This window comes from Patulibacter brassicae (assembly GCF_033949425.1).
GTDB lineage: Bacteria > Actinomycetota > Thermoleophilia > Solirubrobacterales > Solirubrobacteraceae > Patulibacter > Patulibacter brassicae.
Genome location: NZ_JAXAVX010000012.1, coordinates 1 through 55,813, shown reverse-complemented (window position 1 = coordinate 55,813; position 55,813 = coordinate 1). Strand labels below are relative to the sequence as shown.

The following is a 55,813-nucleotide window of genomic DNA, read 5'->3' as shown; positions in this document are numbered from 1 at the left end:
ACGATCTGGATGGATCTCCTGCGCTACGCCGAGCAGCACGAGGTCGACGTCTCGTCGCTGCGCTGCGCGCCGTGCGGCGGGGCGGCGGTCCCGCGTGCGTTGATGGAGGGCTTCGAGCGCCGCCTCGGGGCGGAGATCGTCCAGGCCTGGGGCATGACGGAGACGAGCCCGCTGGGCGCCGTCGCGCGCGTGCCCGAGGACGTGCCGGAGGAGGAGCGCTGGGCGCGCCGGCTCGCCCAGGGGACGATCGCCCCGCTCGTCGAGGCGCGGCTCGTCGACGACGCTGGCGTCGAGCAGCCGTGGGACGGCACCAGCGAGGGCGAGCTGCAGGTCCGCGGGCCGTGGATCGCCGCCGGGTACTACCGCGACCCGGACGCGAGCGAGGAGGCGATCGACGACGGCTGGCTGCGGACCGGCGACGTGGCGACGATCGACGACCGCGGCACGCTGCGGCTCACCGACCGGGCGAAGGACATCATCAAGTCGGGCGGGGAGTGGATCTCCTCCGTCGCGCTGGAGGGCGAGCTGCTCGCGCATCCGGAGGTGCTCGAGGCCGCGGTGATCGCCCATCCGGACGAGCGGTGGACCGAGCGGCCGCTGGCGTGCGTCGTGCTCGCCCCGAGGGCGACGGCCGGACCGGCGGAGCTGCGGGCGTTCCTCGCCGAGCGGGTCGCCCGGTGGTGGGTGCCGGAACGCTTCGCCTTCATCGAGGAGGTCCCGAAGACGTCGGTCGGCAAGTTCGACAAGAAGGTGCTGCGGGCGCGGCTGGCGGAGGGAGCGCTGGCGGTCTGCGTCGACGGAACGGGCGTCGCCGCGTCGGCAAGCACGGGCCGTTGAGTCGGGCTCGGTTGCGCCAGCGCGCGGCGAGCGATCCGGGGGATCGGCGTGAGGGCGCGCGCCGATCCCGCGGGCGGACCGCGGTCTGGGAGGCTCGCCCCATGCGGAGGCACGGGACGATGGTGACGGCCGGCGCGGTACCGCAGTGCTCCCCCGAGGTCGAGGCCCTGCTCGCTGCGACCGCCGAGCGGCTGCTCGGAGAGCTCGACGAGGTCGCGGACCTGCTGATCGAGCGGGTCGAGCAGGTCATGCCCCACATCAGGTTGGGCGACGAGTTCCACGCGTCGCTCATCTCCGTCGCCCGCAGCAGCGCGCAGCTCCTGTCGACGATGATCCGCAGCTGGACGCCGCCCCAGGTCGTGCCCCCGCCGCACGACGCGCTGATCTGGGCGCGCGGCCTCGTCGGCCGGGGCATCCCGATGGACGACCTGCTGCGGATCTACCGCCTCGGTCAGGCCGCCTACCAGGACCTCTTCTACGCCGACCTCGTCGCCGGCGACCACGACCCGGCGCTCGTCACCGACGCGATGCGCGCGTGCTCCGCGTTCGCGTTCGCCTGGATCGACGCGATCTCCGCGCCGCTGATCGAGGCCTACCAGCAGGAGCGGGACCGTCGCCGCCGTGGGGCCGCTGCGGTGCGGACCGAGGCGATCACCGCGCTGCTGAACGGCGCGCCGGTCGACGTCGACGTGACGAGCGCCCGGCTCGGGTACGACCTGCGTCGCACGCACTGCTGCGTCCTGCTCTGGACCACGGACGAGCGTGCGGCCGACCTGCCGGGCGATCCCGTGGACGATGCGGTGCGCCATGTCGCCGAGGCGCTCGGTGGGCATGGCCGGCCCCTCGTCCACCACGACGGCGTGGACGAGTGCGCCGCCTGGGTCGCCTGCGACGTGGTGCCACCGGACGCGGCCGAGCGCGTCGCGCGGCGGCTGCGCAACGCGCGCTTCCGGGTCGCCCTCAGCGGTGCCGCCCTGGGGGTCGACGGCTTCCGCCTGGCGCACCGCGAGGCCCGCCGGGCCCGGCGGGTTGGGCGGCTCCTGCGGCGTGCGGCCCGCGCGACCGCCTATCACGACGTCGCCGTCGAGGACCTGCTGCTGCGCGACGTCGAGGCGGCCCGGCAGGTCGCCGCATCGATCCTCGGGCCGCTGGCCGCGGGCGACGACGCGTCCCGCCGCCTGCTGGAGACCCTCCGCGTGTACCTGGAGGAAGGGCAGAGCCTCGCGCGCGCCGCGCGGCGTCTCGGGATCCACCAGAACACGATCGCGTATCGGATCCGTCGCGCCGCATCGATCGCCGGGCAGGAGGAGCCGGGAGCGAAGGCGCTCCAGGCGGCCGTCCTGCTCGCGCCGCTGCTCAACGACGAGCCGGTCATCGAGCCTGAAGCACCGCGCCTCGATCCGGGCTGAGCCTCGATCGCGGCACGAGGACCCCGTGGTGGAGCGGCGGCCGTCCGATTCCTCGCCCCGGTGTCGACCTCCGTCTCGGCATCTCCGACGTGGCGGGCAGCGCCGGAGGACTCGCCGGGAGCCGGGGGCTCAGCGCGGCGGCGTCACCCGTACGAGCTTCGAGGCCACGATGGCCTTCCCGCCCGCCGGCGTGTAGCGCACGACGATCCGGACGGTGAACCGGCGACGCCCGAGCGCCAGGGCCGCCAGGCGTCCCTCCGGGGTGCGCCGCAGGACCAGCGAGAGCTTGCGGCTCTTCGTCGGGGCGGGCCGCAGGCGCGCGTAGGCCAGGCGCCGGGGGCCCGGCGTGAGGACGTTGCGGGCGATGTCCCGCGCACGGTTCGAGGCGATCGCGGCGGGACGGGTGGCGATCGCCTCGATCGACCCGGGGCCGGAGACGGTGGCCGCGACGCGGACGACGCGGCCCGCGTGCGACGTGCTCGCCCTGCCGAGAACGAGCGAGCCCGGCCGCACCGACGTGGACGGCAGGGTCCCGGTCGGCGGCGCGGCGTCCGTGGTCGTCGTCGGCGGCTCTTGGCCCGCCACGCGGATCCGGGCGGTCGCGGAGCGCTCGCCGCCCTCGTCGGCGGCTCGCAGCACGACGTCGTAGACGCCGGAGGCGGTGCTCGCCGGCACGGTCACGGTCACCGGCAGGTCGAGGGCACGGAGTCTCCAGGGGACGCGACGGGACCATTCCCGCCGGGGCGGGCAGGCTCCACGGGCGGGATCGCCGCGCACACCCCCGTCTCCCTCGAGCAGGGGCGGGTTCTCCCTCAGGCCACCGGGAGGTGCTCCGGCCCCTGCCGGGCCGCCTCGCCGAGCGGACGCCGGCGTGCGTGGGCGCGCCGCCCGGGGTACCCGCGCGACGTGCCGACGATGCGCGAGCCCTACGGCGACCACGAGGACCAGTTCGGCGAGCTGACGCTCCCCGAAGGCGCGTCCGCGGCGGACCCGGCCCCGGTGGCGGTCCTCCTCCACGGCGGGTTCTGGGTCCGCGAGTACGCGGACCTCGCGCCGACGCGGCCGCTCGCCCGCGACCTCGCGGACCGTGGCTGGGCGGCGTGGAACGTCGAGTACCGGCGCCTCGGAGGGGGCGGCGGCTGGCCGGCGACGGCGACCGACGTCTCGACCGCCGTCGACCACCTGCGAGCGCTGCGGGACCGCGGCGTCCCGCTCGACCTCGACCGGGTCGTGACGGCCGGGCACTCCGCGGGCGGGCACCTGGCGCTGCTCGATGGCGCGCGGGACCCGTCCGACGCGGCGGTGCGGGTGCGGGCGCTCGTCGCGCTGGCGCCGCTGACCGACGTGCGCACCGCGCACGGGCGCGACGCGGAGAGCGCGAGGATCGTCGAGCGGTTCATGGGCGGCACGCCCGCCGCGGACCCCGACGCCTACGCGCGGGCCTCGCCGGTGGAGCGGGTCCCGCTCGGCGTGCCGCAGCTGCTGGTGCACGGCGCGCTCGACGACGCCGTCCCGGCCGCGGTGATCGACGCCTACGTCGCGGCGGCCCGCGACGCCGGTGACGCGGTGACGCTCGAACGTCCGGAGCGCCAGGGCCACTTCGACCTCATCGAGCCCGGGACCGAGGCCTGGTCGACCGCGGTGGCGTGGCTCCACCGGCACCGCTGAGTGGCCACAGCGTCAGTCGCTGCGCCCCAGCGTGCGAGGCGAGACGGCGCCGACGACGCGGCGGGGCCGCGGGCTGCCGAGACCGCCCGGCGCGTTCTGGCGGACGTGCAACGGGACCGGCGGGCCGTCGGCGCGCGTCGGCTCCTGCGGGCGGTCGGGGGTGCGCGTCCCCGGGACGCGCGCATCGGTGCTGCGGATGGGGCGCACGGGCGCCTCCCTCGGGACCCCGGACGGGTCGTCGGGCCGGCGCGCGCCAGGCGGGCGCGCACTCGACTCCCGCGAGGCTACCCCGCCACGCCCTTCTCAACCGTCGGTCCGTGGAGGGCGCTCGCCGCTCGCCGGCGAGGCGGCTCAGTGCGAGACGGCGGGCTGCGGCTGGATCGTGTCCGCCGTCTGGCCGTCCAGCAGCCCGCCGAAGACGCCGCTGATGGCCATCAGCGCGACGATCAGGAGGAGGATCACCCGCGGGCGCGGCAGGGTGAACTCGCTGTGGCTCTGGGTGCTCATGGCCGCCACGCTAGCGCATGATCGAACAATGTGTCCAGAGATCGAACGGCGTGACCGATTCGCGTCGTCCGGTGGCGCGGACGCGACCGCGCGACGGCCCGGGAACGACCGAGGGCCCGCCGGTCGGCGGGCCCTCGTGGCCGTCGTGTCGCGTGCGTCAGGTCCGCGTGAGCGGGCGGTCGTCGCGCGTCGCGCTGCGCTCGCGGTTGGCGAACTCCTCCGCGGCCTGCGCGCCGCCGATGCCGGCGATGTAGGCCTCGCGCTGCTTGGGCAGCATGAACCGGGACTTGAAGAGGCCCCAGAAGGTCCACGGGATCGACGAGTCCTTCGAGATCACCGTCTGGCCGAGCGCGTAGACCCAGGCGATCGAGAGCGGGACGGTCAGCGACCCGATCGACCACTGCAGCCAGGTCGGGATGTCGGCGTTGATCGCCAGGAACACCGGGAAGCCGGTGCCGAACTCGCCGGCCGTCGTGCCGATGATCCCGATCGGCAGGACCCAGAGCCGCATCCAGCCGCGGTCCTTGATGTGGGGCCACACGTGGTGGAGGATCACCGCGATCGTGAAGATCGCCGCGCCGTTCGTGAACGACCAGTAGAACGGGAACTTGTAGAACTCGAGCGGCTGCTGCCCGTAGTACTCGTAGACGCCCATCATGACGCCCGGGTGCTCCATGATCGCGTCGCTCAGGCCGCAGGCGGCGAACATGAGCATGATGCCCTTCATGTTGATGCCGCGCTGGATCACGGACCAGATCCAGTAGGCCTCGAGGCCCATGAACAGGGCGTAGCAGGGCGGGATCAGCAGCGGGACCGGGATCCCGAAGTTCGTGAACGCGGGGCCGTGCAGGTTCTCCGACCAGCGCAGGTGGCCCACGAGGTCGAGCATCGGCTCGCCGAGCGACGTCAGCAGGCCGGCCCCGAGCATGAGCAGCGGCAGGTAGTCGCGGTGCTTGAACGCCGCGCGGATCGCCCACGGCAGGGCGATGACGACGACGAGCAGCCCGGCCCAGAACAGGAAGAACCACGCGTCGAAGTCGCTGGCGACGTTCGGGGACGGGTGGCCGAGCAGTTCCCCGTAGCCCGGGGCTGGCGTGTATCCGGGTTCCATGGACCCTCTTTCCGATCGGTGGACGGTGCCCGACGTGGGTGCAGCCGCGTCGGGCGGGCGTCGTCGCTCGCGGACGCGACGTCCGGTCGCGGCCACCATACATCATGTTCGACGATCGAAACGAGTGTATGAACGCCACGTTTCGGCGCGGCTCCGTGGTCGCCGAGGCGCCCGGCACCGGGCCGGGCACGGGTCTGGCATCGCCGCCGTCAGCGGCGGCGGAACCCGCGGTCCGGCGCGGGGTCCAGCGGGCTGGCCGGCAGCTCGGCCGGCGGCGCCTCGAGGTTGTAGTCCGACGGCGCGATGTCGTTCGGCGCGTCGGGATGCAGCAGCGACGCCAGCAGCTGCGCCTGGCCGCGGCCGACGCCGAGCTCGCCCATCCCGCCGTTGTACATCCGGATGCCCTGTGCCTCGCAGTGGGCGTAGAGCCGGCCGAGCTCGGACAGGCGGCCGACCCGGCAGGGCTTGACGTTCACGATCCCGACCCGGATCGGCGTGGCGTCCAGCGACGCGACGGTCGTGACCGGGGCGTCGTAGGAGACCCGGTCGGCGATCGGCTCCAGCAGCTCGCGCACCGCGGGCAGGTCGTGCGGGTCTTCGAGGACGGCGTCGGGGAACGCCGCGATCGCTCGCTCGTACATCGCCACGAGCGCGTCCTCGTCCTCGACCTCCAGCCCGTACTGGCCCTTGAAGTCGATCGTCGCCACGCCGTCGACCGCGGCGACCGGCGGGCAGGCGACCTTCACCGCGCAGCCGCGGTTGAACCAGCCGTTCGCCCCGGCCGTCGCCTCGGTGCCGATCCACTGCGGAGTCGTGCACTCGCCGAGCGTCCCGTTCGTCAGGGCGGTCGTGCGGACGGTGGGCGTGCCGGCGTCGGGCGGGAACGCGGGCGCCGGGCCGCCGGGCACCGGATCGGGCGCCGGCGTCGTCGGCCCGGGCGTCGTCGGCGCGGGGGCCGTCGGCGTCGTGGGCGTCTCGCAGTCGGCGTCCTTGATCGTGACGGTGCCGTAGTCGCGGCGGCCGCCCTTGCGACGCGTCCGCTTCGTCACGCGCACGCGGGCGAGCTCCGTGCCCTCGCAGACGCCGTCGTCGAGCGCGGTGAACCGCACCGTCGCCACCATCGAGCGGCCGGCGCGGCGGATCTTGAGCTTCGTCAGCGACGGCGAGGTCCGGGCGGTGAAGTCGGCGCCCCGCTTCGCGGTGAGGCCGATCGCGTCGACGACGAACGTGCAGGGCCCGAGGCCGCGCTGGCAGGTGAGCTTCACCCGCAGATCGGTGGGCCGGCCCTCCGTGACCGTCCAGCCGCTGAGCGTCGTCGGTGGGACGTCGGCCGCGGCGGCGGAGGCGGCTGCGGGCAGGCCGGCGGCGACGGTGGCGGCCGCGACGGCGAGGAGGGCGAGACGGGACGGTGGGCGGTGGTGGACATGCGGGGCTCCTGGAGCGGGGTGGGGTGATGGAGCCAGGCTCGCGTCCCCCGCATGAAGCCCCCATGAACGCCCCGCGGGGGTCCCCTCAGACGCGCGCCGCGACGCGGGCCGCCTCCTGCGGCGGGACCCCGAGGGCGAGCAGGCTGCGCTCGGCGAGCTCGCGCCCCGGCTCGGGGCCGACATCGAGCCCGTCGATGATCGCGCGAACGAGGGCGAGCGCTCCGCCGGTGATCGCCACGACGCTCAGCTCGACGGAGCCGACCGTGAAGCGGCCGTGCGCGACGCCGCGCTCGACGGCGCGCCGCGCCGCGGGATGGACGGAGGAGACGAACACGGCGTCACCGGCGCTGAGGTTCACGAGCAGCCGAGCCAGCAGCTCGTCCTCGCGGGCGAGGTCGACGAACCGGCGGATCGCGCGCGCGGCGATCGCCGCGTCGTCGCCGGCCGTGGCCTCATCGCCCTCCGCCAGCGAGGCGGCGAGCGCGCTGAGCGTCTCGCGCGCGACGGCGTCGACGATCTCCTCCTTGCTCGCGAAGTAGTTGTAGAAGGAGCCCAGTGCCACATCGGCACGCTCGGTGATGTCGCTGATGCGCAGGTCGGCCGTGCCGTCCTCGGCGATGAGCGCGGCGGTGGCGTCGAGCAGATTGCGGTACATCCGCTCGCGCTTGCGCGTCCGCCGGCTCGCGGCGTCGGACACGCTGTCTCTACTTCCAACCACGACGCGAATAATGCTAGATTCTCGCGCGGTCGGACAGGTTGTCCGCTCTGCCCGTCCCGCGATCGTCGGGGCCACGCTCGTCGAGATCGGATCCTGCATGTCGTCCCTCCCGCACCCCGTCGTCGCTCCGATCGAGGGCCCCCGGGACGGGGGACGTCGATGACGTGGACGGCCCCGGCGCCTCCGCTGGACCGGGACGCGTACCTGCGCGACGTCGTGCTCAAGCACCGGGTGCAGCAGGTCGGAGCCTGGTGCGGCATCGGCTTCGTCGTCCTGCTGTTCGGAGGCTGGGGCCTCCTGGGCAACTTCATCCCGATGGTGCCGCCGTCCGGCACCCCGGAGGAGGTCGCCCGGATCTACTCCCACCACGCCGATCTGCGGCGCGTCGGGCTGCTGCTCGGCATGGTCGGGATCTTCCTGACGATCCCGTTCTACTTCGCCATCAGCATGCAGATGCGCCGCAGCGAGCCGCGCACGCCGGTGCTGGCGATGCTGCAGTTCGCGTCGGGGATCCTCGTCACCGTCGTGCTCATGATCCCGATGCTGCTCTTCCTCGGGGGGTCCTTCCGCCCGGAGCGCACGCCGGAGCTCACGCAGCTCGTCAACGAGCTCTCCTACCTCATGCTGATCCTGCCCTGGCCGCCGATCATCGGGCAGCTCGTGGCGCTCTCCGTCGCCACGTTCGCCGACCGTCGTCCCCGCCCGGTGTTCCCTCGCTGGTCGGCGTACATGAACCTCTGGATCGCGGTGCTCCTGACGCCGGCGAGCCTCATCGTCTTCTTCGAGAGCGGGCCGTTCGCCTGGAACGGGCTGCTCGGCTTCTGGATCCCCGCCGCGGTGTTCGGCTCGTGGTACCCGGTGATGACGTGGCTCGTCCTTCGTGCCGCCCGCGAGGAGGCCGAGGAGGCTCGCCTGCTCGCGCCGCCCGCCGGCGAGCCGGTCGGCGACGCCGCTCGGGTGCCGGTGGCCGCCGGAGCGCTGCGATGAGCGCGCCGGCCCTCCACCGCGACCGCGACGCCGAGCGCCGGGTCCCCGGCGAGCCGGGGATCTGGCTCGTCGTCATCGGTGACCTCCTGATCTTCGGCGTCCTGTTCGGGATGTTCCTCCACTACCGCGCGGAGCAGCCCGAGCTGTTCGCCGCGTCCCAGCGCGAGCTGACGCCGGCGTTCGGGTTCGTCAACACCCTCGTGCTGCTCGGCAGCTCGCTCGCCGTCGTGGCCGCGGTGAACGCCGTGCGGCTCGGCCGGTCGCTCGCGGCGAGTCGCGCCCTGCTGGTGGCGATGCTCCTCGGCGGGACGTTCGTCGCGCTGAAGGCCGTCGAGTGGACCACGAAGGCCGGCGACGGGCTCGTGCCCGACACGAACGACTTCTTCCAGCAGTACTACGTCTTCACCGGCCTGCACCTGCTCCACGTCCTCGTCGGCCTCACGGCGCTCCTGTTCGCGCGAAGGATCGCCGCCGCCGGCGCCCGACAGCGCCAGGACCGCGCGCTGATCCAGGGCGCCGCGGTCTTCTGGCACCTCGTGGACCTACTCTGGCTGATCCTGTTCCCGCTCGTCTACTTCGTGCACTGATGACGACGTTGCTGCCCCGCCCGGTCCTCGTGATCTGGGCGATCCTCACGCTCGCGACGGCCCTCTCCTGGTGGACGAGCGCCGACAGCGGCCTCGGCGCCCAGGCGGCCGGGGCGACGATCCTCCTGATCTCGTTCGCGAAGGCCTGGCTCGTGGCCGACCACTTCATGGAGCTGCGCCACGCGCCCGGCCGGCTGCGCTGGAGCGTCGCCGCCCTGCTGGCGCTGCTCTGCGCGGCGCTCGTCGCCTGGCTGCTGGCGACCTGAGCCGCGCTCAGGCGCGGTAGAGCGTCGCGTGGATCGCGCCGGCCAGCGCGCGCAATCGGGTGCTGCGCCGCTCGCGCGGCAGCGTCCTCAGGCCCTCGTCGTGCACGGGCTCCAGCGCGAGCACGAGCCAGCGCGACGCGACGTCCGGATCGAGCGCGGGATCGACCCATCCCGCCCGCTGCCCGGCGGCGATGTGGGTCGCCAGGTGCCCGGCGTAGTGGCCCATCATCGCGTTGCCGAGGCCGCGGAGCTCCTCGTCGAACTCCGCGGCGTCGAAGACGGCGGCCATCACGCGGGCGTGGGGGAGGTATCCCTCGACGATCTCGTCGAGGATCCGGTGGAGGTCCGCGACGGCCGGTGCGCGGTCGATCGCCCACCACTCGTCGGCGTCGAGGGCGGTGGCCTGCATCACCTGCTGGGCCCAGTGCAACAGGAGATCGCTCTTGTTGCGGAAGTACGCGTAGAAGAGCGTGCGCGAGAGCCCGGCTTCGTCGATCAGGCGCTGGATGCTCACGCCGCGGAAGGTCGTGCCCTCCTCCAGCAGCGACTCCATCGCGCGCAGGAGGCGCTCGCCCGTCTCGGCGCGCCGGGCGTCGCGTCCGCTGGTCGCGTAGGCGCTCATGTTGCGGCCCGCCGGGCGTACAGCGCGCGGTGCAGGACGCGCGCGAGCTCGGCCACCCGGACGTCGGTCTCGTCGGCGTCGGCGGGCCACAGGTAGAACGGCAGCGCGCGGAACAGCATCCGCGCGATCCAGAACGCGACGTCCGCCGGATCGCCGTCGCTCGCGGCCACGCCGTGATCCTGCGTCCACGCGACGTGCGCGGCGATGTCGGCGGCCACGGCGTCCACGAGGGCGCGGTGGCGCTCGGCGACCGCCGCGTCGTACGTGCGCACCTCGGAGACCGCGGCGAGCTCGGTCGCGTGCGTGCGATGGGCATCGACGATCCGCTCGATGCCGTCGAGCAGCTCCGCCTCCGTGGGGACCGCGCGCCGCGACCAGAGGGGTCGACCCGCGTCGAGCAGCACCGGCTCCAGCACGTCGAGCAGGGCGAGCATCAGGCCCCCCTTGTCGGCGAAGTGGACGTAGAACGTCGAGCGCGAGATGCCGGCCGTGGCGGCGAGGCGCGCCACGGTCAGCGACTCGAGCGATCCGCCCTCGGCGACGTGGTCGGCGATCGCTCGTCGGATCCGGGCGACGAGGTCCTCGCGCGCGGCGTCTCGCGAGGGGTTCGGGACCTTCGTTCGGGCCGGGGCGACCATCGACTCGCATCATGCCAGCGCGTCCCTCTCGTACGGACGATGGGCCGCCTACGACATTCGCCCCTCGTCGTGCCTCGCCACGCGGGTCAGGGGACCCGCGGACACGCTGTCATACCTGAATTACACGGTGTACGAAATACCGGGTAGACAACGTGACCGGACGTTCTGTACTCTCATCCGGCCGGAGCGCCGAGGGCGGCCGGCAGGAGACCACGTGCTGACGCGAACGTCCATGGATGCCCCGGGCTGCGGTGCGCGCGCCGCGGAGGACCGGCGATGAGCCGGCCCGCCGTCGGGCGCGGACTCGCGCTGCCGGGTCCCGAGACCCTCGACGAGCTCGGCGCGATGCTCCGGCTGGCCGGCGTCGCCGTCCGGCGGTCGTTCACCGCGCCCTACTCCTACGTCCCGGAGTTCGTCGACCAGTTCCGGTTCGCGCTGAAGATCGCGATCTTCCCGCTCGTCATCACGTCGTTCGCGCTGTCGTTCGGCCCCGCGGGCATCCAGGCCTCGAACTTCCTCGGCCTCTTCGGCGCGCTGGACCGGATGGGCGGGATCTACGTCCTGATCGTCGTCCGGTTCTTCTCGCCGCTCGTGACCGCGATCGTCGTCGCGGGCGTCGTCGGGACGGCGATGTGCGCGGACCTCGGCGCGCGACGGGTGCGCGAGGAGGTCGACGCGCTGAGCGTCCTGGGCATCGACACGGTGAAGTCGCTCGTGGTGCCGCGGCTGCTGGCGATCGTCGCGATCTGCCTGCTGTTCAACGTCTTCGCGCTGCTGGCCGGCGTGGCCGGCGCCACCCTCGTGGTGGTCCAGAACCACGCGCCGCTGGGCCCGTTCTTCTCGGCCTTCTTCAGCTCCGCGACGACGCTCGAGCTCGCGGCCTCGTTCCTGAAGTGCGCGATCTACGGCGTGATGATCGCCGCGGTCTGCTGCTACAAGGGCATCAACGCCAGCGGCGGCGCCGAGGGGGTCGGTCGCGCGGTGAACCAGGCGGTGGTCGTCGCCTTCCTGATGATCGGGGCGATCGACTACGTCTTCACGCAGATCCTGCTGGCGACGAACCCGCTCCTCTCCGAGGTCCGCTGATGCTGCGCGCGCGGATCCAGGACGGGGTCATCGCCTTCGGCGACGGCACGGCGTTCTTCGGTCGCGTCGTGCACGGCGTCGCGTCCGGCCGGATCCGCCAGTACCTCGGCGAGGTCCTGCGCCAGTCGAGCATCCTCGTCCTCGGCTCGTTCCTCGTGATCATGGGGATGGTCCTGGCCCTCGGCCTCGTCGTGGGCATCCAGGGCTCCTACGCCGCGCGGCAGGTCGGCGCGCCGTCGGTCGCCGGCGCGTTCTCGGCGATCGGGGACCTGCGCGAGATCACGCCGTACGCCTTCGGCTACATGATGTCGGCGAAGGTCTCGACCGGCTTCGTCGCCGAGATCGGGACGATGCGCATCACCGACGAGATCGACGCGCTCGAGGTGATGGGGATCAACTCCGTCCTCTACCTCTGCTCGACGCGGCTGCTGGCGACCTGGCTCGTCCTGCCGTTCCTCTACGCGCTGGCGATCATCGTCGCCTTCGTCGGCTCCTACGTCGCCGTCGTCGTGCAGATCGGGCAGGTGTCGCCCGGCGGCTACTTCGAGCTGTTCTGGAAGTTCCAGTCGCCGCAGGACTACGCGTTCTCCGCGATCAAGGCGATGGCGATGGGGACCTTCGTCGTGCTCGTCGGCGTCTACTACGGCTACCGCGTGCGCGGCGGCCCGGTCGAGGTCGGCACCGCCACCGCGCGGGCGATGATCGTGAACCTCATCGGGGTCCACTTCATCGGCATCGCCGGATCCCAGATCTTCTGGGGCGGAACCCCGCGACTCCCGATCGGCGGATGACGGCCGTGCCCTCCAGCGCCGTCCCCCAGGTCCACGTGGTCCCGCCCGCACCGCGACTCCCGATCGGGGGCTGAGGTGCCGCGCTCCCGCGTCGTGCCCAGCTCCTTCCGCCTGCCGCAGCTCCTCGCGGTCGTCGCCGTGCTCGCCACGGTCGCCGCCGCGGCGCTCTGGCTGACCCGCGACGACGCCTACGTCGTCCGCGCCGAGTTCGAGAACGCGGGGCTCGTCGTCGCCGGTGGCCGGGTGGAGGTCGCCGGCGTCCAGATCGGCCGAATCCGCCAGGTCGATCTCGCGCCCGACGGCAACGCGTCGCTGGAGCTCGCGATCACCGACGACCGCTTCAAGCCGCTGCACCGCGGCACGAAGGCCTCGATTCGCGCCGTCGGCCAGGCGACGATCACGAACCGCTACGTCCAGCTCAGCCCGGCGCCCTCGTCGGCGCCCGCGCTGCCCGACGGCGGGACGATCGGCAGCGAGGACACGTTCGGGATCGTCGACCTCGACCAGGTCCTGAACGCCGTCGATCCCCCGACGCGGCGTCGTCTCCAGCGGCTCATCGGCAACAGTCGCGACGTCTACGCCGGCTCCGGCGCCGAGGTCTTCAACCGCATGCTCGGCGAGCTGGACCCGTCGCTCGCGCGCGTCGGTGGACTGCTGCGCGACCTCGCGTCCGGACGCGAGGAGATCGAGGGCATGATCCGCGCCGGCGCGCGCGTCACCGACGCGCTGCGCGACCGGCGCGACCCCCTGGCGGACGCCACCGAGCGCACGGCGGTCACGATGCGGGCGATCGCCGACCAGGGCGACGCGATGGCGCGCGTCCTGCAACGCGCCCCCGCCGTGCTGCGTCGGGCCGGCGGGACCCTGACCGCGACCGCCGACACGGTGCAGGAGCTGCGTCCGACGCTCCGGGCCGTCGCGCCCTCGCAGCCGGCCTTCCGTCGGGCGCTGCGCGCCATCCCGCCGGCGCTGGACGGCGGGGACCCCGCGCTCGCGCGGCTCAACGCGCTGATCCCGCCGTTGCGCACGGCCCTCGACGCGCTGCCGGCGCTGCGCCGACCGACCGTCGACGCGCTCGCCTCGACGCAGCGGGCGCTCGACGGCGCGATGCCGATCCTCGAGGGCCTGCGCTACTACAGCTCGGACATCGTCCTCGGCGTCGTCAACGGCCTGCTCGGGATCTCGTCGGGCCCGTACAACCGCTACGGGCACTACTTCAAGGTCGAGTTCATGCAGAGCCCGCAGACCGCGATCGGCGGCGTGCTCTCGCAGGTCGTCCCGGCGCTCACCTCGGTCAGCGGCATCGTCCCGGGCGTCCTCAACACGCAGATCGACCAGCGCCGGCGCTGCCCCGGGTCGAACGCCCCGCCGGCGCCCGACGGCTCCAACCCGTGGTACCCGAAGGCGGGCATCTGCGACCCGACGCAGAGCATGTCCGGGCTCGTGAACTCGCCGACGGCGATCTGCCGCACGGCCAGCGACTGCGTCGGTGACCGGCGCTCGCTGAAGCCGGACCCGACGGGCCTCGAGGACCTCGAGCGGGCGAGGAGGGGGGACCGGTGATCGGACGACGCCTCATCGCCGTCGTGCTCGTCGTCGCCCTCGCGCTGGCGGCCGTCGCCCTCGCGACGGCTGGTGGCGGCGACCGGGCGTATCGGTTCACCGCGGTGTTCGACACCGCGCGCGGCATGGTCCCCGGCCAGCTCGTGAAGATCGCGGGCACGAGGGTCGGCACCGTGGAGCGGGTCGCCCTGACCGAGGGCAACAAGGCGCGCCTGACGCTCGACATCGAGCAGCGGTTCGCGCCGCTGCGCGACGACGCTCGCTGTCGGATCCTCCCCGAGGGACTCGTCAGCGAGTACTACGTCGAGTGCGACCCGGGGACTCCCGGCCGGGCGCCGCTCGTCGCGCGCGACGGGCGCGACCCCGAGCTGCCGCTCTCGCGGACCGCCGTCTCCGTGACGCTCCAGCAGGTCATCGACACGTTCTCGCTGCCCGTCTCGCAGCGCATCCGGGTGCTCGTCAACGAACTCGGACTGGCGACGAGCGGCCGCGGCGAGGACCTCAACGCGCTGCTCCGCCGGGCCAACCCGGCGCTCGGGCGGGCGCAGGACGCCCTGGAGGTCGTGCGGCAGCAGCGAGCGAGGATCGCCGACGCCACGCGCGACACCGATCAGGTGCTGGCGCGCCTGGACGCCCGTCGCGGTGACCTCCGGGCGTTCGTCCACGAGGCCGCGACCCTCACGCGCACGACCGACGCGCGCCGCGGCGACATCGCCGCGACGATCCGGTCCCTGCCGCCGCTGCTGCGGCAGGTCGATGGGTCCCTGCGGGACCTCGACACGGCCTCCACCGCGCTGACGCCGACGGCGCGCGCGCTGCGCCGCTCGATGCCGGTCCTTCGCCGCGCCAACGCCGTGATCCCGTCGTTCGCCGAGCCCGGGGTGCGCGCGCTGCGGGCGCTGCGTCGTCCGTCGGCGGCCGGGCGAGGCGCGATCCCGGTCCTCCAGCCGGTCGTGAACCAGCTCGACGAGCTGGGGCGCAGGCTCGGACCGACGGCGGCGCTCGGCCGCGAGTTCCTCGTGTCGTTGCGCGACTCCGGCGGCATCGAGCACCTCAACGACTTCCTCTACGGCTTCACGCAGCTCGTGGCGGCCTACGACGGGGTCTCCCACCAGGTGAACTTCGCCGCGAAGGTCCAGGCGAAGTGCCTCCTCAACGAGCAGGAGCCGGGCTGCGACCACCGGTTCAACAGCCCGGGCCGGGGCCGGATCCCGGTCAACGACCCGTCGTCCCCGCCTGACCTGCCCGGCCGCCCGGGCCGGCCTCGGGCGAACGCTCCGCAGCGCACGCCCGCGCCCGCCGCGGTCGGCGCCGATGACCTGCCGCGGACCACGCGGCAGCAGCTCAAGACGCTCCTGGACGGGGTGCTGAAGTGATCCGCAGGCAGCGCACCCGACACGGGAACCCGGCGCGGTTCGACCGCTGGATCGGCGCGGCCGGCGCGCTCGTCGCCGGCGTGTTCCTCTACGTCTCGTTCGTGGCGAACAACGGCGTTCCGGGCACCCCGTCGTACGAGGTCTCCGTCGACGTGCCGAACGCGAACCGGATGATCCCCGGGAACCAGGTCCGGATCGGCGGCGTCCGCGTCGGGCAGGTGACGCGCGTCGAGGCGATCCCCGCCGGCGACGGCGCCGACGCCCGACCGGCGTCGCGCCTGCGCCTGCGCCTCAGCACCGACCTGCGCCCCTTGCGCGGCGACACCCGGGTCCGGATCCGTCCCGCGTCCGTTCTCGGCGCGACGTACGTGGAGCTGACGCCCGGGCGTGCCGGCCGCGCGCTCCCGGAGGGCGCGGTCCTGCCGGTGGCGCAGGCACGCGACGGCGTGGAGCTCACCGACCTCCTCGACATGTTCGATCGCCGGACCTCGCAGGGCATCCAGACGACCCTCTCGGAGGTCGGCGGCGGCCTGGCGGGCCGCGGCTCCGGGCTCGGCCGCAGCATCACGAACCTCGAGCGGCTGGCGGACCCGGTCCGCCGGCTCTCGCGCACGCTGGCCGCCGACCGCACGCAGCTCGGGCCGCTGATCGCCGGGTACCAGGCGACGCTCGAGGCGGTGGCCCGGGCCGGCGCCGAGCTCGACGGGCTCGTCGGCGACGGGGCGACGACCTTCGGCGCGCTGAACGCGAGCAGCACCGGCCTGCGCGAGACGTTCCGTCGCGCCCCCGGCGCCGCGACCGCCGCCACCGGAGCGCTGGCGAGCCTCCGCCCGGCGCTGCGCGACCTCACGACCCTCTCGGCCGACCTGCGTCCGGCGGCGCGACGGCTGCCGGGCACGCTCTCGATCCTGAACGCGACGCTCACCGCCGGCCGTCCGGCCGCGCGGAAGGTCGCGACGCTCGACACGCCCCTGACGACGACGTTCTCGCGGCTGCGCGGCCTCGCCGCGCGCCCGTCGACCGAGGGCGCGCTGCGCAAGGGCGGCGAGCTCTCGACCGTCGCCGAGCAGATCCTCGAGGTCCTCACCCCGGCGCAGACCCAGTGCAACCTCCTGAGCGTCTGGGGCGAGAACCTCTACACGGCGTTCGGCACGATGGGCAGCGAGCAGGGGGCGACCTACGGCCCGCTCCTCATCTCGCAGCTCGGCACGAACATCGGCGAGACGGTCCAGAACGCGGTACCGCACCGCGATCTGCACGTGAACTACCTGCCGAACGTCGGCCGGGACGAGTGCGAGGCCGGCAACGAGCCCTTCACCCCGGGCCGCCGCTCGCTGTCCAACCCGCCGGGCCTGCAGGCTGACAGCACCGTGCCGACGACGCCGCCGGCCGGCGTGCAGCGCCTCGCCCGCGAGGCCGGGCTCCTCGACACGCCCCCCGGGGGCTGATGACCATGGCGCTCCTGCGCAAGACGCACGCCCCGGGCGGGCCCCGCGGACACCGGCGCGAGCTCGTCGGGGCTCTCGTCGGCGTCCTCGCCATCACCGCCGTCCTCCTCGTCGCGTTCGGCAAGAACCAGCTGCGTCCGGGCGAGACCCGGATCCAGGCGGTCTTCGCGGACGCGAACCAGCTCAAGCCCGGTAGCACCGTCCGGATCGCGGGCCTCGACATCGGCCGGGTCACCGGCGTGCACCTCGACGGCGATCGACGGGCGCTCGTCGACATGAGCCTGCGGCGCAACGCCCCGGGCATCCGCGCCGACGCCCGGTTCACCATCCGCCCGCGGCTGGCCTTCGAGGGCAACTTCTACGTCGACGTCGACCCGGGCGAGCGCGGGCCCCTGATCGGCGAGGGGACGACGATCCCGCTGCGTCAGACCGCCGGACCCGTGCAGATCGATGAGGTCGTCTCCGAGCTCACGACCCCCGTCCGCGAAGGCGCGAAGAACGCCGTCGGCGAGCTCGGCGCGGCGCTCGGGGCGAGCGGCGGAGCGGCCTCCGGCGCGGCCGGCCTGCGGCGGGCCTCCCGCGCGTTCGCCGAGGCGCTGCCCGACGTCCGGCGCGTCTCCTCCGCCCTGCGCGGCGAGCGGCAGGGCGACCTCGTCGGCGCGATCCGCGGTGCTCGCGAGCTGCTCGGCGAGCTCGGCGAGGACCAGCGCTCGCTCGCGGATCTCGTCACGAACTACGACCGCGTCTTCGCCGTGACCGCGGAACAGCAGTCGCAGATCGCCGGGAGCCTGCGGGGGCTCGATCGCGTCCTGGCGAGCGCCCCGAGCTCGCTGGCGGCGATCGACGGGCTGCTGCCGCCGCTGCGCGCGACCGGCGCCGCGCTGCGGCCCGTCCTCCGGGTGCTGCCGCGGGCGTCGGACTCCTTCCGCCTCGCGGTCCAGCAGTACGCGCGCCTGGGCGACCAGAGCGAGCTCCCGGGACTCGCGCGCGAGCTCGACCGTCCGGTGCGGGAGCTGCCCGAGCTCGAGCGGCGGATCGCCTTCGCCGTGCCGCTCGTGACCCCCGTCGCGGGGTGCGTGACGGAGAAGGTCCTGCCGGTCCTGAACGACAAGATCGTCGACGGGCCGCACACGACCGACCAGCCGATCTGGCAGGAGTTCCTGCACATGGGCGCGAGTCTCACCGGCGCCTCGTCGGACTTCGACGCGAACGGCACGACGATCCGCGCGGGTCTCGGCACGGCGGAGGACGTCGTCCTCCACGACCTGCCCGGGATCGGGAAGGTCTACACGCAGCTGACGCAGGGCGTCACGGGGATCAGCCCGAAGTGGCTCGGGTTCGGCGTGAAGCCGCCGAAGCGGCCCGACCAGCCGTGCGTCGAGCAGCAGCGGGTCGACCTGCGCGACCGCGCGCACGACCGGCCGATGACCGTGAAGGAGCAGTTCGGCGCCGAGGCGCGGGTCGTTCCCGCGCCCAGGCAGACGACGGAGACCCAGGAGCGACTTCGTGAGGAGCTCGGCGCGCTGCGCTCGAAGCTCGCCCGGTCGCTCGGCGAGGAGGACCGGCGATGACCGGCGGACGCGGCGCCTGGAAGCGCTACCTCCCCGTGGTGCTCCTGCTCGCGGTCGCAGGCGTGATCGGCGCCGGCGCGGTGCTCGTGAAGCAGCGCCTGCCCCTGCCGTTCCGCGAGACCTACGACGTCCGCGCACAGCTCCCGGCGGCCGACGGCGTCGCTCCGGGCCTCGGCCAAGCGGTGAACGTCGCGGGCGTGCGCGTCGGATCGATCAGCGACGCGCGGATCGTCCGGGACGTCGCCGAGGTGACGCTGCGGATCGATCGCGGCAAGCTCGCTCGCGTCTACCGGGACGCGCGGGTCGACCTGCGGCCGATCACGCCGCTGAAGGACATGGAGATGGACCTCCAGCCCGGGACGCGTGCCGCGGGCGTCCTGCCCGACGACGGCGTCGTCCCGGCGTCGCGCACCTCGTCGCCGACCGAGCTGGCGACGCTGCTCTCCCAGCTGGACGCCGACACGCGGACGTTCCTCGCCGGACTGCTGCGCGGCGTCGGCGACGGCCTGCGCGGCCGGTCCAGCGACCTGCGCTCGATCCTCCTGGCCCTCGGGCCGACGGCGCGCCAGGTCGGTGAGATCTCGCGGTCGGTCGCTGCACGCGACCGCGAGCTGACGCGCCTCGTGTCGAACGTCGCCTCCGTGACGAAGGCCGCCTCCGCCGACGGCGACCTGGCGGCCGTCGTCGCGACCGCGAACCGCACGCTCGCCGCGGTCGCCGGCGAGGATCGCGCGCTGCGCGGCACGCTCGCGACGCTCCCGGCCGCGCTGGGCTCCGCCGACCGCGCGCTCTCCACGACGCGGACGCTCGCCGGCGTCCTGACCCCGACGCTCCGCGAGGCGGTTCCGGCCCTGCGCCCGTTCCCGGGCACCCTCCGCGAGCTCACGGCGTTCACCGACCAGTTCCGCACGACGCTCGATCGCGACCTGCGCCCGCTCGTGCGGGACCTGCGGCCGATCGCCCGGCGAGCCGCGCCGGCGGTCACGTCGCTCACCGGCGCGATGCCGGACCTCTCCCGGATCCTCCAGGTCGTGAACTACGCGGCCAACGAGGTCGCCTACAACCCGCCGGGCAAGGACGAGGGGATGCTCTACTGGATCGCCTGGTTCATCCACAACTGGAACTCGACCGCGGGCAACGGTGACGCCCACGGCGGCAACCTTCGCGCCCGGCTCTCCCTCAGCTGCTCGAGCCTCACCGAGATCCCCGATCTCGCACCCCTGTTCCGGCTCCTCACCGGCGCCAACAGCATCTGCCCGACCTGATGATCACGCGCGTCCCCGGCATCCGGCAGCTGTTGCTGCCGCTCGGCTTCACCCTCCTCTGCGTCGTGCTCGCGATCGGCGTCTGGCAGGCGTTCGGCGGGCGCACGCCGCTGCAGGCGGAGGGCTACCGATTCACCGTTCGGATCCCCCAGGCGGAGTCGCTGTTCCAGAACACGCCGGTGCTCACGTCCGGCGTGGAGGTCGGGCGGATCGTCCGCGTGACCCAGCGCGGTCGCGGCGCGGAGCTCGAGATCGAGCTCGACGCGCGCTTCGCGCCGGTTCGTCGCGGCGCCCGCGTGATGGCGCGCACGAAGACCCTGCTCGGCGAGGGCTACCTCGAGCTCAGCCCGGGACCGCGCGCGGCGGCGCCGGTGCCGGAAGGAGGTGCCCTGCCCGCGTCGCGCGCGACGCCGACGCAGCGCCTCGACGACGTCCTCGCGACGTTCGACCCGACCACGCGATCGCAGTTCCGCGCGCTGATGGACGGCACGTCGCGGGCCTTCGACGGCCGCGCCCAGGACCTGAACGACGCGCTCGGGCGACTGCCGGGCGCGACGGCCGACCTCGGGACGCTCGTCGACGCGCTCGTCGCGCAGGAGGAGCCGCTGGAGCGGTTCATCGCCGGGGGCGCCGAGCTGCTCGGCGCGCTCGGGCAGCGTCAGGCGGCGCTCACCGGCGCGATCGCGCAGTCCCGGCGCGTGCTGCGGGTCACCGCCGACCGTCGGGCGGGGCTCCGGTCGACGATCGACGCCCTGCCGCCGTTCCTCACGAGCCTCCGGTCGGCGTCGGCGTCGATCCAGGAAGCCTCGCCCGACGTCCGTCGCGCCGTGGCGGCGCTCCGGCCCACCGCCGCCGCGCTCCCACCGGCCCTCGCAGCGGTCGATCGAAACGCTCCGCGGTTCCGGCGCACGTTCGAGCTGCTGCCGGGGACCGTCGACGCGGTGCGCGGTGCGCTTCCGACCATCGACGCGATCACCGACGCCGCCGGGCCCGCGCTCGAGCCGGTCCACCTCGCGATTCGTCAGCTCCTGCCGGCCGCACGGCTTGCCGCGGGCTCGCGGCGGGACATCGTCGGCGCGATCGCGAACTCCAGCAACATCGCCAACGGCCGGATCATCGGCCAGGACGGGCAGTACAACGGCGTCGCCGCCGGGTGGCTCACCGTCTGGAACGAGATCGTGGGCGGCTGGACGAAGAAGCTGCCGTCGAACCGGCCCAACCCGTACTTCGCTCCCGGCGGCTCGGGGAAGATCGCCCAGGGTGGTCTCGAGGCCTACGACTGCCGGCACACCGGCAACCCGGCGATCCTGCCGGCGATCGGCGAGCCGCCGCCGTGCAAGACCCAGCGGCCCTGGGCACTGAACGGCCGCACCCTGTCCTATCCGCGCCTCCTGCTCGACCCGCCGTAGGCGCTCGATCCCACGACCGGCGCCGCGTGCGGGAAGATCGGTGTCCGTCCCGGAGCCGCCATGCATCCTCATCCCCGCACGCCTCGACCAGCGCGCCGCCGATCACGCGGGGCCGCGGCGCTCCTCGCGACCCTCGCCGCCCTGCTCGTCGTGCCGGCGGCCGCCGGGGCCACGACGGTCGAGGGCGGGTGCCCGGCGACGCCGACGGGGGACCTGCTGAAGCGCTCGCCGGCCGCGCTGGGGTTCGACGAGCCGGCGCTGGACCGGGCCCTCGACGGCGTCGCGGAGGAGTTCGGCGGCTCGTTCACCGTCGCGCGGCACGGGTGCCTCGCGGCGACGCGCTACACCGACCGCGCCGAGACGCCGTGGGAGTCGTTCTCGACGGCGAAGTCGGTGACCTCGATCGCCGTGGGGCGAGCGATCCGGCTCGGGCTGCTGTCGCTCGACGACCGGGTCGGCGGGCTGCTGCCGGAGGCCGACGCCGCGCACGGCGACCTGACGCTGCGCCAGCTGCTGAACCAGGTCTCGGGCCTGCACTTCAACTGGGTCCGCGACTACCTCTACGTCAACGACGACCACGTCCGCAACGCGCTGACGCTGCCGGTCGAGTTCGCGCCCGGCACGCGCTACGAGTACATGGAGGTCGTCGTGTCGCTCGTCGCGGAGATGGTGAGCCGGGCCGCCGGCGCGTCGTTCGCGACGTTCCTGCAGCGCGAGGTCCTGGACCGGATCGGGATTCCCGACGCCGAGGTGACGCTCACGCGCGACCGCACCGGGCGCGCCGCCGGTTACTGGGGCGTGCAGACGCCCGAGCGCAACTGGGTGCGCCTGGGGCAGCTCATGCTCCAGCGCGGGGCCTGGAACGGCGTGCAGCTCCTGGACCCCGAGTGGATGGCGGAGGTGCCGGCCGGCACCGCGATCAACCCCGCGTACTCGATGTTCTTCTGGACGAACCGCGGCGACCGCCAGATCATCGACACGCAGCTCTACCGCACGTTCTACGAGCACCCGATGGCCCCCTACGCCCCGCGCGACGCGTACGCGTTCATGGGGATCGGCGGCCAGGTCGTGTGGGTCGTGCCGAGCCTCGACCTCGTCGTCACCCGGCACGGGCCGTACGTCGACTTCGACGCCGTCGTCAACCGCCTGCTCCACGGCGTCCTGACGTCGATCCGGCGCCCCGCGCCGGTCGCCTCCGCCGCCGCGCTGCCGTGGGAGAGCGCCGCCGAGGGCGCCGAGCACGAAGGCGGGCTGGAGGGCGGGATCCTCGGGCACGCGCTCCTGGACCCCGGCACGATCCTCGCCGGCCCTCAGGTCCTCGGCACGCCGCTGCCGCCCGCCGGTCCGCGTCGCGGGCGCGCCCTGCAGGTCGCCGAGCGCGACGCGACGATCGGGCCCGACGACCGGGTGCCGCTGACCGTGCGCTGCCCGCCACGCGGGCAGCTGCCGTGCCGCGGCACGGTCGCCGTCGCCCGACCGGGCGCGCCCGCGGGCGCGGCGAGCACCGTCGAGCTCGCGCGCGGGACGAGCGCCGTGGTCCGCCTCGCGGTCCCGCGCGACCTCCTCCGCGCCGCCGTGGCCGGCGACACGATCGGCGTCGTGGCGACGGTCGGCGCGACGACCCGCGACGACGCGGCCGGCATCCCGACGGCGATCCCCGTCCGGCTCCACCCGCCCGCCGGGCGGCTCGTCGTGCGCGTCACGCCGCGGACCGTCCCCGTCGGCCGTGCCACCCGGGTCCGCGTGACGGTCCGCAGCCGCCGCGGGAGCGTCAGCGCGCCGGTCGGGGCGACGGTCGTCCTCGGTGGTCGGCGCGTGCGGACGAGCGCGGCCGGGCGCGCGCGGATCGCGGTCCGTCCGACGCGGGCCGGGCGCCTGCGCGTCTCCGTCACCGCACCCGGGCACCCGCGCGGCGGCGCGGTCGTCGTCGCGCGCCGCTAGCGGTCCCCGAGCAGGGCGATCAGCCGCTCGACGGCCGGCGTCGCCGGTCCGGCGCGGTGGATCGCCAGCAGGGGCAGCGTCACGTCGCCGGCCAGCTCGACGGCCGCGGTCCCCGGCGGCGGCGACCACCCGGCGGGGACGATCGCGACGAGGTCGTCCCCGTCGAGCTCGACGAGGTCCGCGCCGCCCGTGACCGCGGTCTCGGCGGGGGTCACCCGCGCGCCGGCCGCCGCGCAGAGGGCGACGAGCAGGTCGGTGTAGGGCGTGCCCGGGGCGCTCCAGGTGCGCAGCCGCAGGCCGTCCAGCGCGGCGAGCTCGACCGGCTCCTCGTGCGCCGCGAGGGGACTCGTCGCGGGCACGAGCAGCGCCGCCGGCGTCGGGGCCAGCGATGTCGCCCGCAGCCCTTCCTCGCGGCGGATCGTCCGGGCGAGGACGACGTCGACGCGTCGCTCCGCCAGGAAGGTCGCGATCTCGCGCGGGCGCAGCTCCCGCAGGGCAACCGACAGCTCGGGCGCGGCCTCGCGCAGGCGCCGGGTCGCGTCTCGACGCGTGGCCGGCCCGACCGCGCCGGTCACCCCGATCGCGATCTCGCCCGCCAGCCCGGCACCGTGCTCGCGTGCGCGGGCGAAGGCCGCGTCGGCGGCGTCGACGATCCCCTGCGCGTCGGCGCGCAGCGCCTCGCCCGCCGCGGTCAGGCGGACCTCGCGCGTCGTGCGCTCCAGCAGGTCCACGCCGAGCTCGCGCTCGAGCTGGGCGACGGCCTTCGAGACCGCCGGCTGCGCGAGGAACAGCCGCTCGGCGGCGCGGGTGAAGTGCAGCTCGTCGGCGACGGCGAGGAAGACGCGGAGGTGACGCAGCTCGGGCATGACGCGATTCCGGGTGGGTCTTTCCGTTCGGCGCGCCGGGGGCGCACCATCACATCATGACCTCCACGACCCCCATCGCCCTCGGCCTCATGGGCATGTCCGACATGTACGGGCCGGCCGACGACGCCGAGAGCATCGCCACGATCCACGCCGCGCTCGACGCCGGCGTGACGTTCCTGGACACCGGCGACTTCTACGGGATGGGACGCAACGAGCTGCTGCTCGGCGAGGCGCTGCGATCCGGCGGGATCGATCGCGACGCCGTCACGATCAGCGTGAAGTTCGGCGCCCAGCGCGGTCCCGACGGCGCGTGGATCGGCTACGACGCCCGCCCGGCGGCGGTGAAGACCGCGCTGGCCTACACGCTGAACCGGCTCGGCACCGACCACGTCGACGTCTACCGCCCGGCGCGCCTGGACCCGGCGGTGCCGATCGAGGAGACGGTCGGGGCGATCGCCGAGCTCGTCGCGGCCGGCTACGTCCGCAGCGCCGGTCTCTCCGAGGTCGGCGCCGACACGATCCGGCGCGCCGCCGCGGTGACCCCGATCGCCGACCTCCAGATCGAGTACTCGCTCATGTCGCGCGGGCTGGAGACCGAGATCCTGCCCGTCACGCGCGAGCTCGGGATCGACATCACCGCCTACGGGGTCCTCTCGCGCGGCCTGCTCTCGGGGCACTGGCGCGCGGACCGCGAGGTCGGCGCGACCGACTTCCGCGCCCGCTCGCCGCGCTTCCGCGGCGAGAACCTCGAGCGGAACCTCGCGCTCGTGGAGACGCTGCGCGGCGTCGCCGAGGCGCAGGGCGCGACCGTCGCCCAGGTCGCGATCGCGTGGGTCGCCGCCCAGGGCCGCGACATCGTCCCGGTGATCGGCGCCCGCACCCGAGAGCGGCTCGCCGAGGCCCTCGGGGCCACGGAGGTCCAGCTCGACGCCGACGCGCTGGAGCGGATCGCGGCGGCGGTGCCCGCCGAGGAGGTCGCCGGGGACCGCTACGACGAGCACAGCATGGCCGCGCTGGATTCGGAGCGCTGAGGCGCCGAGGACGGCCGGCGCGCTGGGCGATCCGTCCCAGCGCGGGTCGTTCGACGGTCGACGACGTACGCTTCGCGGCCACGAGCGGGCGAGTCGATCTCGCCGGCAGAGGGCGAAGATGCACGGACACGGGACGACGGACGGCGACGCAGGCTCATCGGGACCGCGGTCGCTCGCCTCCTACGACGACCTCGCGCTCCACCTCTGGACCCCGGGACCCGGCCGGCTGCTCGTGCAGGTCGACCGATCAGCGGTCGACCTCCTGCCGGCCGCCGCGGCGCAGCTCGTCGCCGGACTGGAGGGCGCCCTCGGGTACCGATCGCAGACGGCGCCGACCTTCACGGCGCGCCTGCGGTGGTGGATCCCCGGCCAGCACGCCGACGGCGACCGACCGCAGGGCCTCTTCATCGAGGACCCCTGCGACGGGCGCCTCGGCCTGGCCATCGATCGTCCGCACGTCCCGGACGCCGACGTGGACCTGCCGGCGCTGGACTGGTTCGCGACCGCTCCGTCGGCGGTCGAGACCGTCGCCGACGCGGGATGGGTCACCTCGCGCACGACGTTCCGCCTCGATCGCTGCCGCGAGATCGTCGCCGCGCTGCGCGGTGCCTGGTCCGAGCCTGCGGGCACCGATCCGGGGGGTGGCGTGGCGAGCGCGGCGGACCCCGACGGGGCGGATCGCGCCGGTTCCCCGGCCCCGTAGCCCGGACCCCGCGTTCGGCCGGGTCGCGCCGTCGGGGACCACGACCGTGCCCGGAGCTCGGGCGAGGCGGTCGGCGGCCGCGGGATCCCGTGACGTGGGCACCGTCGCCGCGCATCGCGGCGACGCGCCCTGGGCTACGCGCCCGGGTCGACGGCGACCGCCTGCACGACGGCCCGCATGTCGTAATAGTCGACGTGCGAGGCGAGCAGGCCGTCGTCGGTGAGCCCGCACCAGGCCACGCCCTCGACCGAGAAGGCGGCGCCGTTGGTCTCGTGCACGCGGTCGCCGAGCCGCAGCCGGCCGGACGCGGTCCCCGACCAGGTCCAGCGCGCCGCGAAGCCGTCCGCGTCGCCGTGGGCGGCGGTGAACCGGATCGCGCTGTCGGGGGCGAACCGGAGCATGAACCGGTAGAAGCGCGCGATCTCGTCGTGGCCGTGGAAGTCGAGGTCCGACCCGTCGTCGCGGTACAGGGCGTCCGGCGCCATCAGTGGCAGGAGGCGGTCCGGGTCGCCGCAGCTCCAGGCCGTGCTCCACGCGTCGAGGAACTCCTCGTCGCCGTACCGAGGGATCTGCTCCACCCGCGTCATGCCCCGATCCTGACACATGTCAAACGACCGCGGCGCATCATCGCGGCGGACGCGCGGGAGGAGCCGCGACCGCCCGCCCGGCCCTCAGCGCGGAGGCTGCGGTCCGGCCGCCCCCTGGACGTCACCGTCCGTCGCGAGCCGCCGCGGGGCCAGCAGGCGCGGCGTCCGCCACGCGCGCGGCCCGGCGAGCTTCACCGCCGCGGGCAGCAGCACGAGCCGCACGAGCGTCGCGTCGAGGAGCACGGCGACCGTCAGCCCGACGCCGAACTGGCGCAGCGTCGAGATGTCGGCGAGCGCGAGCGCGATGAACGCCCCGCTCATGATCGTGGCCGCGCCGGTGATGATCCGCGCGGTGCCACGGATCCCGTAGCGGATCGCCTCGTCGGGGTCGCCGGTGAGGGCGAAGCCCTCGCGCATCCGGCTGATGATGAAGACGGCGTAGTCGATCGAGAGGCCGAAGACGATGCTCAGCATCCCGAGCGTGATGATCGCGTCGAGGAAGCCGGGGCCGCCGAGCACCGGCGCGTCGCCCTGGAAGAGCAGCGCGAGCACCCCGAACGCCGCGAGCACCGTGGCGACGTTCAGCCCGACCGCGATCGCGGCGAGGATCATCGAGCGGAAGATCACCGTCAGCGCGAGGAGCGTCAGCAGGACGAGCGCGACGATCAGCGGCAGCAGGCGCTCGCCGCTGACGCGGTCGAAGTCCTGCAGCGCCGCCGCCGCGCCGCCGACCGACGCCTGCAGGCCGGACTCGCGCTCGAACCGCGCGGCCTCGCGCTCGAGCACCGGGCGCAACGGCGCGCCGTCGTGGCTCTCGTCCGTTCGCGGGACGACGATGATGTCGGCCGCGTCGCCGCCGCGGTCGACGTTCACCACGAGCCGCGCCGCGCGGCGGTCCGCGGCGGGAGCGCTGTCGATCGCCGCCAGGAGCAGGTGCCCGGAGCGCGTCAGGTCGGAGATCCGCGCGGTGGCCCGCAGGCGTCCCTCGAGCTCGCGCGTGCGCCGCTCGCCGCCGGAGACGCCGGACGCGATCCGGTCCACGCCGCCGGTCAGCTGCGCGCTGCGGCTGCTGCCGTCGCGCAGGCCGCCGGCCAGCCGATCCGCGCCGCCGCGCAGGCTCCGCGCGCCGGCGTCCAGCTGCGTGGCGCCGGCGCGCAGCCGCCCGAGCCCCGTCTCCAGATCGCCGCCGCCGCGCCCGAGCGTCGCCAGGCCGGCGGCGAGCTGCGCGGAGCTGCGCCGCAGCGTCGTCGTCCCGCTCCGCAGCGCCGCGACGCCGCGATCGAGGCGCCCGACGCCCTGCTGCAGCGCGTCGATGCCGGCCGCCAGCCGGTCGGCGCCGGCGACCGCGTCGCCGAGTCGACCCGCGAGCTGCGCGAGCCCGGCGTCGAGGCCGTCGTACCCCGGGCGGACGGCGGCGCCGGTCCGCGGGTCCCGCCCCGACACCGCGGCCTGGGCGGTGCCGACCGCCTCGTAGAGCCGGCGGTAGCTCGGATCGATCTTCGACGTCGGCGCCATGCGGTCGAGCTCGCGCAGCGCGCGGCGCAGCTCGGCGTCGGCGCGCTGCGCCGGCTCGCGCAGCTGCGTCGCCCCGGCCTGCGCCGTCCGCAACCCGCCGGCGAGCTCGCGTGCGCCGTCGCGCCCCTGCCCGGCGCCGGTCCGCAGCGCGTCGAGGCCCGTCGCGACCTCGCGCAGCCCGCGCCCGGCGCGTCCGACGCCGGCCTCCAGCGCCCGCGCGCCGTCGTCGGCGCGGTCCAGGCCCTCGACGATCGCGGTGGCGCCGGTCCGCGCGCGGTCGATGCCGGCCCGGAGCCGGGCCGTCGCGTCGGCCGAGCGGGCGCCACCGTCGCGCAGGGCCGCGGCGCCGGCGGCGGCGTCGTCGAGCCCCGAGCGGAGCGTCGCGATCCCGCTCCCGACGCGCCGCATCCCCTGCTCGAGCCGCCGCTGGTCGCGGCGACCGTCGCGCAGCGCGGCGCGGGCGTCGTCGAACCGGTCGGGGATCCGCTGCAGCTCGCGGTCGGCGGCGCGCAGCTCCGCGGGGCCGATGACCGTCTCGACGCCGCGGTGCCGGATGAGGCGGTCCTGCAGGCGGCCGAGGGCGCGCAGGCGGGCCGGGTCGGTGATCGACCCCCGATCGGCGGTGACGACGAGGTCGAAGGGCGCCATCCAGCCGGGTCCGAGGGTGGAGCGGATCGCCTCGTAGTCGCGGCGCTCGAGCGCGGAGGCGGGCAGCGTGCGGACGTCGGGCGGGCCCGTCTGCAGCCCGAGGGCCGGCACGGCGAGCAGGAGCAGCAGGCCGCCGACGAGCGCGGCCGCCAGCCGCGGGCGACGCAGGGCGCCGAGCGCCAGGCGGCCGGCCGCGCCCTCGCCGCGCGCCGCCCGCGACGCGCCGAAGCTCCAGCGGTCGATCCGCGTGCCGAGCAGCGAGAGCAGGGCGGGGAGGAACGTCACGGCACCGCCCATGCTCAGGATCGCGGCGACGGACGCCCCGACGGCGCCGGCGACGAGCAACGACCCGGGCGAGAGGGCGAACGACGCGAGCAGCGAGACGAGCAGCGCCGCGCCCGCGACGAGCACGGTGTGCCCGGCCTTCGAGGTCGCCTCGACGGCGGCCTCGACCGGGGTCCGACCGGCGTCGAGCTCCTCGCGGAACCGCGAGACGATGAGCAGCGCGTAGTCGACCCCGAGCGCGAGCCCGAGCATGCTGCCGATGCTCAGCGCGATCGCGTCGAGCTCGACGACCTCGTTGACGAGCCCGATCGTGCCGCGTGCCGCCGCGATCGTCATGAGCCCGAGGAGCAGCGGCAGCCCGGCGGCGACGACGCTGCGAAAGACGAGCAGCAGGACGATGAGCAGCAGCGGCGCGGCGATGACCTCCGCGCGCGTCAGGGCATCGAACGAGCTCTCGTTGATGCCGTTGCCGACGTCGGCGATGCCGGTCAGGTGCCCGCGCACGGGCGCGCGGAGCTCGGCGACCATCTTGCGGACGGCCGGCACCGTGTCGCGCGCCTGGGTCTCGGTGTCGGCCTCCTGGCGCACGACGATGACGCCGGCCCGGCGGTCGCCCGCGGCGCGGGTCCCGTCGCCGCGCCAGGGGTCCAGCGCGACCGTCCGGGGCAGGCGCTCGATGCGGCGGGCGAGCCGGATGCCCTGCGCGCGGACCTCCGCGGTCGGACCGCGCAGCACGACGGTCATCGGCGCCCCGTCGCCGAAGCGCGCCGACCGCTCCTGGTTGGCCTGCGACGCCGAGCCGGGGACCTCGAGGCTCGAGCCGTGAAGCCGGTCCTCGACGCCGATCCCCTGGACGGCGAGCAGCACGATCAGCGCGCTCCAGAGCGCGATCACCGTCCGCGGGCGGGCCATCACGGCCCGGGCTGCCCTCATGCCTGGCTGCTCCTCGTCGTCCGCCGCGTTCAGATACTCGCCGGTATCTGATGACGGGAGGAGGAGCCTACCCGCCGGTCGGTCCGCGCGTCGCGTCGTGTGCGCGACGTCACCGAACGTCGGTGTTCGTGAACGGCGTCGGCGGCCGGTCGGCGAGGCGGCGCAGGGCGTCCGCCGTCGCCGATCCGGGCTCGGCGGTCGCCAGCAGCAGGGTCAGGCCGTGGTCGGCGCGCAGCGTCGCGGCCTCGAACGTCAGCTCGAGCGGGCCGACCTCGGGGTGCAGGAAGCGGTGGCGGCCGGCCGCGGGCAGCCGGACGTCCTGCTCGTCCCAGATCGCCGCGAACGCCTCGCTCGCGTGCCGCAGCTCCTCGATCAGCGCGGCCGGGCCCGGGTCGTGCGGCGCGGCGCTCGCCTCCGCCCGGAGGATCCGCACGGCGTCGCGGGCGGTGTCCTCCCAGTCGGGCGTGAACGTCCGGGCCGCCGCGTCGAGGAAGAGGAACCGCAGGTGGTTCGGCGGCTCGCGGGGAGCGTCGAAGATCGGGGCGTAGAGGGCGCGGCCCAGGTGGTTGGCGCCGAGGTAGTCCCAGCGGCGGTTGCGCACGAGCGCGACGCCCGCGAACGTCTCGAGCACCCGCTGCACGTGCGGTCGCAGCGCGGTGGTCGGCGGATCGGGGTCGGTGCCCGTGCGCGCGAGGCCGAGGAGGTGGGCGCGCTCGGCGTCGTCCAGCTGCAGCGCGCGGGCGAGCGCCGCGAGCACCGCGTCCGAGGCGCCGTCGAGGTCGCCGCGCTCGAGCTGCACGTAGTAGTCGACGCTGATGCTCGCGAGCGCCGCCACCTCGCTGCGCCGGAGACCGGGCACGCGGCGTCGGCCGCCCCCGGGCAGGTCGATCCCCGCCTGCTCCGGCGTGATCCGCGCGCGACGCGAGACGAGGAAGTCCCGGATCTCCCGGCGCCGATCCACCGCGCACAGCGTATCCGCGGTCGCCCGGCGCGCGGACCTGGCGCGTCGCAGAGGGGTGCTGAGAACCCCTCGCGGGCAGGTCGGCGGCGATCTACCGTGAACGTCATGACCGAGACCGTGGACCTCGCCACCACCCCCGGCACCACGACCGCGCGCGCGGTCGGGACGTTCAGCGCGGACGGGCCGCTGGAGCCGCTGGAGATCGCGCGGCGCGTCGTCGGTCCGCGCGACGTCCGGATCGACATCCGCTTCTGCGGGATCTGCCACTCCGACATCCACTTCGCGCGCGGCGAGTGGGGACGGGTCCCCTATCCGGCGGTGCCGGGGCACGAGATCGCCGGCGTGGTGGCCGAGGTCGGCGCGGAGGTCGAGGGCTTCGCCCCGGGCGACCGCGTCGGCGTCGGGTGCATGGTGAACTCCTGCCGGGAGTGCGAGAACTGCCGCGACGGCAAGGAGCAGTACTGCCTGGCCGGCAACACGCAGACCTACGGCTCGGTCGACCGCGACGGCACCGTGACCTACGGCGGCTACTCCGACCACGTCGTCGTCGACCAGGACTTCGTGCTGCGGATCCCGGACGGCCTGGAGCTCGACGCCGCCGCCCCGCTGCTCTGCGCCGGCATCACGACCTACTCGCCGCTGCGCCACTGGGACGCGGGGCCCGGCAAGCGCGTGGCGGTGGTCGGCCTCGGCGGCCTCGGGCACCTGGCGGTGAAGATCGCCAAGGCGCTCGGTGCAGAGGTGACGGTGCTCTCCCAGTCGCTGCGCAAGCAGGAGGCGGGTCTGGCGCTCGGCGCCGACGGGTACTTCGCCACGAGCGACGACGCGACGTTCGACGAGCTCGCCGGGCGCTTCGACCTCATCGTGAACACCGTCAGCGCGAAGCTCGACATCGGGCGCTTCCTCGGACTGCTGCGCACGGACGGCGCGCTGGTGAACGTCGGCGCGCCGCCGGAGCCGCTGCCGGTCCCGGCGTTCGCCCTGCTCCTGCAGCGACGGACCTTCGCCGGCTCGGCGATCGGCTCGATCGCCGAGACCCAGGAGATGCTCGACTTCTGCGCCGAGCACGGCATCACCGCGGAGATCGAGCGGATCTCGGCCGACCAGGTGAACGAGGCATGGGAGCGCGTCCTCGCCTCCGACGTCCGCTACCGGTTCGTCATCGACAACGCGACGCTGCCGGCCGCGGGCTGAGGCCCGGCGGGGCGGTGCGGCCCCCGAAGGGCGCGCCGCCCTCGAGGTGCTGCCATCGCGCCGGGCGGGGACGGCGGGAACCTCCTCGGCGCCTTGGCCTCCCGGAGCCCGGGGAGGGTGGGCGCCGTCGCGAGCAGGAAGCGCCTCCCGGGGCGGACCGTCGCCGACGCGGAGGAGGTTCACGCCCCGCTCGTAGCTCGTCGCCGGGCCGTCGCGACCCGCCCGGCAATCCGCTCGTCGCGGCCCGCCGACCGGTCGCGACCGCCGTCGACCTCGTGCTCCGCTTGTGGAGGCGCACGATCCGGGCCACGCGTGCCGATCGCCCGGAGGCCGCGTCCGCCTAGAGTCGGGCCGTGCCGATCGCCGCTCCCGCCGAGGACCGCAACCCCGCCGAGGGCTGGCCGACGCACGAGCAGGCGCCGTGGTTCGCGGAGGACCTGCCGGTCGGCGTGCCCCGGACGCTGGGCCGGTGGCGGCTCACGGCGGAGGAGATCGTCGACTTCGGCCGGCAGTGGGACCCGCTGCCCTTCCACGTCGACCCCGAGGCCGCTGCGGCCTCGCCGTTCGGCGGGCTGATCGCCAGCGGCCTGCACACGATGGGGGTGGCGCAGCGGCTGCTCGTCGAGGGGATCCACCGCCACGTCGCGCTCGTGGCCGGCCGCGGGGCGTCGGGCGTGCGCCTGCCGGCACCGGCCCGCGCCGGCGCGCTCGTGGAGGTCGGCGTCGTCCTCGTCGCCGTCGAGCCCTACCGGGACGACCGGGCCGCGGTCCGCGCGGACGTCGAGGTCCGCGGCGTCGCGGAGGGCGAGCTGCTGCTCGCCTACGAGGTCGACTTCGTCGTCCTGCGCCGCGGTTGAGCGCGCACCGCAGGCCACCGGGCCGGAATGGCGTCGCTCCGCCGGTGGTCGTGGCGGGGGCGCCCACGGGGAACGATGCTCAGCCGGCGAGCCAGTCCTCGACGAGCCGGCGCGCGATCGCCGATCGTGGCGGCAGCACGAGGCCGTCCCCGGGCGGCAGCTGCTCCCACGACGTGTCGCCGTCGTCCACCGCCGCGGCGGCGGCGACGTCGTCCCGCTCGAACCAGCGGGCGTCCTCGAGCTCGTCCTCGACGCGGATCTCGCCGCCGTCCCACGGGACGAGGAAGCCGATCATGAGCGACGCGGGGAAGGGCCACGGCTGGGAGCCCGCGTACCGCGGAGCGCCGACGCGGACGCCGGCCTCCTCGCGGACCTCGCGGGCGACGGCCTCCTCGAGGCTCTCGCCCGGCGAGACGAACCCCGCGAGCGCCGAGTACCGCCGCGCCGGCCAGGTCTCCTGGCGCCCGAGGAGGACCCGGTCCCCCTCCTCGTCGACGACGAGCATGATCACCACCGGATCGGTCCGCGGGTGGTGCGTCGTGCCGCAGGCCCCGCACGCCCGCAGGATCCCGCCCTCGCCGACGGTGGTCGGCGCGCCGCAGACCGCGCAGTGGCGGTGGTTGCGGTGCCAGTTCAGCAGGCCGGCCGCGTAGGCCACGAGCCCGCCGTCGGCCTGGGGCAGCACCTGGGCGGCGGTTCGCAGCCCGACGCGGTCCGGGGCGTCGGGCGCGGGCTCGCCCCGCGGGCCGCCGGCGCCGACGAGCGGCGCGCGCCGTCCGGGCCGCGGCGGGTCCTCGTCGACGACGAACAGCGGTCCGCGTGCGTCGAGGCCGAGGAGCAGCGCGTCCTCGCGGCCGGCGTCGAGCGCGTCGAGCGGCACCCGCTCGATCGCGCCGTCGCGGGCGCGGACGCCGGCGTCGCCGAGCACCACCGCTCGGGCGCGAGGATCGGCGCGCTGGGCGGCCAGCCAGTCGGCGTCGCGGCGCCGATGGTCCTCGGCCCGGTCGATCTCGGCGCCGGTGAGCGCGTTGGGGCCCGTCATGCTCGGAACCTAGCGCCGTGGGCCCCGCGCCCCGCGGCGGCCGAGGAGCTAGCGTCGTGCCCATGCTGCCTCCGGCGATCACCGAGCCCGCCGCGGCGGCCGTCGCGCGGCTGCGCGAGCGGGGCGAGACCGTCGCCGTCGCGGAATCCGCCGCGGGCGGCCTGATCGCCGCCGCGCTCGTCGCCGTGCCGGGGGTGTCGCGGGCGTTCCGGGGCGGGGTGGTCGTCTACCAGCTCGACGCCGCGCGGATCCAGCTGGCCGGCGACGTCACCTGGCCCGAGGGCGAGCGCAGCGCGACCGAGCCGTTCACCGCGTGGCTGGCCGCGGCCGTCGCCGCCCGCCTCGGCGCGGATTGGGGCGTCGGCGAGACCGGGGCCTCCGGGCCGGCGGGCAACCCCTACGGCGACCCCGCCGGCCACGCGTGGACCGCGGTCCACGGTCCGGCCGGTGCCGGCCGGACGCAGCACGTCCTCACCGGCGACGACGACCGCCAGGCGAACATGGTCGCGTTCGCCGCCGCCGCGCTGCACCTGCTGCGCGACGCGCTCGACGCGCCGGCCTGACGCGCGGGCCTGCGCGCACGCTCGCCCTCGATCGCTCGCGTCGGCCGCGGTCCCCGGGCGCCCGCTCGCACGGCCCCGGAGCACCCTCCCCGGCCGGCCGGGCGGGCGTCTGAGGAGCCCGTCGCGCGCCGCGGCGTAGGCCGTCGGGACCGTCGGCCGGAACCCGAGCTCGTGCGCCAGCGCGACCCATCCGTCCCGCCCAGGGCGACTCGAGGGGCGCGGCCGACCCCTCGATCGGCGTCCCGCCGAGCTCGGCCATCTGCAGCACGGTCAGCGGGCGACCCTGCAGGAGGCGACGGCCGCCAGCGACGCGGCCGAGGCGCGGCTGCTGGCGGTGCTCGACGACGGCGACGAGGAGCGGTTCCGCGAGCTCCTGCGTCGCGTCGTCGCCGGCGGGTGAGCCGCGACGACCGGCCGGCGGAGGTGGCGCTCGCGCTCGGTCGTCTCGTCGCGGGTCGCCCGGGGACCGGGGTCAGGGGCGCAGGACGACCTTGCCGCGGATGTCGCCGGAGGCCATCTTCGCGAACGCGCGCGGCGCGTCCTCGAGCGGCAGGACGTCGTCGATGTCGGGGGTGATGCCCTTCGCCGCGAGGAACGCGATGAGCTGCTCGAGCTCGGCGCGGGTCCCCATCGTCGAGCCGATGATGCGGAGGTTCAGCGCGAAGATCCGCGCGACCTCGGCCTCCGCCGTGTAGCCGGCGGTCCCGCCGCTGACGACCATCGCGCCGCCCTTGCGCAGGCTGCGCAGCGAGTGCTTCCAGGTCGCCTCGCCGACGGAGTCCATCACCGCGTCGACGCGGTCGGGCAGGCGGGCGCCGGGCTCGAAGGTCGCCGCGGCGCCGTGCGCCTCGGCGAAGGCGCGCTTCTCCGCGCTGCGGCCCGTGGCCCAGACGGTCACGCCGGCCGCCGCGGCGAGGGTGATGAGCGCGGTGCTCAGACCGCCCGCGCTGCCCTGGACGAGCACGGTCTGGCCGGGCTGCACGCCGGCCTGGGTGAAGAGCATCCGGTAGGCGGTGAGCCACGCGGTCGGCAGGCACGCGGCCTCCTCGAAGCTCAGGCCCGCGGGCTTGGGGAGGAGGTTGCGCTTCGGCACGGCGACCCGCTCGGCGAGCGTGCCGGGGTGGTGCTCGCTGAAGAGCGACAGCCCCGGGTCCAGCGCCTCGTCGCCGAGCCACTGCGGGTCGTTCACGACGCCGTGCACGACGACCTCCCGGCCGTCCTCGGTCACGCCGGCGGCGTCCGTGCCGAGGATCATCGGCAGCTGGCCCGCCTTCAGCGCCACGCCGGTGAGGCTGAAGACGTCGTGGTGGTTGATCGACGCCGCCTTCACCGTCACGACGGTCCAGTCCTCGCCGGGCAGCTGGGGCTCCGGCTGCTCCCCGACGACCACCGCGGCGGCGGGGTCCTCGGCGTTGAACGACTCGACGTAGACGGCGCGCATCGCTCCACCCTCGCACAGCCGGGCGGCGCCCGGACCGTGCCGCCACCCCCTGGACACCGGAGCCGGACGCGCTGTATTGACGAGTGTCAGAAAAACGGACTAGGCTCCGCCCGGACCACGCCCGGAGGAGCGACCGCACGATGCCCAACCGCCGACTTCAGATCGCCTGCGCCGCCGCGGGCCTCGTGGCGCCGCTCGTCGCGCTCGCGGCGCTCTTCGGCAGCGGCCTCTTCCCGCCCGAGCCGGCGAACCGCACGGCCGCGGAGATCGCGTCGTTCTACGCGCACCACGGCGACCTGAAGATCGCCGGGGCGTTCATCGGCTTCTGCGCCGTATCGCTCGCGGCGCCGCTCGTCGCCGTCATCGGGCTGCGGCTGTTCCGGATCGAGGGTCGCCACCCGATCGCCTCGTTCGTGCAGATCGTCTCCGGCGCGGCGACGGTCGTGTTCCTCTCGATCCCGCTGCTCATCATGCTCGTGGCGGCGTTCCGCCCCGACCGCGCACCGGACACGACCCAGGCGCTGCACGACCTCGCCTGGATCCTGTTCCTCATCCCGGTCGGGCCGTTCATCCTCCAGAACACGGCGATCGCCGTGGCGATCCTCCGCGACCGCCATCCCCGGCCGGTCTATCCGCGGTGGGTCGCCTGGGCGAACCTCGTCATCGCGGCCTCGTTCGTCCCCGACGCGCTGCTGGGCTTCTTCAAGAGCGGGGCGTTCGCCTACCAGGGAGCCGTCGCGTTCTGGATCCCGACGGTGACCTACGGGCTCTGGCTGAACATCATGGCCATCACGACGATCCGGGCGATCCGGGCGGAGGCGCGGGAGGACGCCGAGGCCGCGGCCCCGACGGAGGCGGCCCCGGCGGCCGGGCCGCCGGTGCCCGCGGGCGTGTCGTGACGCGCGAGCTGCCGTCCTTCCTCGTCGACCGGGACGCGCCGCCGGTCGTCGCCGCTCCGGCGCCCGGCGGCGTCGCGGGCCCGCCGCGCGCGTCGGTGCCCGGCGTCCCGGGGGAGCCCGGGCTCTGGATCTTCCTGCTCGTCGACATGACGATCTTCGCCGTCTTCTTCGGGGCGTTCCTCGTCGGTCGCGCGGACGAGCCGGCGGTCTTCGCGGAGGGCCGGACGCACCTGAGCGTCGCGCTCGGGACCGCGAACACGCTCGTCCTGCTGGCGAGCTCGCTCGTCATGGCCCTCGCGGTCCGCGCCCACCGCGCCGGCGACGCGCCCCGCGCGCGGCGGCTGATCGCGACGGTGCTGCTCGGCGGCCTGCTCTTCGTCGCGTTCAAGGCGATCGAGTGGCAGGCGCTCCTCGGCGACGGCCACCCGCCGGCGAGCTCGTCGTTCTTCACGTACTACTTCGCGATCACCGGGGTCCACCTGCTGCACCTCGTCGCGGGGGCGGTGGTCCTGCTCGTCGTCCGCGCGCGGGTCGGCGCCGGGGCCGCCTCGCGCGGGCTCGTCGAGGGCGGTGCGAGCTACTGGCACATGGTCGACCTGCTCTGGCTCGTCATCTACCCCGTCGTCTACTTCGCGGGGGCGACGTGAGCGCGACCGGGACCCGCCGGCTCGTCGGCGTCTGGGCGGCGCTCGTCGTCGCGACCCTGCTCTCGTGGCTCGCCGGCGACCACCACGGCCTGGACTCCGTGCGGCTGGGCGTCGCGCTCGCGCTCGCGCTCGCGTTCGTGAAGGTCCGCTACGTCGCGCTGGACTTCATGGAGCTGCGCACGGCCCCGCCGCCGCTGCGGTGGGCGATCGAGCTCTGGGTCCTCGTCGTGGGGATCGGCCTCGTCGGCCTGTACCTGCTTGCGTGACGTGCGCCGGGCGGATATCAGGACGGGGGACACCGACCCGAGGGGAGAGGGCGATGGGCGAGGCACCGACGACCTGCGTGATCGGCGCGGGCATCAGCGGGCTGACGGCGGGCAAGGCGCTGGCGGACGCCGGCGTCCCCTACGCGTGCTTCGAGGAGTCCGATCGGATCGGCGGCAACTGGGCGTTCGGCAATCCCAACGGCAAGTCGAGCGCCTACCGGTCGCTGCACATCGACACGTCGAAGGCGCTGCTGAGCTTCCGCGACCACCCGATGCCGGACGACTACCCGGACTTCCCGCACCACACGGAGATCAAGCGCTACCTGGACTCCTACGCCGAGCGGTTCGGCCTGACCGAGCGGATCCACTTCGAGAACGGCGTCGAGCGCGCCGAGCGCCTCGAGGGCGGCGGCTGGCGGATCACCACGCAGGACGGGGAGGCGCGGCTCTTCGACGCGCTCGTCGTCGCCAACGGCCACCACTGGGACCCGCGGATGCCGGACTTCCCCGGCACGTTCGAGGGGGAGCAGCTCCACTCCCACCACTACGTCGATCCGGAGACGCCGCTGGACCTGCGCGGCCGGCGGATCCTCGTCGTCGGGATCGGCAACAGCGCCAGCGACATCGCGTCGGAGCTCTCGCAGAAGACGCACCGCAACGAGGTGACGATCTCGACCCGCTCGGGCGCGTGGATCGTGCCGAAGTACGTCTTCGGCATGCCGGTCGACCGGATCGCCCGGACGCTGCCCTATGTCCCGCTCTCGTGGCAGCGGCGCGCCGTGCGCCACCTGCCGCGGCTGCTGTCGGGTCGTCCGGAGCGCTACGGGCTGCCGACGCCGAACCACCACTTCCTCGAGGCGCATCCGACGACCTCCAGCGAGCTGCTGCTGCGGCTCGGGTCCGGTGACGCGCGGGCGAAGCCCGACGTCGCGCGGCTCGACGGGCGCCGCGTGGAGTTCGTCGACGGGACGAGCGACGAGTTCGACGTGATCATCCACGCCACCGGCTACGCGATCACCTTCCCGTTCTTCGACGAGGCGTTCCTCAGCGCGCCCGACAACCGCCTGCCGCTCTACAAGCGGCTGTTCCGGCCGGGGATCGACGACCTCGTGCTCATCGGCTTCGCGCAGGCGGTCCCGACGCTGTTCCCCTTCGTCGAGACGCAGTCGAAGATCGCCGCGGCGTACCTCGGCGGCACCTATCGCCCGCCGGACGAGCGGGAGATGCGGCGTCGCCTCGCGGCCGACGAGGCGCGGATGAACGCGCACTTCGTGCGCTCGGCGCGCCACACCCAGCAGGTCGACTTCTTCACCTACGACCGCGAGGCGCACCGCAAGGAGCTGCCGGAGGGCCGCCGGCGCGCCGCCGCGCTCGGGCCGGTCCGGCTCGCCGGGCGCGCCGCCCGGCACGCCGCCGGCGCGGGCGCGGCCTGACGACGCGCCCCGCGCCCGCCGCGGCCCCATCCGCTCGCCGTACCCGCCGACGTGCGCCTGGGGCGGGGCCGGCCGACGGGCGCCGGCCGCCCGCGCCGGGTCAGCTCCGGGCGGCACAGCTGCGGTCCGTGGCCCGCCGCGTGAACGGCTTCCCGCTGGCGGAGCGCCCGCGCACGACGAGCGTGCTGCGGGTCCGCGTCGTCGCGGGCCGTCGCACCTGGACGCGCCCGCCGCGGATCCGCACGCGGACGGTGCGCCCGGCGACGGTCGCCCGCAGGCGGGTGGCGCCGCGCGGCGCGGAGACGGTGATCCAGCGCGCGCCGCAGCGGCGGGTCGACGTCGTGCGCGACGGCGGCGCGGCGGTCGGCGCCGGATCGGCCTCCGCGCACGGCATCGCGGTGCTGCTGCGGGTGTAGCGGCGGAAGAAGCGCCAGGTCACCTCGGCGGCGTCCGGGGCGGTGTTGTCGTTGTTGTAGCGCCGCTCGCGGTCGGTCGTGCCGCCCGGCCACTGGTGACCCATCCCGTGGATGTTCCAGCGCTCGCCGACGACGCAGCCGTCGGGGTCGCGGAAGGTCTGCACGGTCGACAGCCGGCCGTTCGGCACGGGCGTCGTCTCGTAGCGCGTGCTCGACGGGGTCAGGCTGATCGGGGCGGCCTGCCGGCCGCCGAGCACGAGGTTGTTCGTGCGCAGGCCCTGCTCGAGGGCCTTCTCGTGGCAGGCCGGGACGATCCCGACGTCGCCGCTGCCGCCCATGACGAGGCGCGGCACGACGCGCGCGCGGCGTCCCATCTCGGCGCGCGCGAGCTGCGCGCTGTCGGCGGCGGTCCGCGTCAGCGGGTTGCCGGCCAGGCAGGTGGAGTCGGCGTACGAGCTCGCGGACAGCACGGCCGCCGCGGCGTAGAGGTCGGGGTAGGTCGCGGCGAGGTTCGACGTCGTGAACCCGCCGGCCGACATGCCCATGACGTAGACCCGCTCGGGGTCGATCCGCCAGCGCCCCATGACCGTGCGCGTCATGCCGGCGATCGCCGACGTGTCGTTGCCGTCCCGGCGCCAGTTCGTCGCGTCGAAGAACCGCCAGCAGCCGCGCATCGCCGGGTCGGTGGCCTCGGCCTTCGTGACGTCGGGGTAGAGCAGCACGATCCCCTCGCGCTCGGCGACCGTCGGGTAGGCGTCGGAGTTCATCTGCTGCTCGGCGGTCGTCTGGCAGCCGTGCGGGATGACGACGAGCGGCGCGGGGCGCGCCGCGTCGTAGGTCGTCGGGACGTAGACGAGGTACGGGTAGGCGCGCTCGCCGGAGCCCCAGGACTGCGCGAGCGTCGTGCCCGGGGCGGCCGGGTCGGGGCCGGGGGCGGTGGCGGCCCCCGCGGCCGCCGGGACCAGCCCGAGCAGGGCACCGGTCGCGACGGCCAGCCAGGCGGCGACCGCCCGTGGAGGCCACCCGCCCCGGACGGCGGACGGCATGGCTCCGGACGCGCGGCGTCGCGCTGCTCCCCCCAGCATGGAGTGACACTAACATGCAGGTCTGCATCCAAGTGGCGGATCGTCGCAAGCTGGCGGAGGGCCGTTGCTAGCATCGCCGCCGATGGCGACCGCCCCGACCGGAACGCGTCGGCGGGGCACCCCGCAGGCCGAGCGGCGGGCCCAGACGCGCGCCGCCCTGCTCGACGCGACGATCGAGTCGCTCGTCACCCACGGCTACGCCCGCACGACGACCGGCCGGATCGCCGAGCTCGCGGGCGTCTCGCGCGGGGCGCAGCTGTCGTACTTCGCCAGCCGCAGCGAGCTCCTGATCGCCGCCGTCGCGCACCTGTCCGAGAAGCGGATCGCCGAGTTCACCGCCCGCGTCGGTGCGCGCTCGCCGTCGCTGGAGGAGTGCCTCGACGCGCTCTGGGCCGGCGTCCAGGCGCCGCTCTTCGACGCGGCGCTCGAGCTCTGGGTCGCCGCCCGCACGGACCCCGAGCTGCGCACGGCCATGCTGCGGTTCGAGCGCGAGATCGGCGGCGCGATCTTCGCCGCCGCCGAGTCGGCGCTCGGCGACGCCGCGCGGCGCCCCGGGTTCGGTGAGGACCTGCTCCACGCGCTCGCCGTCGTCCGCGGCGTGGCGCTCCTCCAGGTCACCACGGGGGCGAGCCCCCGGACCATCGAGCGCCAGTGGGCGCACGCCCGCGAGCAGCTGCTGCAGCTGCTCGGCAGCACGGGGTGACCCCGGTCTCGAGGGCCGCGGACGGCTCGATCTAGACGGGCCGCAGGACGAACACCTCGACCTGCGCGTCCGGGTCGGTGTGGTTCGCGCTCAGGAACGCCTCGACCTCGCGCCCGGTGAGCGTCTCGACCGTCGCGACGTACTCCTCCCGCAGGGACTCCTGGAGCGCGTGGCGCTGCGCGAGCACCCGGTCCTCGCGTCCCTCGTCGGCGAGCGTGTGCTCCAGGCGCGTGAGGCCGCCACGGAGGACGACCACGACGGCGTCCTCGAACTGGTGGACGCGGGTGCTCGACGGGCCCTTGCCGGTCGCGCGCTTGTGCAGCGCGGCGATGCGGTTGGCGATCTCCAGCGCCGGCGCTGAGCGACCGCTCTCGGGATCCAGGACCTCGGACACGAGCGGGGTATACCGCACGTGCGGGCGCCCGTCGTCGGTCAGCAGCACGAACACGACGACGTCGGCCCGTGGGTCCGCGGCGTCGAGGACGCTCGCGGGCCGGAGGCCGGTCCCCATCGAGGCGAGACCCGAGAGCGTCCGGGCGAGCACCCGGTGGAGCGCGTGGCGCTCGGCGACGACGAGCGGGGCGCGCCCGCCCTCCACGAGCGTCACCTCCAGGCGCGTGAGGACGCCGCGGAGCACGATCGCCACGACGCCGTCGTCGAGGGCCACGAGCGTCGTGTCCGGTGCACGGCCGCACGTCCGGCGGTGCAGCGTGGCGACGCCCTGCGCCAGCGCGGGCAGGCTCGCTGGCGCGCCGATCGGCGGCGGGGTCTCCTGCATCGGCTCTCGGCTGCCCGTCCGCGCGATCCGCATGCGCGCCGCGCGCTCCGTGACGGGTCCACGGGCCGGGCGAGCACGCGCGAGGCCTCGTTCAGGCCAGCGGCGCGACGCGCAGCACGCGCCGGGCGACGGCGACGAACGCGCGTACCCGCGGATCCTCGCTGGCGGGGTGCCAGCCGACGTCGACCGTCGTCGGGGCGATGTCGGCGACCGGCCGGAAGGCCACGCCGGTGCCCGCGACCCGCTCGGCGGCGGAGGCGGGCACGAGCCCGACCGCGCCGGCGTGCCGGACGGCGTCGAAGAGCCCGTCGAGCGAGGAGATCATCGTCGCGTAGCGGGCCGGGGCGCCGCGCTCGGCCTCCGCCGTCCAGAACGCCCGCCAGACCGGATCGGTGTCCGACCCCGCCCAGGGCTCGTCGACGAGGTCCTCGATCGACAGGACCTCGCGGGCGGTGAGCGGGTGCGCGGCGGGCAGGATCGCCATCCGGTCCTCGCTGATGAGCGGCTCCAGCGCGACGCCGGCCGCGTCGACCGGGGGTCGCAGGAACGCGACGTCGACCGCCCCGTCGGCGAGCCCGCCGCTCGGATCGGTCCACGCCGCCTCGCGCAGCTCGACGACGACCTCGGGCCGCGCCGCGCGGAACGTGTCGACCGCGGGCCGGACGAGGTCGATCGGGATCGCCGCGGCGAGGCCGACGGCGAGCGAGCCGGTCTCGCCGCGGTCGGCGCGGCGCGTCTCGCGCACGGCCGCCACGGTCGCCTGCTCGAGCCGCCGGGCGTGCTCGGCGAGCACCACGCCGGCCGGGGTGAGCGCGACGGTGCGCGAGGTCCGCGCCAGCAACGCGACGTCGAGCGTCGCCTCGAGCCGCTTGACGTGGCCGCTCACCGACGCTTGGGCGAGGTGCAGCCGGTCCGCCGCCCGGCCGAAGTGCAGCGTCTCGGCGACGGCGAGGAACGTCCGCAGCAGCCGGGGGTCGAGGTCGACGTCCTGCATCGGGGCGAGTCTCGCGGATCGATCGGCGCTCGTGATCGATCGAACGGCTGATCTCGATGGCGGAGCGGGACCGCCCGGCGCACGATGCTGCGGTGAGCACCCGCTGCCTCCCCGCGCTCCACGGTCGGGACGCGCTGCGCGACCGCGTCGGCGCGCTGGTCGACGCCGCCGCGGCCGGGGCGGGGGACGCGGTGCTCCTCGTCGGCGACTCCGGGCTCGGGAAGACCGCCCTGCTCGACCACGCCGCGCGCGAGGCCGCCGACGTCGGCCTCGTGGTCCTGCGCTCGCGCTCGGTGCCGGAGGAGGACCGCGTCCCCTTCGCCGCCCTCGGTCATCTGCTGCGCGACGAGGAGGCGACGGCCCTGGGCCGGCTCCCGGACCCCGCGCGCACGGCGCTGGCCGTCGCCCTCGGTCGCGCGACGGGCGTCCCGCCGTCCGCGGTCGCGGTCGCCGCCGGGGTCGTCGCGCTGCTCGCGTCGGTCGCCGAGCGCGAAGGCGGCGTCCTGCTCGCGCTCGACGACGTCCAGTGGATGGACGAGCCGTCGCTCACGGCGCTCCTCTTCGCGCTGCGCCGGCTGGACCGCGACGGGATCGCGGCGCTCGTCGCCGCGCGCGCGGTCCCGGACCGCGGCCTCTTCGGTCACGGGCTGGAGGTTCGGGAGCTGGCGCCGCTGGACGACCGGGCGGCGGAGCGCGTCGTACGCGACGTGCTCGACGACCCGGGGGAGGAGTCGGTCGCGCGGGTGGTGCGCCTCGCGCGCGGGAACCCGCTGGCGCTCCGCGAGCTCGCCGGGGCTGCGGCCGACGGGCGGCTGGACGGACCCGGTCCGTCCTCTCCGAGCCTCCTCATCGACCGGGCGTTCCGCCACGAGCTCGACGCGCTGGACGACGACGCCCGCGCGGCGCTCGTCGTGCTGGCGGCCGAGGAGCACCCGCTCGCGCGCCGGGCGGTCGCGGCCGCCGGCCTCGATCCGGACGGGCTGGACGCGGCGGAGGCGACGGGCCTCGTCGTCGCCGACGGCGCCGGACCGCGCTTCCGCCATCCGCTCCTGCGCGGCGTGGCGTACCACGCGGCCTCCAGCGCGCTGCGCCGTCGCGCGCACCGGGGGTGGACGGCCCTCGCCGAGCACGACCTCATCAGCCGCGCCTGGCACGCCTCGGCCGCCGCTGACGGGAGCGACGCGGACGCCGCCGCGCTGCTGGAGCAGGCGGCCGGGGCGGCGGCGGCCGCGGGGGGCCTCGGGGCCGCCTGCGACGCGATGACGCGCGCCGCCGCGCTCACGCCCGATCGCCCCGAGCGCGCGCGACGGGTCCTCGAGGCGGCACGGCTCGCCGCGGGAGCGGCCCGTCCGGAGGCCGCGCTGCGCCACGCGGCCGAGGGGCTGCGTCTCGCGCCCGACGACGCCTCGCTGCGCGCCGCGCTGCACGAGGTCCGCGCGGTCGTCTTCCTGCGCCAGGGCGACCTCGAGACCGCGTACGCGACGATCGTCGAGCACGCCGAGCCGATCGCCGAGGCGGATCCGGCGCGCGCGGCGGCGGGCCTTCTCGCCGCGTCGGTCCGCGACCGGGTGGTCGGCGACTACGCCGCGATGCGCCGGCTCGCGGACCGCGCCGCGGAGCTCGCGGCGGGGCGGGCGCCGACGACGCACGCGCTCGCCGGGCTGACGGTCGCGACGGTCGACGTGCTGGAGGGCCACGGCGAGCGCGCGATCCCGGTCTTCGACGAGCTGCGCCCGGCGATCGTCGCCGGCAGCGCCGAGGGCTGGCCGGGCGAGGTGCTCCTCGCCCCGGTCCACGCGCAGGTCTGGCTCGGGCGCTTCGACGCCGCCGAGCCGCTGCTGGAGCAGCACGTCGACCGCCTGCGCGCCCGGGGCGGCGCCGCCGAGCTCCTCTACCCCCTGACGGTGCGCGCGCAGTTGCGGCTGCGCCGGGGGCGCTTGGCGGCCGCGCTCGCCGACGCCACCGAGGCGTGGGAGATCGCGCAGGCCGGTGGCCTGCGGGGGCAGGTCGCCGTCGCGGCGGGCGCGCTGGCGGCCGTCGAGGCGGTCCTCGGGCGCGAGGAGGAGTGCCTGCGGCGCGCCGGCGAGGCGATCGGCCTGACCGACGACCGCCCGGCGATCGGCCAGTGGTCGCGTGCGGCGCTGGGGCACCTGCACCTGGCGCTCGGGCGGCCTGCGGACGCGCTGGCGCCGCTGCGCGCCTGCGAGCGGATGGCGGCGCGCACCGGGCTGGCCGATCCCGCGGTCGTGGCGTTCGGCGCGGATCTCGTCGAGACCCTCGTGCGGGGCGGCGCTCGCGACGAGGCGGCGCGCGCGCTCGCGGGCTGGGCGGCGTCGGGCAGCGACTCGCCCTGGCGCCGCGGAGCGGTCCTGCGCTGCCACGGGCTGCTGGCCGAGGACGCCGACGACGCGATCGCGGCGTTCGAGGCGTCGGTCGCGGTGCTCGAGGACGCCGGGATGCGGTTCGAGGCGGCCCGCTCGCGGCTGAGCCTCGGCGAGCGCCTGCGTCGTGATCGCCGCCGGCTCGACGCGCGGCCGGCGCTGCAGGAGGCGCTCGACGCGTTCGAGCGGATGGGGGCGCGGCCGTGGGCGGCGCGGGCGCGCGACGAGCTGCGCGCGACGGGCCAGGCGACCGATCGCGACCGCCGGCCCGGGAACGGCCTGGAGGAGCTCACGCCGCACGAGCTGCGGGTGGCGCTGCGCGTCGCCGACGGGCGCTCGAACCCGGAGCTCGCCGCCGAGCTCTACGTCACCCGCAAGACGATCGAGCACCACCTCTCGCGGGTGTTCCGCAAGCTCGGCGTGTCCTCGCGCGTCGAGCTCGCGCGGCTGTTGCAGGACCGCGAGGACGCCTGACGCGCGCTTGACCTCGAGTGCACTCGAGGTGCTTCGCTGGGCCGGACCGTCCGACGACCGACCGGAGGCACCCCCGATGCTCCACGCGCCCGACCCGACCCGTGCCGCCACCGCCCCCGACGCGCCGCTCGTCCTCGGCCTCGGGGGGACGATGCGCTTCGGCTCGTCGAGCAGCCGAGCGCTGGAGGCCGCGCTCGGGGCGGCCCGCCACGCCGGCGTGCGCACGACGCTCATCGCGGGGCCCCAGCTCGACCTGCCCGCCTACGACGTCGCGGCCCCGCGGACCGCGGCCGCCGAGCGCCTGATCGACGCCGTCCGGCGCGCGGACGGCCTGATCATCGCCTCGCCGAGCTACCACGGCGGGATCTCCGGGCTGCTGAAGAACGCCCTCGACCACCTCGAGGAGCTCCGCGGCGACGCGCGGCCGTACCTCCACGATCGCCCGGTCGGCCTGATCGCGACGGGCGACGGCTGGCAGGGCCCGAACGCGACGCTCCAGGCGCTGCGGCTCACCGTCCACGCGATGCGCGGCTGGCCGACGCCGCTGGGCGTCGCGCACAACATCTCGGAGGGCGGGGTCGAGGGGGCTCGCGCCGCGCTCGAGCTCGTCGGTCGGCAGGTCGCCGAGCGCGTGCTGCGCGACGCGCGCGATCGCGCCGCCGTGGCCGCGTGAGCACCCGGTGGCGGCGAGCGTGCCGGGCCGCCACGAGGAAGCGTGGGCGCGTCAGCGGCGGAGGACGGCCGTCAGCCGGCCGCGGGCGGCGGCGCCGCCGAACGTCGCGGCGTCGAAGAGCTCGCGCCAGTGGGTGATCCGGCCGTCCTGCCACGTCATCGCCCCCGCGACGGGGGCGGAGACGATCGTGCGGCCACGTCGGTCGATGAGGTGGTCGACGCGGTGGGTCAGGACGACGCCGTCGGTCGTGGCGGCGACGTGGAGGACGTCGACGGCGATCCGCTCGAGGCCGAGCAGCCGCTGGGCGCGCCGCAGGAACGCGATCGCCTCGTCCGGTCCGGCGGTCGAGGCGATCGGGCGCTGGTCCCAGACGCCCTCGTCGGCGAGGGCGTCGGCGAAGGACGAGGTCATCGCGTCGAAGCCCGGCTCCCACCCGCGCAGGAACTCGAGCGTCGCGGTCGTCGGATCGCGTGGCACGCCGGCAAGAGTAGTGAAAGGCGAATCATTTTTGAAAACTCGCTCACGAATGCGCTAGCCTGCCGCTGCGCCGGGGCGTCCAGACGCCGTCCGCGCCCACCGCCGACCTCGAGGAGCCCTCTCCGATGACCTTCACGCCGACCGTGCTCGCCGCTCGGGCGATCCCGGAGCACCCCACGACGGAGATGCCGCTGACCCCGGAGATCATCTTCACGATCTTCCTCGGGATCCCGGTGGCGATCGGGCTGTTCTTCGCGATCCGGCACCTGGTCACCGGGAAGGGCCCGCTGCTGCTCGTCTGCCTCATCGGCGGCGGCATCGCGTGCCTCTTCGAGCCGATCGTCGACACGCTCGGCCTCTGCTACATCCGCGAGGGCGCGGCCCTCACGACGTTCTCGTCGATGGGGCGGGACTTCCCGCTCTTCATCAACTTCGTCTACATCTGGTACGTCGGCGGCTTGGCGTACCTCGCGTACCGGATCTTCTCCAACGGCGTGACGGTGAAGGGGCTGTTCCAGCTCTACGCGATGGACGTCTGCATCAACATCTTCCTCGAGAGCCCCGGCGTGCTGATGGGCGCCTACGAGTACTACGGCCCGCAGCCGATGAACTTCTGGGGCCTGCCGCTCTGGTGGGTGTTCGTCAACCCGATCATGCCGCTGACGGCCGGCGCGCTCATCTACCGCCTCAAGCCGTACCTGACCGGCTGGCGGATCGCGATGATCATCCCGTTCATCCCGATGGCCGACGGCATCGGCAACGGCGCCGCCGCCTGGCCCGTCTGGACCGCGCTGAACCTCGACGCGGCGCTCTGGGTCTCCTACCTGGCGTTCCTCGTGACCGTCGGTCTCGCGCTGATCTGCGTGTGGGTCCTCTCCTTCGTCGTCGCCCGTCCCGAGGACGAGGTGCCGCTGAAGGGCAAGGGGGCGATCATCAAGGCCGCGATCTTCGGCGTGAAGGAAGGCGACGTCCCGCCGCCGCCGATCACGATCCCGTCCGGCCCCCGCGCGAAGGAGCCGGCCGGCGCCGCGGTCTGACCGCGCGTCGCGTCCCGCGAAGCATCCGGGGGCGCCGCGGCGCCCCCGGCCCCGGGGCCGCCACGCGGTCCCTCCTGGCTTTCCGCCGCCCGTACGACACCGAGGAGTGAGCCCACGATGGCGCTGAAGAACACCACCGATCCCGCCGCCGCCGCGAAGGCCCTCGAGGGCTGGCTGGCCACGAAGCTGCCCGACGCGACCGACATCGAGGTCACGAACGTCACGACGCCCAGCGCGGCCGGCCTGTCGGCCGAGACGATCCTCTTCGACGCGGCGTGGACGTCGGACGGCGCGCGCGAGACGCACGAGCTCGTCGCCCGCGTCGCGCCGTCGACGCCGGGCGTCTTCCCGACGTTCGACCTGCCGAAGGAGTTCGCGGTCGTCGACGCCCTGGCGGGCACCGGCGTCCCGATCCCCAAGGCCTGGTGGATCGAGGAGGACGAGTCGGTCTTCGGCGGGCAGTTCCTCGTGCTGGACCGGATCGCCGGGCGGATCCCCGCTGATGATCCGCCCTTCACCGCCGCCGGCTGGGTGGCCGAGCTGTCGGCGGAGGACCGCCGCCGCCTCGTCGAGCAGTCGCTCGCGGGGATGGCCGCGATCCACGCGGCCGACTGGCGTGCGATCGGCCTCGGCTCGCTGGAGACGAACCCCGGCGCGTCGCGGATCGACGAGCAGCTCAAGACGTGGCGCGCGTACTTCGACTGGGCCCGGGGCGAGGACGAGAACCCGGCCGTCGAGGCGGGCTTCGCGTGGCTGGGCGAGAACAAGCCCGCCGAGGAGGGCCCGCCGGTCCTCAACTGGGGCGACGCCCGGCCGGGCAACCAGATCTTCGGCGACGACCTGTCGGTGGCGGCGACGCTCGACTGGGAGATGGTCGACATCGGCACGGCCGAGATGGACCTCGCCTGGTGGATCTTCATCCTCCGGCACCACACGGAGGGGATCGGCGTGCCGATGCCCGACGGCATCCCCGCGCGCGAGGAGCTCGTGGCGATCTACGAGCGCGCGAGCGGGACGACGGTCCGCGACCTCGACTACTACGAGGTCTTCGCGGCGGTCCGGCTCTCGGCGATCATGCACCGGGCCGGCCGGCTCATGGTCGAGGTCGGCTTCCTGCCGCCGGACGCGACGATGAAGCTCAACAACCCGGCGAGCCAGCTGCTGGCGAAGCTCATCGGGTTCGACGCTCCGACGGGCGAGGCGCAGACGTTCATCGGCAACCGCGGCTGAGCGGCCGCCCGGTCGGCGGCGGCGCTCAGGCGCGGCCGCCGGCGTCGCCGGCCTCGACGATCCGGCGGACGTCCTCCGCGGGGACGCCGAGGGCCAGCAGGCTCTGCTCGGCGAGCTCGCGTCCGGCCTCGGGGCCCAGGTCGCGTCCGTCGACGATCGCGCGCATCACCGCGAGCGCGCCGCCCGTGATCCAGACGACGGTGACCTCCGGGGTCGCGACCGAGAAGCGTCCCGCCGCGACGCCGCGCGCGACGGCGCGCCGGGCGAACGGCTGCACCGCGGCGGCGAAGACGGCGTCGCTCGTGGAGAGGTTCACGAGCAGGCGCGCGAGCTCGCCGTCGTCGTAGGCGAGGTCGACGAACCGCCGGATCGCCGTGCAGACGACGACGGCGTCGTCGTGGGGCTCCGGCAGGTCGTCGCCGGCGACGGACGCGGCGAGCTCCTGCAGCGCCTCGCCGACGACCGCGGCGACGACGTCGTCCTTCGCCTCGAAGTGGTTGTAGAAGGAGCCCAGCGCCACGTCGGCCCGCTCGGTGATCTCGCTGATCCGCAGGCCGGAGACGCCCTTCTCGCCGATCAGCGCCCGGGTCGCCTCGAGCAGTCGCTCGCGGGTGCGCGCGCGGCGGCGGGCCACGCGGGTCGTGGGCGCGGCGTCGGTCGGGGCGGGTGGGTCGGGCACGTCGGAGATTCTTCCGGCTCGGGGTGTGACTGATGCTACATTCAGACCTGAACAGACGCTCAGTGTGGGCGGACTGTCCGGAACAGCGCGCGGCAGCGCGCCCGTCCAGAGATCGGAACGCGATGTCCTCCTTCACCGGCCCTGCCCCCGCGATCGAGACCCCGGATGCGCCCGGTGGCGCCGATGGCCCGCGGCGCTCCGACGCGCTCGTGATCGGGGCGGGTCACAACGGCCTGACGACCGCGGCGTACCTCGCGAAGGCCGGCCTGGACGTCCAGGTGCTGGAGGCCTACCACGAGATCGGCGGGATGCTGACGGCCAACGCGATCTTCCCGGACGCGCCGGAGCACGTCTTCAGCGAGGGCGGCATCCAGGCGTCGCTGTTCTACGGCACGACGATCAACGAGGACCTGCAGCTCGAGCGTCACGGCCTGCGGCGGCTCTACGCCGACCCGTTCCACGTGCACCTCGAGCCGGAGGGCCCGTCGCTGGCGTTCTGGCAGGACGCCGAGAAGACCGCGCAGGAGATCGGGCGCTTCTCGCGCAAGGACGCCGAGGCCTACCGGCGGTTCGCGCGGATGCTCGACGCCGGCGTGTCGCTCGTCTTCCCGTACCTCACCGGGCACCCGTTGCGGCCGCGTCCGAAGACGGTCCTGGAGGCGATCCCGACCGCGATCCGCCACCGCAAGGAGATCGCGCCGCTGGTGCGGTTCTTCACCGGGGCGCACGAGGACCTGATCCTCGAGTACTTCGAGCATCCGCTCGTGCGCGCGGCGATGGCGTCGATGCCGCCGTTCTGCTGGATGCGCCAGGACGGGACGGGGTGGGCGCTGATCTACCTCGGGATCTGCCACCGGACCGGGTCGTGGCGCTTCGAGGGTGCCTCCGGCGCGCTGCCGCGCGCCCTGGCCTCGTCCCTGCGCTCCAACGGCGGCCGGATCCGGACGTCCGCGGTCGTGGAGTCGCTGATCGTCGAGCGCGGGACGGTCGTCGGTGCGCGGCTGGCCGGCGGCGACGAGTACCGCGCCGACGTCGTGGTGGCGGCGTGCAGCCCGGTGGCGACGTTCAACCAGCTGCTGCCGGAGGGCGTGCTGGACGACCAGCTGCAGCGGCGGGTGGCAGGGATCCCGACCCAGAACACCGGCGCGGGCAACCTGAAGATCGACATGGCGCTGAAGGGCCGGATCGTCCCGACCCGACACAACGCGTGGCGCGAGGACGGCCTGGACCTCCGCGAGCCGATCGTCTCCTGGCACACCTACGAGGACCACATCCGGGCGTGGGACGACTCCGTGGCGGGCCGGTGGCCGGAGCGGATCCCGTTCATCTCGATCGTGCCGACGGCGATCGACCCGACGCAGGGACCGGCCGGACAGGACACGCTCTGGGTCTGGTCGGGGATCATCCCGTCGCGCCCGCAGGTCCCGTGGCAGGAGGTCCGCGACGAGGTCCAGCGCAAGGTCCTCGCCGACCTGTCGTCGGTCTACGACGGGATCGAGGAGCTCCTCATCGACGTGCGCACGATGGGGCCGCCGGACCTCGAGGAGCGGTTCTTCGTGCCCGGCGGCAACGTCTACCACGTCGACCCGTTCATGATGCGGTTCGGCCCGTTCCGGCCCGCGCCGGGGTTCTCCTCCTACGACACCCCGATCCCCGGGCTCTACATCACCGGGGCGGGCACGCACCCGACGGGCGGCATCGCGGGCATCCCGGGGCAGCAGGCCGCGCTGCGGCTGCTGCGCAAGCGCGGGGTCATCGGCGCGCGCGCCGCCGCGCGCAAGGCCTTCGCCGCCACGCGCTGAACAGGGGCGATCATGGTCACCGTGTCCCGCCGCGCCACCCCTGCCCAGCGCCGCGAGCAGCGGCGCAGCGAGCTCGTCGGCATGCTCGTCGGGCCGCTCGACGAGCTGCTCGGGCGCAGCCGGAGCCTCGAGGAGGTCGGCCTGGCCGACCTGCTGGAGCTCGCCGGACTGCCGCGGTCGACCTTCTACTACGCCTTCGAGGGCAAGGCCGATCTGCTGACCGCGATCGGCCTGCACCTCGTCGAGGGGCTGTTCCGGCCGGGGCAGCGGCTCCTCGAGGGCGAGGTCCAGGTGCCGGTCCACGCGATCGCGCGGGCCGCCGAGGAGATCGGCGAGGGCCTGAACCGCCACCCGCACGTCAGCTCGGCGCTGCTGCCGGGCCTCGGCCTGGCCCGGGCGTCGCGCGAGCTCGACGAGCGGATCGACGAGGTCCGCGTCCGGCTCGAGCAGCAGATCGCCGCGCACGACGCGGCCGGCCTCATGCGGCCGGGGATCGACCCCGGCCCCACCGCCGCGTGGCTCGTGGCGATGCTGCTGCACGGCACCGGCCGGCTGCTCGCGTCGGTCGGTCCCGCGGCGCGGCGCCGCAACGCCTGGGCGATGGCCGAGGTCGCCTGGCTCGCGCTCTACGGCCCGAGCCCGACGCCGTCCGACGAGCCCTGATCGCGGCCGCCCCGCGCCGCCCCCGACCCCCCCCCCGTATCCGTCCCGCGGCATCCCGCGGGCCCGTCGTCGCGCAACACGAGGAGAGACCCATGGCCCTTGCCACCCGCCCGCCCGAGAGCGACCTCTGGATCGCCCGCCCCGACGCGGGCGTGGAGTGGAACCCCCACACGATCCACACGCACTACTTCGGCTTCTCCGTGCCGGAGGCGTCGATCGGGGCGTTCCTCTACGTCCGCTGGATGCCCGCCTTCCCGCTCGTCCAGGGCGGCGTCGTCCTGTTCCAGGGGCTGGAGAACGTCCACACCACGGACAACCTGCACCAGGACTACCAGATGACGATGCCGTGGCCGGAGGTCCAGGACGGGGCCTTCCAGACGGCCAACGGCCTGCGGATCGAGGTCCTGGAGCCCGGTCGCCGGTTCCGCGTGAGCTACGACAGCGGCGACGGCGCGGCGTCCTTCGACACGATCCACGAGGCCGTCACGCCGCTGCTGGCGCGTGGGCACATCGTCCCGGGCGAGGAGGGCCATCACGGGTCCGGGAAGGTCGCCGTCACGGGCGGCTCCGAGCAGTTCATGCACGCGACGGGGACGCTGAGGCTCGGCGACGAGCAGCACGCGATCGACAGCCACTACCCGCGCGACCGCTCCTGGGGCCAGGTCCGCGAGGAGCGGCGGGGTGGTCCGCGACCGATGCCGCCCGTCGGCTGGACGCCGATGTACTTCGGCGAGGACCTGATCTTCAACCAGATCAGCTTCGAGCACCCCGACAGCGACCCGGCCTGGAAGGGCCTGTTCGAGTTCCCGGAGGGCGCGCCGACGCACCACTACGCCTGGGTCGTCGAGGGCGGCGAGACGAAGGGGATCACGCGCGTGCGGCGCGAGGCGCAGGAGTACCACCCGCAGCTCGACGTCGTGACCCGCCAGACCGTCGAGGCCGAGGCCGAGGACGGCACCGTCTACCGGTTCCGCGGCGAGGCCATCGCGGCGGCGAACGTCCCGGCTTGGCCGAACGCGTCCTTCCGCGACACGGTCTACCGCTGGGAGGACGAGCAGGGCCGCGTGGCCCACTCGACCTACCAGGAGCTCTGGTACGACCGGTACCAGCACGCGCGCACCGCGGAGCGGCGCGCGAAGGCGATCGCGTAGCCCCAACGGGCAGGCACGTCGGGCCGCGGCTCCGCGCACGGAGCGCGGCCCGTACATCGAAGCCCCGCAGGCGCGCAGGCCGGGGGTCCTAGGCCCGGCCCTCGCCGTCGAGCGGCGCGTCGGCGAGCGCCCGCGCCTCGTCCGGCGCCACGCCGAGGCTGATCAGCGTCTGCGCGGCGTAGTGGCGGGCGCCGGCGGCGTCGGCGTACCGGCCTTCGACGATCGCGCGAATCAGTGCCATGGCGCCGCCGGACAGGGTGACTACGGCGGTGTCGAGATCCGGGACGGAGAACCGGCCACTTCGTAGGCCTTGCGAGATCGCGTCGCGCGCCGCCGGCTCGACCGCCGCGATGAAGACGACGTCGGCGTGGTCGAGGTTCACCACCAGTCGGGCGAAGTCGGGCTGGTCGTGGGCCAGTGCGACGAAGCGCCTGATCGACGCGGCGATGATCGGGGCTGGATCGCCGTCCGCCGGCGTCGTCTGGAGGATCGCATCGACGATCTCCGCGAGGCTCTGGCGGACGACCTCGTCGACCAGCGCCTCCTTGGACTCGAAGTGGTTGTAGAAGGAGCCGAGGGCGACGTCGGCGCGCTCCGTGACGTCGGTGATGCGCAGTCCGGCGACGCCGCGCTCGCTGATCACGACCCGTCCGGCATCGAGGAGACGGCGCCGCGTCTCGGCTCGTCGGCGCGCGGTTCGCGAGGGCGCCTTGGGTGCCTCGGTGCTGCCATCCGCCGCGCTGCTCATGCGTGGATCATCGCCGATGGCGGAGGCGGAACGCCCGGCGACAATGAACGAACTCTCAGTTCTGAAAATAAACTCACGCGACGCCGTCGAATGCGGTACGGTGCCGTGCGTGCTGCACCGGACGCACGTTGTCCGGACAGCATGTGTGAGAGGAGAGGGGCGGCGTACGCCGCCCCGGGTTTCGCTGGTGCTTCGACACGCTTCGATCAACGGGCCATCGCGCCCACACGTCCCGGTCCAGAGGAGCCGGTCGTGAGTCAGTCCGCGGCGCCCTCGTCGCGTCTCTCTCTGCCCGCTCCGCCGCGGGTGGTGGTGGAGATCGGCGGGATGTTCCACCTGGCGTGGATGGTCCTCGTCCGCTCGCTGCGGCCGCCGTTCTCCTACGGCCCGGAGTTCGTGGCGCAGTTCCGGTTCGCGGTCCAGATCGCGATCGTGCCGCTGGCGATCACGTCGTTCGCGCTCTCGTTCGGTCCGGCCGGGATCCAGGCGGTGAACTTCCTGGGCCTGTTCGGCGCGCTGGACCGGCTGGGCGGCCTCTACGTGATCATCGTCGTGCGGCTGTTCGCGCCGTTCGTGACCGCGATCGTGATCGCGGGGGTCGTGGGGACCGCGATCTGCGCGGACCTCGGCGCGCGGCAGGTGCGCGAGGAGACCGACGCGCTGTCGGTGCTGGGCATCGATCCGGTGAAGGCGCTGATCGTGCCGCGGGTGCTGGCGATCATCCTCGTCTGCATCCTCTGCGACATCGTCGCGCTGCTGGCCGGCGTGATCGGCGCGGTGATGGTGATCGTCCAGAACGGCGCACCGCTGGGGCCGTTCTTCTCGACGTTCTTCTCGACCGCGACGCCGCTGGAGCTCGGCGCGTCGTTCGCGAAGTGCGCGCTCTTCGGGACGATGATCGCGCTGGTCTGCTGCTACAAGGGCATGAACGCCGCCGGTGGCGCGGAGGGCGTGGGTCGCGCGGTGAACCAGGCCGTGGTGATCGCGTTCCTGGCGATCGGCGCGATGGACTACGTGTTCACGCAGTTCCTGCTGGCCACGAACCCGATCCTGTCGGAGGTCCGCTGATGGCGACCTCGGCCTACGGTCGCGGGATGGCCGTCCGCGCGCGAGACGGCTGGGAGTGGGTGCAGGACACGTCGTTCTTCGCGTGGCAGGTGCTGCGCGGGTGCGTCTCCCCGAAGGCGTGGGTGACGTACCGCTCCGAGGTCCTGCGGCAGGCGTCGATCCTCGTGTCGGGGTCGGTGATCATCGTCCTGGGCCTCGTCTTCGCGCTGGGTCTCGTGATCGGGATCCAGGGCGCGTACGCGGCGCAGCAGGTCGGCACCCCGTCGGTGGCCGGCGCGTTCGCGGCGATCGCGGACCTGCGCGAGATCGGCCCCTACGCGTTCGGCTACATGATGGCCGCGAAGGTCTCCACGGGC

The 55,813-nt window shown here is 74.9% G+C and carries 54 protein-coding genes (1 of these 54 cut by a window edge); 34 read left to right on the top strand and 20 right to left on the bottom strand.

Annotated elements, in window-relative coordinates:
* Positions 1-837, top strand: partial view of a long-chain fatty acid--CoA ligase gene (locus SK069_RS16880; RefSeq protein ID WP_319955423.1) — the end only. It extends 843 nt beyond the left edge of the window; 837 of the gene's 1,680 nt are visible here — the last part of the coding sequence; the start codon falls outside the window, past its left edge; the stop codon is at positions 835-837.
* Between the two features lie 101 nt (positions 838-938).
* Positions 939-2,246 carry a PucR family transcriptional regulator gene (locus SK069_RS16875; RefSeq protein WP_319955422.1) on the top strand — a complete coding sequence of 436 codons (1,308 nt, stop codon included), beginning with the start codon at positions 939-941 and terminating at the stop codon, positions 2,244-2,246.
* 129 nt (positions 2,247-2,375) lie between these two features.
* Here SK069_RS16875 and SK069_RS16870 read toward each other — a convergent pair whose 3' ends face one another.
* Positions 2,376-2,933, bottom strand: a complete 558-nt coding sequence (locus SK069_RS16870; RefSeq protein WP_319955421.1) for a hypothetical protein — start codon at positions 2,931-2,933, stop codon at positions 2,376-2,378.
* A gap of 228 nt (positions 2,934-3,161) precedes the next feature.
* Between SK069_RS16870 and SK069_RS16865 the strand changes: the two genes are divergently transcribed.
* On the top strand, positions 3,162-3,914 hold the full coding sequence (locus SK069_RS16865; RefSeq protein WP_319955420.1) for an alpha/beta hydrolase family protein: 753 nt from the start codon (positions 3,162-3,164) through the stop codon (positions 3,912-3,914).
* A gap of 12 nt (positions 3,915-3,926) precedes the next feature.
* Here SK069_RS16865 and SK069_RS16860 read toward each other — a convergent pair whose 3' ends face one another.
* The 5 genes from SK069_RS16860 to SK069_RS16840 all read right to left on the bottom strand — a co-directional run bounded on the left by SK069_RS16860 (position 3,927) and on the right by SK069_RS16840 (position 7,656).
* Positions 3,927-4,121, bottom strand: coding sequence for a hypothetical protein (locus SK069_RS16860; protein WP_319955419.1), 195 nt, complete (start codon positions 4,119-4,121; stop codon positions 3,927-3,929).
* Positions 4,122-4,265: 144 nt separating this feature from the next.
* Positions 4,266-4,421, bottom strand: coding sequence for a hypothetical protein (locus tag SK069_RS16855; RefSeq protein ID WP_319955418.1), 156 nt, complete (start codon positions 4,419-4,421; stop codon positions 4,266-4,268).
* A 157-nt stretch (positions 4,422-4,578) separates the two neighbouring features.
* Positions 4,579-5,532, bottom strand: a complete 954-nt coding sequence (locus SK069_RS16850) for a hypothetical protein (RefSeq protein ID WP_319955417.1) — start codon at positions 5,530-5,532, stop codon at positions 4,579-4,581.
* Positions 5,533-5,741: 209 nt separating this feature from the next.
* Entirely contained in the window at positions 5,742-6,797 is a 1,056-nt protein-coding gene (locus tag SK069_RS16845; protein ID WP_319955416.1) for a hypothetical protein, read from the bottom strand.
* Positions 6,798-7,044: 247 nt separating this feature from the next.
* Positions 7,045-7,656, bottom strand: coding sequence for a TetR/AcrR family transcriptional regulator (locus SK069_RS16840; RefSeq protein WP_319955415.1), 612 nt, complete (start codon positions 7,654-7,656; stop codon positions 7,045-7,047).
* A gap of 180 nt (positions 7,657-7,836) precedes the next feature.
* Between SK069_RS16840 and SK069_RS16835 the strand changes: the two genes are divergently transcribed.
* From SK069_RS16835 to SK069_RS16825, 3 genes are read left to right on the top strand one after another with little or no spacing between them, the layout of a single operon-like run.
* Complete coding sequence (locus SK069_RS16835) at positions 7,837-8,664, top strand: hypothetical protein (protein ID WP_319955414.1); 828 nt, start codon at positions 7,837-7,839, stop codon at positions 8,662-8,664.
* Positions 8,661-9,251, top strand: coding sequence for a cytochrome c oxidase subunit 3 (locus tag SK069_RS16830; RefSeq protein ID WP_319955413.1), 591 nt, complete (start codon positions 8,661-8,663; stop codon positions 9,249-9,251). Before SK069_RS16835 ends, SK069_RS16830 begins: the two co-directional genes overlap by 4 nt.
* Complete coding sequence (locus SK069_RS16825) at positions 9,251-9,517, top strand: cytochrome C oxidase subunit IV family protein (RefSeq protein ID WP_319955412.1); 267 nt, start codon at positions 9,251-9,253, stop codon at positions 9,515-9,517. The genes SK069_RS16830 and SK069_RS16825 overlap by 1 nt, the downstream gene beginning before the upstream one ends.
* Positions 9,518-9,524: 7 nt before the next feature.
* Here SK069_RS16825 and SK069_RS16820 read toward each other — a convergent pair whose 3' ends face one another.
* A complete protein-coding gene (locus tag SK069_RS16820; protein WP_319955411.1) occupies positions 9,525-10,139 on the bottom strand; it encodes a TetR/AcrR family transcriptional regulator in 615 nt (204 codons plus the stop codon).
* Complete coding sequence (locus SK069_RS16815) at positions 10,136-10,777, bottom strand: TetR/AcrR family transcriptional regulator (RefSeq protein ID WP_319955410.1); 642 nt, start codon at positions 10,775-10,777, stop codon at positions 10,136-10,138. Before SK069_RS16815 ends, SK069_RS16820 begins: the two co-directional genes overlap by 4 nt.
* 276 nt (positions 10,778-11,053) lie before the next feature.
* On the opposite strand from SK069_RS16815, the gene SK069_RS16810 reads away from it, so the two are divergent.
* The 9 genes from SK069_RS16810 (at position 11,054) to SK069_RS16770 (ending at position 23,227) form a co-directional block, all read left to right on the top strand.
* The gene (locus SK069_RS16810) at positions 11,054-11,863 is read left to right on the top strand and encodes an MlaE family ABC transporter permease (protein WP_319955409.1); all 810 of its coding nucleotides are present in this window, start codon (positions 11,054-11,056) and stop codon (positions 11,861-11,863) included.
* Positions 11,863-12,654, top strand: coding sequence for an MlaE family ABC transporter permease (locus SK069_RS16805; protein WP_319955408.1), 792 nt, complete (start codon positions 11,863-11,865; stop codon positions 12,652-12,654). The genes SK069_RS16810 and SK069_RS16805 overlap by 1 nt, the downstream gene beginning before the upstream one ends.
* A gap of 93 nt (positions 12,655-12,747) precedes the next feature.
* Complete coding sequence (locus SK069_RS16800; protein WP_319955407.1) at positions 12,748-14,217, top strand: MlaD family protein; 1,470 nt, start codon at positions 12,748-12,750, stop codon at positions 14,215-14,217.
* Positions 14,214-15,593, top strand: a complete 1,380-nt coding sequence (locus tag SK069_RS16795; protein WP_319955406.1) for an MlaD family protein — start codon at positions 14,214-14,216, stop codon at positions 15,591-15,593. Before SK069_RS16800 ends, SK069_RS16795 begins: the two co-directional genes overlap by 4 nt.
* Positions 15,590-17,041 carry an MlaD family protein gene (locus SK069_RS16790; protein ID WP_319955405.1) on the top strand — a complete coding sequence of 484 codons (1,452 nt, stop codon included), beginning with the start codon at positions 15,590-15,592 and terminating at the stop codon, positions 17,039-17,041. The genes SK069_RS16795 and SK069_RS16790 overlap by 4 nt, the downstream gene beginning before the upstream one ends.
* A 5-nt stretch (positions 17,042-17,046) precedes the next feature.
* Positions 17,047-18,612 carry an MlaD family protein gene (locus SK069_RS16785; protein ID WP_319955404.1) on the top strand — a complete coding sequence of 522 codons (1,566 nt, stop codon included), beginning with the start codon at positions 17,047-17,049 and terminating at the stop codon, positions 18,610-18,612.
* Positions 18,609-19,877, top strand: a complete 1,269-nt coding sequence (locus SK069_RS16780; protein ID WP_319955403.1) for an MlaD family protein — start codon at positions 18,609-18,611, stop codon at positions 19,875-19,877. Before SK069_RS16785 ends, SK069_RS16780 begins: the two co-directional genes overlap by 4 nt.
* Positions 19,877-21,286 (top strand): MlaD family protein, encoded by a 1,410-nt coding sequence (locus SK069_RS16775; RefSeq protein ID WP_319955402.1) that lies wholly within the window; start codon positions 19,877-19,879, stop codon positions 21,284-21,286. Before SK069_RS16780 ends, SK069_RS16775 begins: the two co-directional genes overlap by 1 nt.
* A 60-nt stretch (positions 21,287-21,346) precedes the next feature.
* On the top strand, positions 21,347-23,227 hold the full coding sequence (locus SK069_RS16770; protein WP_319955401.1) for a serine hydrolase: 1,881 nt from the start codon (positions 21,347-21,349) through the stop codon (positions 23,225-23,227).
* Here the strand turns inward: SK069_RS16770 and SK069_RS16765 are convergent.
* The gene (locus SK069_RS16765) at positions 23,224-24,093 is read right to left on the bottom strand and encodes a LysR family transcriptional regulator (protein WP_319955400.1); all 870 of its coding nucleotides are present in this window, start codon (positions 24,091-24,093) and stop codon (positions 23,224-23,226) included. The two genes, SK069_RS16770 and SK069_RS16765, sit on opposite strands and share 4 nt — an antisense overlap.
* A gap of 56 nt (positions 24,094-24,149) precedes the next feature.
* On the opposite strand from SK069_RS16765, the gene SK069_RS16760 reads away from it, so the two are divergent.
* A complete protein-coding gene (locus SK069_RS16760) occupies positions 24,150-25,124 on the top strand; it encodes an aldo/keto reductase (RefSeq protein ID WP_319955399.1) in 975 nt (324 codons plus the stop codon).
* 118 nt (positions 25,125-25,242) lie between these two features.
* Positions 25,243-25,827, top strand: a complete 585-nt coding sequence (locus tag SK069_RS16755; RefSeq protein ID WP_319955398.1) for a hypothetical protein — start codon at positions 25,243-25,245, stop codon at positions 25,825-25,827.
* Positions 25,828-25,961: 134 nt separating this feature from the next.
* Here SK069_RS16755 and SK069_RS16750 read toward each other — a convergent pair whose 3' ends face one another.
* The 3 genes from SK069_RS16750 to SK069_RS16740 all read right to left on the bottom strand — a co-directional run bounded on the left by SK069_RS16750 (position 25,962) and on the right by SK069_RS16740 (position 30,756).
* Complete coding sequence (locus tag SK069_RS16750) at positions 25,962-26,414, bottom strand: nuclear transport factor 2 family protein (RefSeq protein ID WP_319955397.1); 453 nt, start codon at positions 26,412-26,414, stop codon at positions 25,962-25,964.
* Positions 26,415-26,498: 84 nt separating this feature from the next.
* On the bottom strand, positions 26,499-29,795 hold the full coding sequence (locus SK069_RS16745; RefSeq protein WP_319955396.1) for an MMPL family transporter: 3,297 nt from the start codon (positions 29,793-29,795) through the stop codon (positions 26,499-26,501).
* 109 nt (positions 29,796-29,904) lie between these two features.
* The gene (locus tag SK069_RS16740; protein ID WP_406628309.1) at positions 29,905-30,756 is read right to left on the bottom strand and encodes an MmyB family transcriptional regulator; all 852 of its coding nucleotides are present in this window, start codon (positions 30,754-30,756) and stop codon (positions 29,905-29,907) included.
* A 105-nt stretch (positions 30,757-30,861) separates the two neighbouring features.
* Between SK069_RS16740 and SK069_RS16735 the strand changes: the two genes are divergently transcribed.
* Positions 30,862-31,950, top strand: coding sequence for an NAD(P)-dependent alcohol dehydrogenase (locus tag SK069_RS16735; protein ID WP_319955395.1), 1,089 nt, complete (start codon positions 30,862-30,864; stop codon positions 31,948-31,950).
* Positions 31,951-32,303: 353 nt separating this feature from the next.
* Positions 32,304-32,807, top strand: coding sequence for a MaoC/PaaZ C-terminal domain-containing protein (locus tag SK069_RS16730; protein WP_319955394.1), 504 nt, complete (start codon positions 32,304-32,306; stop codon positions 32,805-32,807).
* 79 nt (positions 32,808-32,886) lie between these two features.
* Here SK069_RS16730 and nudC read toward each other — a convergent pair whose 3' ends face one another.
* Complete coding sequence (gene nudC / locus SK069_RS16725) at positions 32,887-33,849, bottom strand: NAD(+) diphosphatase (RefSeq protein WP_319955393.1); 963 nt, start codon at positions 33,847-33,849, stop codon at positions 32,887-32,889.
* Between the two features lie 62 nt (positions 33,850-33,911).
* On the opposite strand from nudC, the gene SK069_RS16720 reads away from it, so the two are divergent.
* Positions 33,912-34,412, top strand: coding sequence for a nicotinamide-nucleotide amidohydrolase family protein (locus SK069_RS16720; protein ID WP_319955471.1), 501 nt, complete (start codon positions 33,912-33,914; stop codon positions 34,410-34,412).
* Between the two features lie 472 nt (positions 34,413-34,884).
* Here SK069_RS16720 and SK069_RS16715 read toward each other — a convergent pair whose 3' ends face one another.
* Positions 34,885-35,853 carry a zinc-binding dehydrogenase gene (locus SK069_RS16715; RefSeq protein WP_319955392.1) on the bottom strand — a complete coding sequence of 323 codons (969 nt, stop codon included), beginning with the start codon at positions 35,851-35,853 and terminating at the stop codon, positions 34,885-34,887.
* A 140-nt stretch (positions 35,854-35,993) separates the two neighbouring features.
* Here SK069_RS16715 and SK069_RS16710 point away from each other — a divergent pair, with 140 nt between their 5' ends.
* Genes SK069_RS16710 through SK069_RS16695 form a run of 4 tightly spaced genes read left to right on the top strand, consistent with a single transcriptional unit; the run spans position 35,994 to position 39,098 of the window.
* On the top strand, positions 35,994-36,752 hold the full coding sequence (locus SK069_RS16710; RefSeq protein WP_319955391.1) for a hypothetical protein: 759 nt from the start codon (positions 35,994-35,996) through the stop codon (positions 36,750-36,752).
* A complete protein-coding gene (locus SK069_RS16705; protein WP_319955390.1) occupies positions 36,749-37,399 on the top strand; it encodes a cytochrome c oxidase subunit 3 in 651 nt (216 codons plus the stop codon). Before SK069_RS16710 ends, SK069_RS16705 begins: the two co-directional genes overlap by 4 nt.
* Entirely contained in the window at positions 37,396-37,665 is a 270-nt protein-coding gene (locus tag SK069_RS16700) for a cytochrome C oxidase subunit IV family protein (RefSeq protein WP_319955389.1), read from the top strand. The genes SK069_RS16705 and SK069_RS16700 overlap by 4 nt, the downstream gene beginning before the upstream one ends.
* A gap of 53 nt (positions 37,666-37,718) precedes the next feature.
* Complete coding sequence (locus tag SK069_RS16695; protein WP_319955388.1) at positions 37,719-39,098, top strand: flavin-containing monooxygenase; 1,380 nt, start codon at positions 37,719-37,721, stop codon at positions 39,096-39,098.
* Positions 39,099-39,198: 100 nt separating this feature from the next.
* Here SK069_RS16695 and SK069_RS16690 read toward each other — a convergent pair whose 3' ends face one another.
* Positions 39,199-40,560 (bottom strand): extracellular catalytic domain type 1 short-chain-length polyhydroxyalkanoate depolymerase, encoded by a 1,362-nt coding sequence (locus SK069_RS16690; RefSeq protein WP_319955387.1) that lies wholly within the window; start codon positions 40,558-40,560, stop codon positions 39,199-39,201.
* 121 nt (positions 40,561-40,681) lie between these two features.
* Here SK069_RS16690 and SK069_RS16685 point away from each other — a divergent pair, with 121 nt between their 5' ends.
* The gene (locus tag SK069_RS16685; RefSeq protein WP_319955386.1) at positions 40,682-41,302 is read left to right on the top strand and encodes a TetR/AcrR family transcriptional regulator; all 621 of its coding nucleotides are present in this window, start codon (positions 40,682-40,684) and stop codon (positions 41,300-41,302) included.
* 31 nt (positions 41,303-41,333) lie between these two features.
* Here the strand turns inward: SK069_RS16685 and SK069_RS16680 are convergent, their stop codons facing one another.
* Positions 41,334-42,080: a Na-translocating system protein MpsC family protein gene (locus SK069_RS16680; RefSeq protein WP_319955385.1), complete on the bottom strand. Its 747-nt coding sequence runs from the start codon at positions 42,078-42,080 to the stop codon at positions 41,334-41,336.
* A 91-nt stretch (positions 42,081-42,171) separates the two neighbouring features.
* A complete protein-coding gene (locus tag SK069_RS16675; RefSeq protein WP_319955384.1) occupies positions 42,172-43,074 on the bottom strand; it encodes a LysR family transcriptional regulator in 903 nt (300 codons plus the stop codon).
* A 92-nt stretch (positions 43,075-43,166) separates the two neighbouring features.
* On the opposite strand from SK069_RS16675, the gene SK069_RS16670 reads away from it, so the two are divergent.
* Positions 43,167-45,929: a helix-turn-helix transcriptional regulator gene (locus SK069_RS16670; protein WP_319955383.1), complete on the top strand. Its 2,763-nt coding sequence runs from the start codon at positions 43,167-43,169 to the stop codon at positions 45,927-45,929.
* Positions 45,930-46,005: 76 nt separating this feature from the next.
* On the top strand, positions 46,006-46,602 hold the full coding sequence (locus SK069_RS16665) for an NADPH-dependent FMN reductase (RefSeq protein ID WP_319955382.1): 597 nt from the start codon (positions 46,006-46,008) through the stop codon (positions 46,600-46,602).
* A gap of 51 nt (positions 46,603-46,653) precedes the next feature.
* Here the strand turns inward: SK069_RS16665 and SK069_RS16660 are convergent, their stop codons facing one another.
* Positions 46,654-47,079, bottom strand: a complete 426-nt coding sequence (locus SK069_RS16660) for a limonene-1,2-epoxide hydrolase family protein (RefSeq protein WP_319955381.1) — start codon at positions 47,077-47,079, stop codon at positions 46,654-46,656.
* Between the two features lie 125 nt (positions 47,080-47,204).
* Here SK069_RS16660 and SK069_RS16655 point away from each other — a divergent pair, with 125 nt between their 5' ends.
* Both SK069_RS16655 and SK069_RS16650 read left to right on the top strand, forming a co-directional pair.
* Positions 47,205-48,116, top strand: coding sequence for a hypothetical protein (locus tag SK069_RS16655; RefSeq protein ID WP_319955380.1), 912 nt, complete (start codon positions 47,205-47,207; stop codon positions 48,114-48,116).
* A gap of 117 nt (positions 48,117-48,233) precedes the next feature.
* A complete protein-coding gene (locus SK069_RS16650; RefSeq protein WP_319955379.1) occupies positions 48,234-49,346 on the top strand; it encodes a phosphotransferase family protein in 1,113 nt (370 codons plus the stop codon).
* Positions 49,347-49,371: 25 nt separating this feature from the next.
* Here the strand turns inward: SK069_RS16650 and SK069_RS16645 are convergent, their stop codons facing one another.
* Positions 49,372-50,025: a TetR/AcrR family transcriptional regulator gene (locus tag SK069_RS16645; RefSeq protein ID WP_319955378.1), complete on the bottom strand. Its 654-nt coding sequence runs from the start codon at positions 50,023-50,025 to the stop codon at positions 49,372-49,374.
* 122 nt (positions 50,026-50,147) lie between these two features.
* Here SK069_RS16645 and SK069_RS16640 point away from each other — a divergent pair, with 122 nt between their 5' ends.
* The 3 genes from SK069_RS16640 to SK069_RS16630 all read left to right on the top strand — a co-directional run bounded on the left by SK069_RS16640 (position 50,148) and on the right by SK069_RS16630 (position 53,641).
* A complete protein-coding gene (locus tag SK069_RS16640) occupies positions 50,148-51,827 on the top strand; it encodes a phytoene desaturase family protein (RefSeq protein ID WP_319955377.1) in 1,680 nt (559 codons plus the stop codon).
* A gap of 21 nt (positions 51,828-51,848) precedes the next feature.
* Positions 51,849-52,490 (top strand): TetR/AcrR family transcriptional regulator, encoded by a 642-nt coding sequence (locus SK069_RS16635; protein ID WP_319955376.1) that lies wholly within the window; start codon positions 51,849-51,851, stop codon positions 52,488-52,490.
* Positions 52,491-52,582: 92 nt separating this feature from the next.
* Entirely contained in the window at positions 52,583-53,641 is a 1,059-nt protein-coding gene (locus tag SK069_RS16630) for a DUF7064 domain-containing protein (RefSeq protein ID WP_319955375.1), read from the top strand.
* Positions 53,642-53,729: 88 nt separating this feature from the next.
* Here SK069_RS16630 and SK069_RS16625 read toward each other — a convergent pair whose 3' ends face one another.
* Entirely contained in the window at positions 53,730-54,599 is an 870-nt protein-coding gene (locus tag SK069_RS16625; RefSeq protein WP_319955374.1) for a TetR/AcrR family transcriptional regulator, read from the bottom strand.
* 42 nt (positions 54,600-54,641) lie between these two features.
* Here SK069_RS16625 and SK069_RS16620 point away from each other — a divergent pair, with 42 nt between their 5' ends.
* Positions 54,642-55,457, top strand: a complete 816-nt coding sequence (locus tag SK069_RS16620; protein ID WP_319955373.1) for an MlaE family ABC transporter permease — start codon at positions 54,642-54,644, stop codon at positions 55,455-55,457.
* The coding region (locus SK069_RS16615; protein ID WP_319955372.1) for an ABC transporter permease at positions 55,457-55,813 on the top strand (357 nt) is incomplete at its 3' end. The genes SK069_RS16620 and SK069_RS16615, both read left to right, overlap by 1 nt.

Excerpts from the sequence above, each read along its gene's own strand:
- SK069_RS16630 (WP_319955375.1), top strand. The coding sequence starts at position 52,583 with ATGGCCCTTGCCACCCGCCCGCCCGAGAGCGACCTCTGGATCGCCCGC.
- SK069_RS16650 (WP_319955379.1), top strand. The coding sequence starts at position 48,234 with ATGGCGCTGAAGAACACCACCGATCCCGCCGCCGCCGCGAAGGCCCTC.
- SK069_RS16765 (WP_319955400.1), bottom strand. The coding sequence starts at position 24,093 with ATGCCCGAGCTGCGTCACCTCCGCGTCTTCCTCGCCGTCGCCGACGAG.
- nudC (WP_319955393.1), bottom strand. The coding sequence starts at position 33,849 with ATGACGGGCCCCAACGCGCTCACCGGCGCCGAGATCGACCGGGCCGAG.
- SK069_RS16695 (WP_319955388.1), top strand. The coding sequence starts at position 37,719 with ATGGGCGAGGCACCGACGACCTGCGTGATCGGCGCGGGCATCAGCGGG.
- SK069_RS16830 (WP_319955413.1), top strand. The coding sequence starts at position 8,661 with ATGAGCGCGCCGGCCCTCCACCGCGACCGCGACGCCGAGCGCCGGGTC.
- SK069_RS16760 (WP_319955399.1), top strand. The coding sequence starts at position 24,150 with ATGACCTCCACGACCCCCATCGCCCTCGGCCTCATGGGCATGTCCGAC.
- SK069_RS16745 (WP_319955396.1), bottom strand. The coding sequence starts at position 29,795 with ATGAGGGCAGCCCGGGCCGTGATGGCCCGCCCGCGGACGGTGATCGCG.
- SK069_RS16655 (WP_319955380.1), top strand. The coding sequence starts at position 47,205 with ATGACCTTCACGCCGACCGTGCTCGCCGCTCGGGCGATCCCGGAGCAC.
- SK069_RS16735 (WP_319955395.1), top strand. The coding sequence starts at position 30,862 with ATGACCGAGACCGTGGACCTCGCCACCACCCCCGGCACCACGACCGCG.
- SK069_RS16685 (WP_319955386.1), top strand. The coding sequence starts at position 40,682 with ATGGCGACCGCCCCGACCGGAACGCGTCGGCGGGGCACCCCGCAGGCC.
- SK069_RS16855 (WP_319955418.1), bottom strand. The coding sequence starts at position 4,421 with ATGAGCACCCAGAGCCACAGCGAGTTCACCCTGCCGCGCCCGCGGGTG.
- SK069_RS16805 (WP_319955408.1), top strand. The coding sequence starts at position 11,863 with ATGCTGCGCGCGCGGATCCAGGACGGGGTCATCGCCTTCGGCGACGGC.
- SK069_RS16865 (WP_319955420.1), top strand. The coding sequence starts at position 3,162 with ATGCGCGAGCCCTACGGCGACCACGAGGACCAGTTCGGCGAGCTGACG.
- SK069_RS16850 (WP_319955417.1), bottom strand. The coding sequence starts at position 5,532 with ATGGAACCCGGATACACGCCAGCCCCGGGCTACGGGGAACTGCTCGGC.
- SK069_RS16665 (WP_319955382.1), top strand. The coding sequence starts at position 46,006 with ATGCTCCACGCGCCCGACCCGACCCGTGCCGCCACCGCCCCCGACGCG.
- SK069_RS16775 (WP_319955402.1), top strand. The coding sequence starts at position 19,877 with ATGATCACGCGCGTCCCCGGCATCCGGCAGCTGTTGCTGCCGCTCGGC.
- SK069_RS16720 (WP_319955471.1), top strand. The coding sequence starts at position 33,912 with ATGCTGCCTCCGGCGATCACCGAGCCCGCCGCGGCGGCCGTCGCGCGG.
- SK069_RS16715 (WP_319955392.1), bottom strand. The coding sequence starts at position 35,853 with ATGCGCGCCGTCTACGTCGAGTCGTTCAACGCCGAGGACCCCGCCGCC.
- SK069_RS16820 (WP_319955411.1), bottom strand. The coding sequence starts at position 10,139 with ATGAGCGCCTACGCGACCAGCGGACGCGACGCCCGGCGCGCCGAGACG.
- SK069_RS16785 (WP_319955404.1), top strand. The coding sequence starts at position 17,047 with ATGGCGCTCCTGCGCAAGACGCACGCCCCGGGCGGGCCCCGCGGACAC.
- SK069_RS16875 (WP_319955422.1), top strand. The coding sequence starts at position 939 with ATGCGGAGGCACGGGACGATGGTGACGGCCGGCGCGGTACCGCAGTGC.
- SK069_RS16825 (WP_319955412.1), top strand. The coding sequence starts at position 9,251 with ATGACGACGTTGCTGCCCCGCCCGGTCCTCGTGATCTGGGCGATCCTC.
- SK069_RS16810 (WP_319955409.1), top strand. The coding sequence starts at position 11,054 with ATGAGCCGGCCCGCCGTCGGGCGCGGACTCGCGCTGCCGGGTCCCGAG.
- SK069_RS16690 (WP_319955387.1), bottom strand. The coding sequence starts at position 40,560 with ATGCCGTCCGCCGTCCGGGGCGGGTGGCCTCCACGGGCGGTCGCCGCC.
- SK069_RS16680 (WP_319955385.1), bottom strand. The coding sequence starts at position 42,080 with ATGCAGGAGACCCCGCCGCCGATCGGCGCGCCAGCGAGCCTGCCCGCG.
- SK069_RS16770 (WP_319955401.1), top strand. The coding sequence starts at position 21,347 with ATGCATCCTCATCCCCGCACGCCTCGACCAGCGCGCCGCCGATCACGC.
- SK069_RS16640 (WP_319955377.1), top strand. The coding sequence starts at position 50,148 with ATGTCCTCCTTCACCGGCCCTGCCCCCGCGATCGAGACCCCGGATGCG.
- SK069_RS16815 (WP_319955410.1), bottom strand. The coding sequence starts at position 10,777 with ATGGTCGCCCCGGCCCGAACGAAGGTCCCGAACCCCTCGCGAGACGCC.
- SK069_RS16675 (WP_319955384.1), bottom strand. The coding sequence starts at position 43,074 with ATGCAGGACGTCGACCTCGACCCCCGGCTGCTGCGGACGTTCCTCGCC.
- SK069_RS16835 (WP_319955414.1), top strand. The coding sequence starts at position 7,837 with ATGACGTGGACGGCCCCGGCGCCTCCGCTGGACCGGGACGCGTACCTG.
- SK069_RS16750 (WP_319955397.1), bottom strand. The coding sequence starts at position 26,414 with ATGACGCGGGTGGAGCAGATCCCTCGGTACGGCGACGAGGAGTTCCTC.
- SK069_RS16780 (WP_319955403.1), top strand. The coding sequence starts at position 18,609 with ATGACCGGCGGACGCGGCGCCTGGAAGCGCTACCTCCCCGTGGTGCTC.
- SK069_RS16755 (WP_319955398.1), top strand. The coding sequence starts at position 25,243 with ATGCACGGACACGGGACGACGGACGGCGACGCAGGCTCATCGGGACCG.
- SK069_RS16710 (WP_319955391.1), top strand. The coding sequence starts at position 35,994 with ATGCCCAACCGCCGACTTCAGATCGCCTGCGCCGCCGCGGGCCTCGTG.